At 70.1% G+C, this 57,671-nt stretch carries 30 protein-coding genes (1 of these 30 running past the window's edge); 21 read left to right on the forward strand and 9 right to left on the reverse strand.

What is annotated here, in order from left to right; all coding sequences use genetic code 11:
• Positions 1 to 137 precede the first annotated feature (137 nt).
• From tkt to DA085_RS19370, 3 genes are all read right to left on the reverse strand, one after another.
• Positions 138 to 2,201: a transketolase gene (tkt, locus tag DA085_RS19360; RefSeq protein ID WP_161958576.1), complete on the reverse strand. Its 2,064-nt coding sequence runs from the start codon at positions 2,199 to 2,201 to the stop codon at positions 138 to 140.
• 95 nt (positions 2,202 to 2,296) lie between these two features.
• On the reverse strand, positions 2,297 to 3,454 hold the full coding sequence (locus DA085_RS19365; RefSeq protein WP_161958577.1) for an ROK family transcriptional regulator: 1,158 nt from the start codon (positions 3,452 to 3,454) through the stop codon (positions 2,297 to 2,299).
• Positions 3,455 to 3,505: 51 nt separating this feature from the next.
• Positions 3,506 to 4,693, reverse strand: a complete 1,188-nt coding sequence (locus DA085_RS19370; protein ID WP_109474644.1) for an ROK family transcriptional regulator — start codon at positions 4,691 to 4,693, stop codon at positions 3,506 to 3,508.
• A gap of 126 nt (positions 4,694 to 4,819) precedes the next feature.
• Here DA085_RS19370 and DA085_RS19375 point away from each other — a divergent pair, with 126 nt between their 5' ends.
• From DA085_RS19375 to DA085_RS19400, 6 genes are all read left to right on the forward strand, one after another.
• On the forward strand, positions 4,820 to 5,860 hold the full coding sequence (locus DA085_RS19375) for a substrate-binding domain-containing protein (protein WP_161958578.1): 1,041 nt from the start codon (positions 4,820 to 4,822) through the stop codon (positions 5,858 to 5,860).
• 67 nt (positions 5,861 to 5,927) lie between these two features.
• The gene (locus DA085_RS19380) at positions 5,928 to 6,893 is read left to right on the forward strand and encodes an ABC transporter permease (protein WP_109474646.1); all 966 of its coding nucleotides are present in this window, start codon (positions 5,928 to 5,930) and stop codon (positions 6,891 to 6,893) included.
• The gene (locus tag DA085_RS19385) at positions 6,890 to 7,642 is read left to right on the forward strand and encodes an ATP-binding cassette domain-containing protein (protein ID WP_109474647.1); all 753 of its coding nucleotides are present in this window, start codon (positions 6,890 to 6,892) and stop codon (positions 7,640 to 7,642) included. The genes DA085_RS19380 and DA085_RS19385 overlap by 4 nt, the downstream gene beginning before the upstream one ends.
• Before the next feature lie 21 nt (positions 7,643 to 7,663).
• Positions 7,664 to 8,545, forward strand: coding sequence for a sugar phosphate isomerase/epimerase family protein (locus tag DA085_RS19390; RefSeq protein WP_202619332.1), 882 nt, complete (start codon positions 7,664 to 7,666; stop codon positions 8,543 to 8,545).
• Positions 8,542 to 9,954 (forward strand): xylulokinase, encoded by a 1,413-nt coding sequence (locus tag DA085_RS19395; protein ID WP_109474648.1) that lies wholly within the window; start codon positions 8,542 to 8,544, stop codon positions 9,952 to 9,954. Before DA085_RS19390 ends, DA085_RS19395 begins: the two co-directional genes overlap by 4 nt.
• A gap of 1 nt (position 9,955) precedes the next feature.
• Positions 9,956 to 10,999, forward strand: a complete 1,044-nt coding sequence (locus DA085_RS19400; RefSeq protein WP_109474649.1) for a Gfo/Idh/MocA family protein — start codon at positions 9,956 to 9,958, stop codon at positions 10,997 to 10,999.
• 36 nt (positions 11,000 to 11,035) lie between these two features.
• Here DA085_RS19400 and DA085_RS19405 read toward each other — a convergent pair whose 3' ends face one another.
• From DA085_RS19405 to DA085_RS19415, 3 genes are all read right to left on the reverse strand, one after another.
• Positions 11,036 to 15,127, reverse strand: a complete 4,092-nt coding sequence (locus tag DA085_RS19405; protein WP_109474650.1) for a PKD domain-containing protein — start codon at positions 15,125 to 15,127, stop codon at positions 11,036 to 11,038.
• A 242-nt stretch (positions 15,128 to 15,369) separates the two neighbouring features.
• Complete coding sequence (locus DA085_RS19410; protein ID WP_337189794.1) at positions 15,370 to 15,759, reverse strand: VOC family protein; 390 nt, start codon at positions 15,757 to 15,759, stop codon at positions 15,370 to 15,372.
• A 35-nt stretch (positions 15,760 to 15,794) separates the two neighbouring features.
• Positions 15,795 to 16,844, reverse strand: coding sequence for a zinc-dependent alcohol dehydrogenase (locus DA085_RS19415; RefSeq protein ID WP_109474651.1), 1,050 nt, complete (start codon positions 16,842 to 16,844; stop codon positions 15,795 to 15,797).
• A gap of 183 nt (positions 16,845 to 17,027) precedes the next feature.
• On the opposite strand from DA085_RS19415, the gene DA085_RS19420 reads away from it, so the two are divergent.
• Together DA085_RS19420 and DA085_RS19425 are read left to right on the forward strand one after the other, a co-directional pair.
• A complete protein-coding gene (locus DA085_RS19420; RefSeq protein WP_109474652.1) occupies positions 17,028 to 17,258 on the forward strand; it encodes a ribbon-helix-helix domain-containing protein in 231 nt (76 codons plus the stop codon).
• Positions 17,245 to 17,592: a type II toxin-antitoxin system PemK/MazF family toxin gene (locus DA085_RS19425; protein WP_109474653.1), complete on the forward strand. Its 348-nt coding sequence runs from the start codon at positions 17,245 to 17,247 to the stop codon at positions 17,590 to 17,592. Before DA085_RS19420 ends, DA085_RS19425 begins: the two co-directional genes overlap by 14 nt.
• Positions 17,593 to 17,626: 34 nt before the next feature.
• On the opposite strand, the gene DA085_RS19430 is transcribed toward DA085_RS19425, so the two are convergent.
• Positions 17,627 to 17,965 (reverse strand): type II toxin-antitoxin system PemK/MazF family toxin, encoded by a 339-nt coding sequence (locus tag DA085_RS19430; RefSeq protein ID WP_109474654.1) that lies wholly within the window; start codon positions 17,963 to 17,965, stop codon positions 17,627 to 17,629.
• A gap of 253 nt (positions 17,966 to 18,218) precedes the next feature.
• Between DA085_RS19430 and DA085_RS19435 the strand changes: the two genes are divergently transcribed.
• From DA085_RS19435 to DA085_RS19460, 6 genes are read left to right on the forward strand one after another with little or no spacing between them, the layout of a single operon-like run.
• On the forward strand, positions 18,219 to 19,202 hold the full coding sequence (locus tag DA085_RS19435) for an aminopeptidase (RefSeq protein WP_154402260.1): 984 nt from the start codon (positions 18,219 to 18,221) through the stop codon (positions 19,200 to 19,202).
• Positions 19,202 to 19,939, forward strand: coding sequence for an amino acid ABC transporter ATP-binding protein (locus tag DA085_RS19440; protein WP_109474656.1), 738 nt, complete (start codon positions 19,202 to 19,204; stop codon positions 19,937 to 19,939). The genes DA085_RS19435 and DA085_RS19440 overlap by 1 nt, the downstream gene beginning before the upstream one ends.
• 11 nt (positions 19,940 to 19,950) lie before the next feature.
• Positions 19,951 to 20,832, forward strand: a complete 882-nt coding sequence (locus DA085_RS19445; RefSeq protein ID WP_337189795.1) for a glutamate ABC transporter substrate-binding protein — start codon at positions 19,951 to 19,953, stop codon at positions 20,830 to 20,832.
• A 6-nt stretch (positions 20,833 to 20,838) separates the two neighbouring features.
• Entirely contained in the window at positions 20,839 to 21,486 is a 648-nt protein-coding gene (locus DA085_RS19450; protein ID WP_109474657.1) for an amino acid ABC transporter permease, read from the forward strand.
• A gap of 3 nt (positions 21,487 to 21,489) precedes the next feature.
• Entirely contained in the window at positions 21,490 to 22,326 is an 837-nt protein-coding gene (locus DA085_RS19455) for an amino acid ABC transporter permease (protein WP_109474658.1), read from the forward strand.
• A gap of 39 nt (positions 22,327 to 22,365) precedes the next feature.
• Positions 22,366 to 23,457: an ArsR/SmtB family transcription factor gene (locus DA085_RS19460; RefSeq protein ID WP_109474659.1), complete on the forward strand. Its 1,092-nt coding sequence runs from the start codon at positions 22,366 to 22,368 to the stop codon at positions 23,455 to 23,457.
• A gap of 292 nt (positions 23,458 to 23,749) precedes the next feature.
• On the opposite strand, the gene DA085_RS19470 is transcribed toward DA085_RS19460, so the two are convergent.
• Positions 23,750 to 30,016, reverse strand: a complete 6,267-nt coding sequence (locus DA085_RS19470) for a PKD domain-containing protein (protein ID WP_109474661.1) — start codon at positions 30,014 to 30,016, stop codon at positions 23,750 to 23,752.
• Positions 30,017 to 30,250: 234 nt separating this feature from the next.
• Here DA085_RS19470 and DA085_RS19475 point away from each other — a divergent pair, with 234 nt between their 5' ends.
• The 6 genes from DA085_RS19475 to DA085_RS19500 all read left to right on the forward strand — a co-directional run bounded on the left by DA085_RS19475 (position 30,251) and on the right by DA085_RS19500 (position 55,557).
• Complete coding sequence (locus DA085_RS19475) at positions 30,251 to 37,399, forward strand: hypothetical protein (protein WP_109474662.1); 7,149 nt, start codon at positions 30,251 to 30,253, stop codon at positions 37,397 to 37,399.
• Positions 37,396 to 40,605: a hypothetical protein gene (locus DA085_RS19480; RefSeq protein WP_154402262.1), complete on the forward strand. Its 3,210-nt coding sequence runs from the start codon at positions 37,396 to 37,398 to the stop codon at positions 40,603 to 40,605. The genes DA085_RS19475 and DA085_RS19480 overlap by 4 nt, the downstream gene beginning before the upstream one ends.
• Positions 40,602 to 43,853 carry a hypothetical protein gene (locus DA085_RS19485; RefSeq protein ID WP_109474664.1) on the forward strand — a complete coding sequence of 1,084 codons (3,252 nt, stop codon included), beginning with the start codon at positions 40,602 to 40,604 and terminating at the stop codon, positions 43,851 to 43,853. The genes DA085_RS19480 and DA085_RS19485 overlap by 4 nt, the downstream gene beginning before the upstream one ends.
• A 213-nt stretch (positions 43,854 to 44,066) precedes the next feature.
• Complete coding sequence (locus DA085_RS19490; protein ID WP_109474665.1) at positions 44,067 to 53,483, forward strand: PKD domain-containing protein; 9,417 nt, start codon at positions 44,067 to 44,069, stop codon at positions 53,481 to 53,483.
• Positions 53,483 to 54,280 (forward strand): DUF7668 domain-containing protein, encoded by a 798-nt coding sequence (locus tag DA085_RS19495; RefSeq protein ID WP_109474666.1) that lies wholly within the window; start codon positions 53,483 to 53,485, stop codon positions 54,278 to 54,280. Before DA085_RS19490 ends, DA085_RS19495 begins: the two co-directional genes overlap by 1 nt.
• Positions 54,277 to 55,557, forward strand: coding sequence for a M50 family metallopeptidase (locus DA085_RS19500; RefSeq protein ID WP_109474667.1), 1,281 nt, complete (start codon positions 54,277 to 54,279; stop codon positions 55,555 to 55,557). The genes DA085_RS19495 and DA085_RS19500 overlap by 4 nt, the downstream gene beginning before the upstream one ends.
• A gap of 154 nt (positions 55,558 to 55,711) precedes the next feature.
• Here the strand turns inward: DA085_RS19500 and DA085_RS19505 are convergent, their stop codons facing one another.
• Positions 55,712 to 56,416, reverse strand: a complete 705-nt coding sequence (locus DA085_RS19505) for a DUF305 domain-containing protein (protein ID WP_161958581.1) — start codon at positions 56,414 to 56,416, stop codon at positions 55,712 to 55,714.
• Between the two features lie 205 nt (positions 56,417 to 56,621).
• Between DA085_RS19505 and DA085_RS19510 the strand changes: the two genes are divergently transcribed.
• On the forward strand, positions 56,622 to 57,671 hold the 5' portion of the coding sequence (locus tag DA085_RS19510; RefSeq protein WP_202619334.1) for an LVIVD repeat-containing protein. It continues 831 nt past the right edge of the window; 1,050 of the gene's 1,881 nt are visible here — the first part of the coding sequence; its start codon is at positions 56,622 to 56,624; the stop codon falls past the right edge of the window.

Below are 57,671 nucleotides of genomic sequence, written 5' to 3' on the forward strand. Positions count from 1 at the left end.
GATCCACCCCCGGCAACCCGTGCAACCACCCCGCCAACGCCCGATTCGACAACCGCGACACCCCCAACACCTCACGGGCACGGGCAGGCGCATCGAACGCTGTCGCGTCGGACGTGCCGTCCAACACGTGGGGCACGTTAGCCATGTGAACGAGCCCCTTCCGTCGGGGACTGCCGAATCTGTCGACGAGAGACCCGTAGAGCGGCATCCACAACAGCCTGGACCGTGACCTGGTGAGCGGCCATGACGAGGTCACCGGCGCCACTGGACCCGAAGTCCTCCACACTCACTATCTCGCCCTCGAGGCCGACGTAGCGGTGCCAGCCGACCCCGTTGCCGGCTTCGACACTCACTCGGGCCCGGACACTCGGAGGCAGCACCGACTCCTGGTAGGCGGTGGATTCCTTCTCGAACCACTCCAGGCAAGGTGCTGAGACGACGCGGACGGAAAGGCCTTCCTCCTGCAGGAGGTCGCGCGCCTGCAGCGCGAGCGAGACCTCCGATCCGGTCGCAATCAGCAGGACGTCGGCTGCCTCCTGGTCCGCGATGACATACGCACCCCGCGCGGCGCCATCTCCGTAGGAGGTGCCGTCTGCGACAACTGGCAAATTCTGACGGCTCAGGACGATCGCTGCCGGGCCGTCGGAGTTCTGGAGGACACGTGTCCATACGTCAACCGTCTCCACCCAGTCTGCAGGGCGGATGACGTCAAGCCCCGGAATGCCCCGATGCGCCCACAGGTGTTCGACGGGCTGGTGCGTCGGGCCGTCTTCACCGACCGCGATCGAGTCGTGACTCCAGACATAGATCACGGGCAGGCGCATCAGCGCTGCCAGTCGGACGGAAGGACGCATGTAGTCCGAGAAGACAAAGAAGGTTGCTCCGAACGGGCGGGAAAGACCCCCGAGTGCCATGCCATTCAGGATGGCCCCCATGGCGTGCTCGCGGATGCCAAAGTGCACCAGCGTGCCGTCCGGGCCGCCCGGCCATTGCTCACTGTCGTAGCCCGCCCTGACGAAGCTGCGCGCCCCCGTGATGGACACACCGTTCGACTCTGCCAGATCGGCCGAGCCTCCCCAGAGCCACGGCGCATGCGGACTCACCGCATTGAGCACGGCGGAGCTTGCAATGCGCGTCGCAGCGGCCTTTGGGGTAGCCCGAAGCTTCTCCAGGCCGTCGCGAGCAACAGTGTCCAGCGATCCTTCGACGAGCCGCTCCAGCATGGCTGCAGCCGCAGGCTCACGCTCCTGCCAAGCCGCGCGGGCGGCCACCCAGGCACGATGAGCGGCTGCGCCCCTCTGCATTACCTCGCGTGCGTGGGCAAGAGCCTCATCCGGCATTGCGAACGCTGCCTCCGGGTCGAGGCCAAGGGCCAACTTGGTAGCCCGGATCTCCGCTTCGCCGGGCGCGCCGGAGTGGGCGGCCGCCGTGCCGCCGACGGACGGCATGGGGTGACCGATGCGGGTGCGCAGCCGCACGAGCACGGGGGAATGGCGCACGTCAGCGGCGCGGCGGTACGCCTCGCGGATGACAATCGGGTCCTCGGCATCGGTGATCTCGATAACCGACCAGCCGTACGCACGGTACCGCGCCAGGACGTCCTCGCTGAACGTGATGCGCGTGTCACCCTCGATCGAGATCTGATTGTCGTCCCAGATCACGATCAGGCCCTCGAGGCCCAGGGTCCCGGCGAGGGATGACGCCTCGTGGCTGATGCCCTCCTGGAGGTCCCCATCCGACGCCAGACACCACACACGCCGCGCGAAGAGGCTCTCCTCGCAGGATGTGCCCGGTTCGACGAGCGCGCGGATTCGCTGGGCCTCCATCGCGAGCCCGACGGCATTGCCGACGCCCTGGCCGAGCGGTCCCGTGCTCGTCTCGACGCCCGCGGTGTGCCCTCTCTCGGGGTGCCCGGGCGTCGCAGAGCCAAAGGTCCGAGCGGCCTGGAGATCGTCGATCTCAAGTCCGTACCCAGACAGATAGAGCTGCACATAGAGCGCCAGGCTGGCGTGCCCTGCGGACAGCACGAACCGGTCCCGACCCATCCAGTCGGGGTCGGCCGGATCGTGTCGGAGGAATTCCTGGAACAGGACGTACAGGGCGGGGGTCAGGCTGACTGCCGTGCCCGCGTGCCCATTCCCCTTGGCCTGGACAACGTCCAGGGGAAGGACACGAGCATGACGCACGACGGCATCATCCAAGGAGGTCCAACTCGCTGATACGTCAGCCGCGGGGGTGGCGTCTAGTCTCGTAGTCACGGACTTAGGCTAACTAGTTCCCGAAGTTTTGTCTAGTCCTATGCAAAACTAGTCAGAGCAGCGTCAATGCGACTGGGCTCAAGGGCAACGTCCGAGGCCAGATAGGCCGCGCCGCGGAGTCCCGCCTCGGCACCGAGGGGCGAGGTGATGATCTGCAGATCGCGGGTCGCGAGCGGGTGCGACCGCTGATAGACCCGCTCGCGCACACCTGCCATGAGCGGTTCCTCAGCGCGCGCCAGGTCACCGGCAACAACGACGAGGGCGGGGTTCACCACTCCGATCGCTTCAGCGATCACCTCACCCAGCCGCTGGCCGGCGGCACGCAACAGCGCGAGTGCCTGTGCGTCTCGCCTGGAAGCCAGGGCCACGATGTCGGCGCTGCTATGCACATCCGCGTGCCCCGAATCGCGGAGGCGCGCGGCAATGGCCCAGCCCCCCGCGGTCGCCTCAGCGCATCCGTGCTGACCGCATCGACACAGTTCGCCCCCGGGACGAGGAATGTGGCCTAAGTCTCCGGCTGCACCGTGTGCTCCACGCAATATGGCACCACGGCTGATGATGCCGCAGCCGATGCCCATGCCCACCTTGACGACGAGCACGTCCTCAACAGGTGGGTCCAACACGCGCTGGACTCCTAGCGCGATGATGTTGGCGTCCTTGTCCACCTGCACGGGAGCGCCAAAACTACGGGCGAAGTGGGCGCGGACGTCGACGCCGTCCCATCCGTTCATGGTTGGTGGACTCACGAGCCTCCCGGTCGAGTACTCGACGGGGCCTGGCATGCCGACTCCGACGCCCAACACTGTTGCCGGCTCGACGTTGCTCTGGGCAAGAAGTTGGGAGAAGGCCTCGTCGAGGGTGCTCAGGACAGGATCTGGCCCGTCGTCGACGTTCAGGTCCAGATCCAGGTGATCGACCACCTTCCCTGTGAGGTCGGCGAGGCCAAGTCGTGCATGGCTGCTCCCGACGTCAGCGGCAAGAAGTCGCCCTCGGTGGGGGTTGAGTGCGAGAACCTCAGCTGGTCGGCCGCCGGTCCGTGCTGTGGAGGGCTGGACGACGACGTACCCCGCCTCGACTAGGGCATTCAGCCGTTGGGTGACCGTCACTCGGGAGAGGCCGGAGCGCGCCACGATCTGAGCGCGTGTCAGCGAGGTGTCGTCGCGGAGAAGCTCGAGCAGGATCCCAGCGCCCACCACGCGGCCTCCTCTTGCCGTCCACTCTCCCTCGTGTGCTGCCGTCAAGGTACCTCAGCGGTCGGTCTTGGAGACCAGGCGACCGATCTGTTCGGGCGCAAGGATGGCGTCGGCGACCAAGTGTGACAGCCCGATCAACCCACCCCGGGGATAGAGGGAGCTGCGCGTGATCTGCAGCTCGGCCGTCGCGAGCGGGAGCGAACGTCGGTAGACCATTTCACGAATGCTGGCGAACAGGTGATCGCCGCCCGCTGCCACCATCCGACCCCCGAGGACCACAACGCGTGGGTTGACCATATTCACAGCAGAGGCGATGGCTGCGCCGACATAGCGACCCGCGCGGCGTACGAGCCTGATGGCCTCTGGGTGGCCGGAGGCCAGCAGTGCCACGAGGTCGTCCTGCGTGTCCACGGCTGCGCCGGTCTCCTGCAGATCGCGAAGGATGGCCCATCCGCCGGCGTAGGCCTCCAGGCAGCCGTGGTTTCCGCACTTGCACAACGGGCCCTCGTCTGCGTCGATGAGCGCAAGCTGAGTGTGACCCAGGTCGCCAGCTGCACCATCAGCGCCACGGAACAACTGCCCGTTGTGCACCATGCCACTGCCAATGCCGGTGCCCATCTTGACCATCAACAGGTTTTCGATTCCGGGAAAGGCGAGCCGGGCTTCTCCGAGCGCCATCGCGTTGGCGTCCTTCTCGAGATACACCGGGCAGGCAAAATGCGGGGCGAACCAGGCCGGCACGTCGAAGCGATTCCAGCGGGGGATGATCGGCGGGTTTACCGTCATCCCCGCGCCGCTCTTGACCGGGGCGGGCACGCTGACGCCCACGCCCAGGATCACCTCGCGATCCACGTTCGTGGCCTTGAGGAAGCGCTCGAAGCACTCCAGGACGATTCCGAGCACGGACTCGGGACCTCCGGCAACGTCAACCTCGATCGACTCTTCGACCTCGACGGAGCCAGAGAGATCACACAGGCCGGCTCGGAACTTCGTGGCGCCGATGTCGGCCACCAGCAGGCGGCCCCGTCGCTCATGGAAGGCGAAGAGATCCGCTGGGCGGCCTTTCGTCGAGGCTTCGCCCTGGCTCCCGCGGACCAGGTTGGCCCCGAGCAGCGCGTCAAGGCGAAGATTCACTGCGCTGCGTGAGAGTCCGGAGATCAGCGCGAGCTTGGACCGAGTTGCCGGACCGTGGTGGCGCAGCACCTGGAGCGTCTCGCTCACTCCCTCTTCGAATGTCGCCATCGTCTCCCGGATCCCTTGTCAGTGAGCGGTCTGTCAGTTACATTACACTCCATCAACTGCTAGATGATGGCGTCAAACCGTGTCTAACAGGCAAAGTTTCCACACATGTTGTCGAAAGGTGGCGCAATGACTGGCGCTGAACGTAGAAGGTCCCGATGGGTCGGCGGCATGGCCCTGGCGTGCGGACTCTCCCTGATGCTGAGTGCGTGTGGCGGTGACTCGGCGGCGCCGAGCGCCGGCGACGGTGAGGCAGGTGGGGACGCCAAGATCGGTGTTGTCATCAAGGGTCTGGACAACCCCTTCTTCCAGCACATGGAGGACGGCATCGAGGCGGCAGCGGAGGACTCCGGCGTGGAGTACACCATTCAGGCGGCTGCCTCGATCACTGACACGTCAGGCCAGGCGGACAAGCTGAGTAACCTCGCGAACCAGGACTACGACTGCTACGTGGTCAACCCCATCAGTGGCACGAACCTGGTGCAGGGCATTGCGCAGATCGCCGCCAAGGACAAGACCATCGTCAACATCGACAACCCGGTCGAGGCCGAGGCCGCCAAGGCGGCCGACGCCACGATTGCCACGTACATCGGCACCGACAACCTCGCGGCGGGCAAGATGGTCGCGGACCAGCTCGCTACCTTGGCGCCCGAGGGCGGAGACGTGGCGACGGTGGGTGGTGTGGCCGGTGACGTCACCAGTGCTCAGCGCATCGACGGTTTCAAGGAGGGCCTGAGCCAGGACTTCACCGTCGTTCAGGAGGTCGCCGCCGACTGGAACAGGCAGGAGGCGCAGACGCAGGCTGAGACGATCCTGCGGGCGAACCCCGAGCTTGCCGCATTCTTCGTCGCCAACGACGACATGGCCATGGGTGTGGCCCGGGCTGTTGCTGCTGCGGACCGCAAGGGCGAGACGCTGGTGGTGAGTGTCGACGGGATTGACGGCGTCGCCTCAGGCGACATCGATGCCGCCGTGGCACAGTATCCCTTCGTCGTCGGGAAGATGGGCATGCAGGCCTGTGAAGCTGCTGCCGCAGGCCATGAGCTGCCGGCGAAGGTCGACACGCCAATCGAACTGATCACGCCGGAGAACGCCAAGGAAGCGCAGGAGGCGTTCCCGGAGCCTCCCAGTGACTACGAGAACCCTTTCGCCGATCTGCTTGAGGGCTGACGCCTTGGCGGGCCCCGATGCCGGGGCCCGCCAACAAGCAAGACCTTGTGTGGAGGGAGAACTTTCTATGACTGCGACCGAATCTGTGGGTGAAAGGGTGCGCGTGACCCTCACCAGACCCACGTTCTGGGTCGAGTGGGCCTCCGTGGTGGGCCTCGTGCTCTTGGTGGTGCTGTTTACCGCCCTGGACTCTACGTTCCTAAGCGCCGGGAACATCCGGGGCATGCTGCTTGCGTCGGCAATCCTGACGATCCTGGTCGTTGGTCAGGCGTTTGTGATCCTCACAGCGGGTATCGACCTGTCGGTCGCGTCCGTCATGACGTTTGCAGCCGTGATGTTCGGCCTCGCCATGACCCATGGCTACGGGATACTGCTCTCGTGCCTCGTGGCGTTCTGCGCCGGTGCAGCTGTTGGTCTGCTCAACGGCGTCCTTGTGGCCAAGGGGCGCATCACCGACTTCATCGTGACGCTGGGAGCCCTCTCGGCTGCTTCTGGCACGGCTCTCATCCTCTCGGACGGAAAGCCGATCACTGTCATCAGTGCGCCGCTCTTCGAGCTGTCGGCGGGTAGTGTCGGGGTCGTCCCTTATACGTTCATGATCGCCCTGCTGATAGCTGTCCTTGCCCACGTGGTGCTGTTCAAGACCAAATTCGGCACCCACGTCCTGGCCACCGGAGGCTCCGTGGAGGCGGCCCAGGCGACGGGGATTCGCACAACCCGGATCAAGATCGCCGTCTACGCCATCTCGGGCTCGCTGGCCGGCATCGCTGCCATCCTTCTCGTCGCACGGGTGGGTTCGGCAGAGCCCGCTGCGAACATGACGTTCCTGCTCAACTCGGTGGCGGCCGTTGTGCTCGGCGGCGTGAGTCTCTTCGGGGGCAAGGGATCGATCAAGGGGCCGATCTTCGGCGCCCTGCTGCTCACGGCTCTCTCGAACGGGTTGACGTTGCTGGGCGTATCGCAGTTCTACCAGCCACTGGCCGTCGGCGTCGTGGTCGTTGGTGCCGCCTTCCTCACGAGGTTTGACAAATGAGCGAGAGCATGGATCTTCTCGAGATCCGGAACCTGTCCCTGTCCTTCGGTTCGGTACGAGCCCTCAGTGACGTGTCCCTGCATGTCAAGGCGGGAGAGATCACCGCAATCGTGGGGGACAACGGTGCCGGAAAATCGACCATCGTCCGTTGCGTGGCCGGTGTGCACCGTCCGGACGAAGGCGACATCGTCTTCGACGGACAGGTGGTGAATTTCGTCCGGCCGGATCAAGCTCGCGTGGCAGGGATCGAAACGGTTCACCAGAACCTCGCACTCGTCGAAGACCTCACGGTCTGGCAGAACCTCTTCCTGAACAGAGAAATCAGCCACGGAGTCGGGCCAGTCCGGTTCCTTCAAAAGAAGGAGATGCGGAAGCGGGCGCGTGACATGGTGGCAAAGCTTGCGGTCAACGTGCCATCAGTGACGTCGACGGTGCGCCGTTTGTCGGGTGGTCAGCGGCAGGCGGTTGCCATCTGCCGGGCCGCGGGATTCAGCTCCAAACTCGTCATCATGGACGAGCCCACTGCTGCCCTTGGCGTCCAGGAGACCCGTCGCGTCGAGGAACTCATCGAACGTCTCCGTTCGGAAGGCCACGCCGTGCTGCTGATCAGTCACAACTTTGATCAAGTGATGAGGCTCTCGGACCAGGTCTGGGTCATGCGAGCAGGTAAGTGTGTTGCCGGACGTAGGGCGCGAGACACCACCGCGCAAGAAATTGTTGGGTTGATTACTGGCGCCATCGCCGCCTGATCTATAGACGAAAGGGTACTCATGACGAAGACACTGAACCCCATCGGCGTTCATGCGCTGGTCTGGGTGGGAAACACCTCGCCGGACGACATCCGGTCGGCGGTGCGACAGACGAAGGAGAGTGGGTTCGACCTTCTTGAGCTGTCGCTGCACGACTCCGACAACCTCGATGTTGAAGCCGCCCGAGCGGCCCTAGTTGAGGCCGACCTCGCCGTTGCCTGTTCCCGCGGTCTGGCCTTCGATGCTGATATCTCAAGTGATGATTCGAGCGTCGTCGCCCGAGGTGAGCAGATTCTTCACGACTCGCTAGACATCGTAGACCGACTGGGGTCAAAGATCTTGACCGGAGCGTTGTATAGCGCGCTCGGCAAGTACAACCAGCGGCTCACACCGACAGGGCGTGGCAACGTGGTGACGGTCCTGCGCTCCCTTGCGAAAGAGGCCTCGGGCAGAGGAGTCTCGCTCGGGTTGGAGATCTGCAACAGATACGAGACCAATGTCGTCAACACCGCTCGGGACGCGCTGCGTCTTGCGGACGACATCGGCGAGGACAACGTCTTCATCCACCTGGACACCTATCACATGAACATCGAGGAAGCCGACCTCATTCAACCAGTCCTGGACGTAAGGGACAGGTTAGGTTACGTCCACATTGGCGAGAACCACAGAGGCTACCTGGGTGCGGGGTCGATCAACTTCCCTGGATTCTTCCAGGCCTTAGCACGTACGGGATACACGGGGCCCATCACTTTCGAGAGCTTCTCTTCGGCCGTCGTCAGCGAAACGCTGTCGAATGATCTGGCCGTATGGCGGAACATGTGGGACAACGGTGAAGACCTTGCGCAGGCTGCGCGTACCTTCATCGAGACACACTTGGCCGCCGCGGCACACAGTCAACGGTGACTACACGGGCTGCGCTCGGAATTGACCTAGGTACCAGCGGAGTCAAGGTGGCGCTGCTCAGTGAGGGGGGCACTGTCCTTGGCAGTGTTGCTCGCGCCTACGACGTGGTGTCACCACACGCTGGGTGGGCCGAGATTGATCCCCTCACGTGGCAGCAGGCTACCGGCGACGCGGTGCGCGCAGTGCTGGAGAGCACACCTCACACTGACGTTGTCGGGATCGGTCTGGACGGACAGATGCACGGCGTCGTCCTCGTCGATCAGGATGGACAGCCGACGCGGCCGGCTGTGCTCTGGCCCGATGGCAGAGCTGTCTCGCAGGCTGACCGCCTGAGTCAACTGGGCCCAGAGTCGCTGGCGTCACTCGCAAACCCTGTGACGCCCGGAATGGCGGGACCGATGCTCGCTTGGTTGGCTGAGAACGAGGCCGACGTCGTCCAAGGGTCGAGCTCCTTCGTCCTTCCCAAGGACTGGGTGCGTTCCCTTCTGACCGGATGGAGACCAGCGACGGATCCCTCCGATGCGTCGGCAACCCTCCTGTGGGATGTCGCCACAGACGACTGGGCGACTACTGTCGCTGGCGCCTCAGGAGTGCCCACCCGATTGTTCCCCACCGTCCACGCGTCCGCAGACGCCTCCGGAGACACCGGAGCAACGGCACGCACCTGGGGACTGCGGACGCATGTGCCGGTGAGCTTTGGCTGCTCGGACGTTGCTGCAACGCTGCTCGGGCTCGAAGCGGAGCCTGGCCGCACGATGATCACCATCGGGACCGGCGCCCAGGTCGTGCTCCCTGGAGTCGCGCCAGAGAAGTCCTTCCCACCCAGTCATCACCTTTATCGAGATGCAGGTGATGGGTGGTACGCGATGGTAGCTGTGACGAACGCTGGACTGGCGCTGCAACGAGTCCTCACGCTCCTCAACGCGGACTGGGACGAACTCTATGCACCCTACGAACGTGCCGGCGAGATCCCGGGGTTTCTGCCATTCTTCACTGGCGAGCGACTCCCAGTTCGCCTATCCGGAGGCCAGGCGGGCTGGTTCGACGTCGGGTTGTCGGCCGGTCGTGAGCACTTGTTGGCAGCCGCCCTCGAGGGGGTCGCCTTCGCCATCCGACATGCGGTCGACGTCATGCCCTCAGCGAGCACCGAGATCGACCTTGCCGGTGGTGGCACGCGCTCTCCGGTGTTTGCCCAGCTCCTGGCAGATGTGCTTGGCAGACCGCTGAGGCGTGTCCCCAACCGGGACGCCACGGTTGTGGGGGCGGCCCGTCTGGGGTGGAAAGCGGCGGGACTCGAGGCACCGTCGACGGGATCTGCGCCAGACGAGATCATCGAGCCGTGCACCAGCCCTCAGCTTGAGGCACGGTATGCCCGCTTCATCAACGCGCTAACGACACGGCTGGGTTGACATGGCAGACGTTCGCTGGGCCGTCGCTGGGTACGGGGTCGGTGGGCGCGTGTTTCACGCACCCATGATCGAGTCCGCCTCCGGGCTCGAGCTTGTGGCAGTCGTGTCGACCAATCGGGACCGCGCGCGAGACGCAGCGCGAGCAGGATTGGAGGTTGTCAGTGACATTGAGGCACTGGAGGCGCTCGGCGTCGAGGGCGTCACGATCACGACACCGGCGGGGACTCACGTTGACCTGGCTCATCGCGCGCTCGACAGCGGCTTACATGTTGTCGTTGACAAGCCCTTCGCGCTTGATGCCGCAAGCGCCCGCTCGGTAGTGGAGCATGCGCAGGACGTGGGTCGAGTGCTCACCGTCTACCAGAACCGCAGATGGGACGGCGACTACCTCACCATCTCTTCTTTGGTGCGCGCCAACGCGCTCGGAACTGTGCGGAGATTCACGTCGCGGATCGAACGGTTCCGTCCCGAGCTGCCTGCCTGGAACACTCGAGCGCCCGCGGGGGAAGGGGGCGGCACGCTCGTGGACCTCGGTCCCCACCTCATCGACCAGGCCACACATCTCTTCGGGCGAGCGCGTTCCGTTTATGCGGAACTCTCGCAGTTCGACACAGAGGCGCTCGCTGAGGACGACGTCGTCCTCTCGATCGAACATGACGGCGGTGTGCTGACCACAATCGTGGCGTCGATCGCCGCTGCCGCCGAGGGGCCGAGGTTCCAGGTGAACGGGGATCTCGGTGGGGCATCGATCGACGGCTTTGACGTGCAGGAGGAATTGCTGGTCAGCGGCATGACGCCTTCCAGCCTCGGCCGTGGCTGGGGCCTCGAACCTAGCGACCGCCATGTACGTCTCATGACCCGTGACGGTGAGCGCGCCATCCCTGTGCAGCAAGGTCGATGGCAGTTGTTCTACCCGGCACTCGTGAGCGCGGTTGAGCAAGGAGCGGCTGTCCCGGTTGAGCCCGCCGATGCGATTCACACGTGCGAGATCTTCGATGCAGCCCGGCAGTCAGCTCTTGAGGGTCGACGGATCGAGCTCGATTGACGCTGGGCCAGGGCGGTGGGGCTCGATCAGCGGGTCCTACACGTAGCTGTGGTTCCAGCGGGTGCCGTGAAGGTGGCGAAGAGGGGGAGCGCTGACGAGGTCGACCTGGTCGCCCCTCTTGGGCAGCAGGACGGCCTGCGGTCCGGCTGGCAGGACGGTGACCGTGGCCACGCCAGGGTAGACGAGGTTATGGGAGCCCGCTTGGAGGGCAGTGGTGCCCGGCGTGACGCCCTTGACATAGAAGGTGTGCTCGCTGGTGTCGGTGACTCCTTCGAAGGCGCCATGGAGACTCCACGGGCCGTCCGGGTTCGTGGAGACCAGTGCGATTTCCGGGTCAGGGAAGGGCGCCCCCGCCACGCTGAACCCGATCGTGGCAGGCTCCGGGGGAGCCTCAGCGAACGCGACCGTGGCAACGGAGACCTGATCCGTGACCACCGTGACATCGCCCAACACGATCTGCGGTTCGACCACGGTGGCGGTGACACTGGAGCGACCGTCGGTGGGTGTCGTGAACCCGTCGGGCTGGGTGATGCTGAGGGTGGACGTCCCCACGGCCTGCGGGTCGAAATAGGTGATGACCCGCCAGGTTCCGCCACCGAAGGTCAGCTCGTCCTCGGTGGGGATGCCAACAGAGTCATTGCTGTTGGACAACGGGATGGTGAAGGAGGTGCCGTGACGCACAGCCTGGTTAGACAGCCTGGTTCCCGATGACGTGAGCGCATAGGGCACGACATACATGGTGACGTCGGGGGAGTTGGCGGCAGTGGTGAAGCTGCCGAGTTGGATATCAAAACCGGCTCCGGTCACGGTCACGGTGGATGTGGCGTCGGGAAACCCAGGAGCTGACGCCGTCACTGTGGTAGTGCCCTTGGTGAGCCCCTGGACCGTGTAGCTCTGCTCCGAGCCCCTCGCATCATGGAGCGTGAGGGTCTTCGACCCCTCGCGGGCCCCGGACGCCAGGACCGCGATGGACTCGTCCTCGACAGTCAGCGTGATGTCGATCGGCTCCGGTGGCACCAAGGACAACCGGACTCCTGGGTAGGTCTGTAGGTCCTTGCCCACGGTGGCACCACCGAGGTGGATCTGCGGCGGCGGCGTGACGGTCGCGGTGATGCTGGATGCGCCGTCGGTCGGCTGCGTGAAACCGTCGGGCTGGGTGAGGCTGATCTCCGTCGTGCCCGCACTCGCCGGTGTGAAGGAGGTGTTCGCCCTGGCGGAACTGGCAAGGAACACGAGCTGCGAGTCGAGCAGCGTGCCCACGGCATCGTTGCTGTTGGCCAGGTGCACGGTGACCGGCGGAGCGCCGGCACGGCGGTCCTGCCGGTGCAGCTTGTTGCCGTCGGCGTTGAGGGGATGGAGGTAGACGGAGACGTCGTGGGGCTCTGCGGACTCCTCGATGCTGAAGTCCGGTGTCCAGAAGGCGAACCCGACGTCCGGGACGACAGTGATGGTGCTGGTCATTTCCGGGTAGCCCGTTGCGGTGACGGTCAGCGTGGTGGTGCCCGCGACCAGGCCCTGGACCTGCACATCCATGAGGACGAAGAAGAAATCACCGACGTCCTCGACCGTGAGGCTCTTCGAGCCGACGGTGTCGCCGTCCGGTGAGACCAGGGCGATGGACTCGTCACCGACCGTGATCGTGACGTCGACGGGCTCCAAGGGTTCGTCGTAGAAGACGACGCTGCCACCAGCCTGAAGATCCTTGCCGACAGTAATGTCATTGACCCACAGCTTCGGATGGACGGAGATCGTCACGCTGTCCGATGACGATGCGCCCCACTGATCAGTGACGGTCAGGTCGACCGTGTAGATCCCGCTCCAGAGTGAATGGAACAGGGGTTGCGCGGTGTTGGCGCCGCTTAACCAGGCATCGGATCCCTCTGGTTCGACGACTGTCCAGGCGTAGGTGAGCGAGTCGCCGTCGGGGTCACTCGACCCGGTGCCGTCCAGGATCGGGCTCTGGTCCGTGAAGGTCTCCAGATCCTCCCCGCCATCCGCGACCGGCGCGCTGTTGGGTGCCCCGACGGTCACGTTGGCAACCGCAGAATTGGTGTCATAGGCGCCTGCCCTCAGGGTGGTCTCACCCTGCGCCAGCCCCTGCACATAGAACGTCTGCTCGCTGGTGTCGGTGACGTCGGCGAAGGAGATAGAGGGGCTCCAGGGCCCATCCGGGCTGGTCGACAGGAGGGCAGTCGACTCATCCGCGACGGAGGCACTGAGGGTGGTGGGGTCTGGCGGGGCGGCGGCGAAGCTCACTGTGGCCGGGGCCACCTCACCCGTCGGCACGTTCACGTCATCCAGCACGATCTCCGGGTCGACGACGTATGCCGTGACCGGAGACTTCCCGTCGGTCGGCGTGGTGAAACCTTCCGGCTGGAGGAGCGTGATCGTGGACTGACCGACCGTGTGCGGGTCGAAGTAGGTGATGCGCCGCCACTCGGCGCCGTTGCCGCCGTGGAACGTGACCGCCGACTCGGTGAGCGTGCCGACCGCGTCGTTGCTGTTGGTCAGGTTGACCGTGATGTTCGTGCCGGCGCGTAGCCACTGCGGGTCCCCGATCGCGCCGGCGGCGTCGAGCATGCGCAGCTCAACGTAGACGGTCGCGTCCCCGCTGTTGCTGCTGGTGACGAAATCGCCGAGGGTCAGGTCGAAGCCCGACCCCGTGACCGTGATCGTGGCCGTGGTGTCCGCGTAGCCCGGCGCGGAGACGGTCATCGTGGTCGTGCCCTCCGCCAGGCCCTGGACCGTGAACCGCTGCACCTGCAGGTCGTCGACGCCCTCGAAGGTGACGGACTTCGCCCCGACAGCGTCGGGGTCGCTGCTGATGATGGCGACGGACTCATCGGCAACGGTCACCGTGACGTCGGTCGGCGCGGCGGGGGCCTCCGTGAGCTGGACGTGCGACGTGACCTGCAGGTCCTTGCCCACGATCTCGTCCGGGAGATCGATGCCGGGCGCCTCGGTCACGAGGATGACCACAGAGTCCACCGGGGAGTCGGTGGTGCCGTCGTTGACCACCAGGGTGGCGGCATACTCGCCGGGCAGATCCGGTATGAGGCTCGGTCGGCTGGCCGAGGTGTCGTCCAGGGCGGCAGTGGAACCGTCCGGTGCGGCGAGGGTCCACGCGTAGGTGAGGGTGTCACCGTCGGGGTCGGTGGAGTTGGTGCCGTCCAGGGTCACGGTGCCCCCAGTGATCGCGCTCTGGTCGGGCCCGGCGTCGGCGACGGGGACCTGGTTGGGCGGCTCGCTGACGGTGATGGTGACGGTGTCGGGTGCGGAAGGTTCGGTGCCGTCGTTGACGACGAGCTCCGCCGTGTAGGCGCCGGCGAGGTCGGGGGCAAAGGAGGGCTGGGCCGTCTCAGAGCCGTCCAGCACCGAGGTGGAGCCGGAGGGAGAGGTGAGCGTCCACGCATACGACAGGTCGTCACCGTCGGGGTCGGTGGAGCCGGTGCCGTCGAGGGTGACGGTGTCGCCGGTGATCGCGGTCTGGTCCGGACCGGCGTCGGCGACGGGTGCCTCGTTCGCCGGTGGGCACGGGTCCGGAACGGGCCGGTCGAACCGTGCGCCGTAGCCGGGGCCGTCCCCGCTGTTGTTGCCCCGAGCGCTGACCCAGATCGTGGTGATGCCTGGTGTGTCCCTGAGGGTCCAGGTGGTGCCGCCGCGGGGGATGTGTCTGGTGTGCTCCTCGCCCTGGGCGACGATGATCCGCGACATGCGAACGGGGGCTGTGACCGTGACGCCCTCGCACTGCCAGTCGACCGTGATGCCGTCGCCGACAGTGATCGCGACGGTGTCGGCCGCCGACTCCTGGGTGCCGTCGCTGACCACCAGGGTCGCGGTGTAGGTGCCGACCAGTGCCGGCGTGAACGAGGGAGTGGCGGAGGTCGGGTCGTCCATCGACTGCGTGTAGTTGCCGGGCTGCGGCCCGGCGAGGGTCCAGCTGTAGGTGAGGTCGTCGCCGTCGGTGTCGACGAGCCGGTCCCGTCGAGGGTCACGGTCTGTCCGAGCACCGTGGTGAGGTCCGCACCCGCGTCCGCCACGGGCGGTTGGGCGGTGGGCGCGCTCGCAGCCGCCGGTGCCGTGGTGAGCATCGCGGTGACCAGCGCCAGCGAGAGCAGCGTGGCCCACGTTCGTCGCAGCTGTTGCCGCAGTCTGACCCTCCCCGGCCGCTCGTTGTGTCCGGGCCGGGCTGCTGGGACAGACGCACGCATCAGCTGACTCCTCGGTCAGTGGTTCTTGGTCAGTCGGGATTCACGTCGAACTCACGCGACAGTCAAGATTTCCCCAAGTTCTTCGCAGCCTATGGGCAGGCGAAGTGCTGCGACAAGGGTGAGGAGGGTAAAGACTTGGTCAATTCGCGCAGCGTGGCTCTAGGAGTTCGCCCGTTGGCAGACCATCAGAGCGTTGCCGTCGGGGTCCTCGAACTGGATAAAGACGACGCTACCGATGTCCTCGACGGGCGACGTGATGCGGGCCTCGAGTCGTTGCAGGTGCTCTGCCGTCGCCGCTATGTCGTCCGTCCAGAAGAAGAACCGGGGAGGGCCGTCAGCCGTGAAGTCCGGGCGGTTGGCGTCCAGAACGAGGCCAGGTCCCTCCTCGGTGGGCACGTCGAGGATGGTGCCGCCGTGCGAGGGGACACCAGGGTCGAAGCCGAGCAACTTCCCGTACCACCGTGCCGAGCGCTCCATGTCTCGTACGGGTATGAAGACCTGACCAATGTGTCGCCGGATGGGGGAGTTGTGCACGTGCGAGGCCCTCACAGCGGATCTTGACGCTCTCCGGCGGCGAGGGCTCGTCAGTCCTGGCCGCGCGGGGCGACCAGGACCTTGGTGTGGGTGGAACGGCCCGAGTCGAGTTCCTCCAGCATGTCCTTTACCTCGGAGAGCGCGATGGTCCCGGTATGCAGCGGGGCCAGCGAGATGCTGCCCTGCTCGACCAGGCGCATGACGCCCACGAAGTCCTCACGGTTGTACGCGAGTGAGCCGATGACCGTCAGCTCGCGCTGCTGCCAGTCGGCGTAGCTGACCGTGGACTCGCTCAGCGGGAACCCCAGCAGCGCGAGCGTGCCGCCTCGTCGGACCAGCTCCGCAGAGGACTGCAGGAGGGTCGGGACTCCGGCGCACTCGAAGACGATGTCGGCGCCAACGCCCGCAGTCACCGAGTCCATCCGACTCTGCAGTTCGTCGGGCTCGACCACGTCATCGAAACCCAGTTCGCGGGCGGTGGCCCTGCGGGCGTCGGACGGCTCGGAGATGATGATCCGCCCTGCCCCGGCCGCGCGGGCGTTCTGGGCCGTCAACAGCCCGATCGGCCCGGCGCCGACCACGACGGCAATGCAGCCGGGCTCGACGTTAGCCCGGCGGACGGCATGGAAGGTGACCGCGGCCGGCTCCACGAGTGCTGCGTCGATGTCCGACAGGGCCTGCGGGACCGGGACGACTCGACGCTCCGAGACGTCAACCTGCGTGGCGAAGGCGCCATGGTCTGCCGCGTGCTCGTCGACACCATTGGCCTCGGCGAAGACAACGTCACAGTTCTTCGAGTGACCGGCCAGGCACTGACCGCAGCGTCCGCACGCGGGGCCGACCCCACCGACGACCCGATCACCGGGGCTGACCAGTGTCACTCCCTCGCCCACGGACCGGACTGTGCCCATCCACTCGTGCCCGAACACGGCCGGTGGGAGCATGCTCCCGTCGGTGTAGCCGTGCACGTCGGTGCCGCAGATGCCGGTATAGGTGACGTCGACGACCACACGTCCAGCGCCGGGCTCAGCTGTGGTGAAGACCGACTCCTCCAGGGTGCGCGGGCCACTCACCGTGAGATAACGCTGTTCGTCCGACATGCTTGCTGCTCCTCAATAGGGGACGTGACCGTCCCGTGACGGGGTGCTCAACACCGTAACGAGACGTGCGGTCCGGTCGGCGGCCGGGTTCGCTCCAGTAGCCCCGGAGAGCCGGATCGCTAGCCACCTCAGGACGATGCTACCGAGGTAGTAGTAATGGTCCCACCCGAGTAGCATGGCTGTATGAAGGTGAGTGTGAGTCTGAGCGAGGAGGACCTCGCGGTCCTCGACCGGTATGTCGAGCAGGCCGGTCTGGAGTCGAGGTCGGCTGGCGTCCAGCAGGCCATCCGTCGTTTGCAGGACCCACAACTGGAGGCGGCGTATGCCGCCGCCTGGGAGGAGTGGGCTGTCGCAGGGGATGAAGACGCGTGGTCCGCAGCCTCCTCGGACGGGCTCACCGATGCTGCGCGGTGAAATCCTGCTGGTCGATCTGGATCCCGTCCGCGGCAACGAGGCGAACAAGCGTCGCCCCGCGGTGCTGGTCAGCAATGGCCGGGCCAACACCATGGCACAGCGGCTCGGTCGGGGAGTGGTGACCGTTGTGCCCGTCACCAGCAACGTGGAGCGAGTCTTTCCGTTCCAGGTGTTGCTGCCAGCGGACGAGACGGGGCTGCGGGTGGACTCCAAGGCCCAGGCTGAGCAAGTGCGTTCGGTCGCCTTTGAGCGGGTTGGCCCTGCGGTAGGCCGAGTTCCGCCTTCCTTGATGGCTGCGGTCGACAAAGCGCTGCGTCTCCATCTGCAATTGTGACCGCGCGGCGCGGCAGATAAGTGCGTCTGGTGAGTTACAGATCCATGAGTAGCGCCAGCGTCTCGCGGACCTCGCCGAGGATGGCCGGACCTACGTTTCCTGTGCGCTCGTGGATGCGTGCCGTGGCGACGGAGCGCACATGTTGGCACAGTGCCGACGACGGTGCCGCCAGTTGATTTCCCTCGTCCGGGTGGATGATCATCTCGGTGCTGCTCTGACGGGTCGTCCGCGTGAGGGGCACGACCTGAATGACATTCGGTTCGCTCCTCAGGGCCCGATGCGCTATCACCACGATGGCAGGTCGCCGAAGTCCCGCCTCACTGCCGGCAGGTATCCCGAGATCAAGCTCGACGACATCACCCGGCGTCAGCATCCAGCCACGCAGTCTCTTTGTGGCATGTCCGTGATCCGCAGCGGCCCCATCGAGGCTGACATGTGTCCGGAAACTACTCACTCTTCGCCGCTCGTCGGGGTAGTCCTCGGGCACATGTCCGCCCGGCTGTGATCGAAGTGGCGGGTGTGGCCGGTCCCTGGCCGGCGCCTCGGGGACGGTGAATTGACCGAAGGAGTCAATCGGGTCGACTTTTCCTTGCCAGCCGGCCGCCGGTCGATTCCACTGGTCCGCCATGGACACCTACCGTGCAGCAGCAATCACTCCGGGCCTTCGTCGCCTGGTCGAACACAATGGCCGAGTTCAGCCGGGCGAGAGGGTGCTGGTGATCGCCGACTACCCGATGGCCGACTACGCACCCCTGCTCGCTGGACAGGTCCGGTCGGTGGGCGCCCACCCAGTCGTCGTGCTCATCCCACCGTCACAGGGCGATGGCAACGAGCCGCCCCCGGCCGTCGCCGCCGCGATGAAGGAGACCGATGTCATCTTCTCGCCCGTGTCCCGGTCGATCACGCACACCAGCGCCATGCGCGCGGCCCTGGATGCTGGCGCGCGGTCAATCCTCATGACGCACCACAATGACGATGTTCTGACCGCCCGCTCCCTCCTGGTCACCGACTTTGCCGAGCAGGAGGAGAAGTGCCGTCGCATCGGCCGGGCGCTGGAGGGAGACCACCAGATCCGGGTCACCTCGCCCGGCGGCACCGACCTCACCTTCACGGCCGTCGGCCGCCGCAAGCCCAACGTGCTCACGGGTCGGCCGAACCCCGGCGAGCTGGCTCCAGTCCCCACCATCGAGGTCAACGTCGTGCCGTTGGAGGGCACGGCCCAGGGCGTGATCGTGGCCGACTGCAGCATCCCCTACCTGGGCATCGGCCTCCTGGAGGAGCCGGTGGTCTGCCCGGTCGAGGACGGCTTCATCACGGAGGTCAAGGGCGGGCGTCAGGCCGACGTCCTGCGGGCGGACTGGGAGGCCCGCAACGACCGCAACTGCTACAACGTCGCCGAGCTCGGCATCGGTCTGAACCCCGAGGCGATCCCTACGGGAGTGATGCTCGAGGACGAGGGGATCCTGGGGACCGTGCACTTCGGGATCGGCACGAGCCTCACCCTGGGCGGCGACCTCCTGGCACCCACCCACTACGACCTGCTCGTCTGGGCCCCGACCGTCGAGATCGACGGGAAGCCGCTGCTCCGCGACAAGGAGCTGCTGCTCTGATGCCCACCCTCGTCGAGCTGCGCCAGGTCAACAAGTACTTCGGGGAGCACCACGTCCTCAAGGACGTCTCGCTGACGGTCGACACGGGCCAGGTCATCGTGGTCGTCGGTCCCTCCGGATCGGGCAAGTCGACCCTCTGCCGCACCATCAACAGGCTGGAGGCGATCGACTCCGGCGAGATCCTCGTCGAGGGGACTCCGCTGCCGACCGAGGGCGCCGCCCTGGCGAGACTGCGGTCCAACGTCGGCATGGTGTTCCAGTCCTTCAACCTCTTTCCCCAGTACACCGCCCGCGAGAACGTCGCGCTCGCGCCGGTGAAGGTGAAGGGAGTGAAACCGTCCGTCGCGCGGGAGCGTGCGACCGACCTGCTGAACCGCGTCGGCCTCGCCGAGCACGCCGACAAGCTGCCGGCGCGTCTGTCGGGCGGGCAGCAGCAGCGGGTGGCGATCGCCCGGGCACTGGCCATGGAACCCAAGGTCATGCTGTTCGACGAGCCCACCTCGGCGCTCGATCCGGAAATGATCAACGAGGTCCTGGACGTCATGAAGGACCTCGTCGCCCAGGGAATGACCATGGTGGTCGTCACCCACGAGATGGGGTTCGCGCGCTCGGCCGCCGACCGGGTTGTTTTCATGGATGACGGCCGCATCGCCGAAGCCTGCGACCCGGAGGACTTCTTCACGGCACCACGCACCGAACGAGCACGGGACTTCCTGTCCAGGATTCTCCCGCACTGAGAGGAATCGCAATGATGAGTAGAACCCAACATGTCCTGGTCGGAGCCTCGGCCGCGCTGCTGCTCGCGGCGTGTGGCGGCAGCGCCAACGGTGAGCAGACCGAGGTCGCCGAGGACGTGAGCTTCGAGGAGGGCACGACCATGGCTCGCCTCGCAGAACAGGGCTCGGTCACCGTCGGCGTCGCCTTCGACAAGCCGTACTTCGGGCTCCGTGGCCTGGACGGCGAGATGGAGGGCTTCGACGTCGAGATGGCCAAGGCCATCGCCGGCGAGCTCGGCATCGAGCCGGCCGACATCGAGTGGGTCGAGACCGTCTCGGCAAACCGGGAGCCGTTCATCGAGCAGGGCAAGGTCGACTACGTGATCGCGACGTACACGATCAACGAGGAGCGCAAGAAGGTCGTCAGCTTCGCCGGGCCGTACTTCGTGGCAGGCCAGGCGATCATCGTGCCGAAGGGCAACCCGCAGGGGATCGAGTCGATCGAGGACGTGAACGGCGAACGCCTCTGCGGGGTCACCGGCTCAACGGGCTATGAGCACATCCGCAGCGACTACCCGAACGCGGCCAAGGGTCTGACCGGGTTCGACACCTACTCCAAGTGCGGTGACGCCCTGGCCAACGGTCAGGTCGACGTCGTGACCGCGGACAACACCACCCTCGCCGGCATCATGTCCGACCACGAGGGTGAGTTCGAGCTGGTCGGCGAGCCCTTCAGCCAGGAGCCCTACGGTGTCGCGTTCGCCAAGGACGACGTCGAGTTCCAGTCCTTCGTCAACGAGGTCCTCCAGGAGATGATGGACGACGGTCGGTGGACCGAGATCTACGAGTCAACCGCGGGAGAGATCCTGGGCGAGGACATCGAGCCGCCCCAGATCACCGAGACGACCGAGTGACAGTCGATGGATGCAGTTATTGACAACATCGACGTCATCCTCCGTGGGTTTGGCGCCACCCTGCTCGTCACGCTCCTGGCACTGGTGCTGGCGGTCGTCCTCGGGACCGCGACGGCCTGCTTCCGGGTGTCACCGCTGAAGCCGCTGAGCGCGGTCGGCACCGCCTACGTCGGGATGGTGCGGAACACCCCCTTGACCGTGATCTTCTTCATGGTGGTCTTCGGCACGCCGGAGGTGGGCCTGAACGCGTCGTTCACGGCGTTTGCCGTCGTGGCCCTCGGCGTCTACACGGGGCCTTTCATCGGGGAGGTCCTGCGGTCCGGGATCCAGGGGCTCCACACGGGGCAGGGTGAGGCAGCCCGATCTCTTGGTATGTCGTTCGGCCAGTCCCTGAGGTACGTGATCCTGCCGCAGGCGGCCCGGGATGTCGTGGCTCCTCTGGGCAACGTCTGCATCGCGACCCTGAAGAACAGTTCGGTGGCGATGGCGTTCGGTGTCTTCGAGGCCACGGCCGCCGGTTACACCCTGGCCAACGCCAATGCCACGGCAGTCATCCAGATCCTGGCCGCGGTGGCGGTCGGCTACCTGTGCCTGACCTCGCTGGCCGCGGTCGCCATCGAGACCGTCGAGCACCGCGTGCGGATCGTGAGGTGAGTCGTGAGCACCCTGCTGTATGACGAGCCGGGACCGGTGACGCGTGCACGTCTCCGCAGCTGGAGCGTCGTCGCGTTGCTGGTCATCGGGCTCGCTGTCGGGCTCGTGTGCTGGCGGCTCTGGGGCCAGGGCCAGTTCGAGGAGGACCTGTGGGCCCCGTTCCTGGACGAGCCGGCCCTGCGGACCGGCCTTGTGGGTGGGCTCGTCGGGACGCTCCAGGCGGCAGCGATGGCGATGGCCCTTGCGCTGGTCGTCGGGTTCGCGGTCGCCGTTGCCCGGCTCTCACCCTCCAGGGTGGTGCAGGCGGCCGGGGCCACGTTCGTGTGGTTCTTCCGCGGGCCACCGTTGCTCATCCTCATCCTGTTCTTCTTCCTCGCCTTCCCGATGGCGTTCGACATCGACATCACACCGTTCTGGGCACTGGTGCTGGGGCTGATGCTCTACAACGGCGCGGTCCTGGCGGAGGTGATCCGGGCGGGCGTGCTCGCGCTCCCGCGGGGCCAGGAGGAGGCGGCCGTGGCCCTCGGGATGCGCCGCGGGACGACGCTGCGCTACGTGCTGCTGCCCCAGGCGGTCCGGAACATGCTGCCCGCCGTCATCAGCCAGATGGTCATCCTCGTCAAGGACACATCGCTGGGCTTCGTGGTGTCCTACGGCGAGCTGCTCCGCTACGGGAACACCGCGATCCAGGTCCTCGACAACCCCATTCAGATGTACCTTGTCGTCGCACTGATCTTCATCGCGATCAACATGTCCCTGTCCCGCGTGGCTCACGCCCTCGAGAAGAACCCGGTCGCGTCCGGGCTGCGCAGGAGGCGGACCGTTGCTGAGAGCCGCTGACCGTGTGCCGAGGCGGCGTGCGCAGCAAGGGGGAGCGGCATGGCGGTCGTGATCCAGGGGCTCAGCGACGACGTCCGGCTGACCTTCGTGGCCTCGCCCCTTGCGGAGCTCGGGTGCGCCCTGCAGATCCTCGCCCGGGCCGAACGCGACTCGGCCGACGCGGTGTGGGCCGTCGATGCGATCTCGTCGGCCGAGGAGGAGGACCTCGCGGCGCTGCGCCGCTACACGCCGCTCTTCGCCGGGATCCGCCTGGGCCTGTTCCTGACCCAGGCCGCGGGCCGGATGGCGACGCTGACGGAGGAGATCCGTGGCCTGGCCAGCGTGCCCGCGACCGACGTCCTGGCCTCCGTCGTGATCGCCCTGGCTGGTGGCAGCAGACCACGCAGCGTCGTCTGCGCCAGCGATGTGGTGCGCCCTGAGCACCTGCTCGAGGTGCGACAGACCGTCGCCGCACGTGACGACGGGGGACTGGCACTGCTCGACCAGTGCCGAGCCGACCCGGTGGAGTGGCTGAAGGACTTCAGCTCGTTCCTGTCCCGGTGCGAGCGGTGGTTCTTCCGCCCGCTCTGGGAGGACGTGATGCCGCTGCTGTCGGCCGAGGTCCAGGCCAGGCGCCGGGTCGCGCGCAACCACGGCGACACCGGGGCGCTCCTCAGCGCGATCGACGGCGCCCACGAGACCGGGGTCTCGGGCGTGGTCCGCATCGACAAGCTCTACGAGTCCACGATCAACATCAGCCGGACCGGCATGGTGATCTGTGTCCCGTCGGCTCTCGGTGGCCGGCACCTGGCCGTCAAGGACGAGCTCTCGCCACCGGTCCTGCACTACCCCCTGCCCGTTCCGCACAACCGACCGGTGCCCAGCGCACGCCTGGTCACCGACCGGCTGCTGGCGCTGGGGAACCTGACCCGTCTCGCACTGTGCCGCGACCTGCTCCGGCAGCCTCGGACGACGCGAGAGCTCTCGGAACGCTGGGACATGGACCCGGCCCAGGTCTCCCGGCACCTCAAGGTGCTCCGGGACGTCGGCCTGGTCAGCATCGAGCGGCGTGGTCGGCTCGTCTTCTACCGCCTCAGCGGCCACGAGGTGACGACTCTCGGGCAGGACGTCATGGACTCGCTCCTGCGGTAGGCCGGCGACGCTGAGGAGGTCTCCTACATCGTGCTCGAGCTTTCCTTGACCGACCCGACCACACCGGGTGCCGCGTCGGAGTTGGTCACCTCCGGCGACCTCCAGCGGATCGAGCCGGTCTCGGTCGTCATCTGTCCCGTCGGGGAGGTCGAGTGCACGGCCGAATCGGGCCTCCCAGCGTCACTTTCCCCTGAGAATCGGGGGGTCGTTGCGCGGGGAGGGAGGACCGGCGCGACGCGGGCTCAGCCGGTCACGGTGATGGTGGCGGTGCTGTCGGCATAGCCGGGCGCCCTCAGCCGGTCACGGTGATGATGGCGGTGCTGTCGGCATAGCCGGGCGCCGAGACCGTCAGTGTCGTGGTGCCAGGAGCCAGGCCCCGGACGGTGAAGGCCTGCCAGTTGGTGTTGCTGACGTCCTCCAGCGTGATCGTCCGGAGTCCGGGACCCTCGGCGCTGGTCGCGAGCAGTGCCGTGGACTCCGAGGCGACCGTGAGAGTGATGTCCGTCGGGGCCGGGGGAGCCACGGTGAACCGCACGTGGGCGGTGCCCTGCTGCCCCGTGCCGACGCTGACGTTGCCCGCACTCAGGGCGGGCGGCGTCACGGTGGCCGTGAGGCTGGTGCGGCCGTTGCCGGGTTGGGTGAACCCGTCCGGCTGGATGATCGCCACGGTGGTCGTGCCGGCTGTCGCGGGGTCGAAGGCGGTGCTGACCCGGTAGCCGCTGTTGCCCGCGAGCGTCAGCGTCGCCTCCGTCAGGGAGCCGACGGCGTCGTGACTGTTCGTCAGCTGCACGGTGGCGCTGGTGCCGGGGCGCAGCTCCTGTTGTGACCACAGGGTGCCGGTGGCGCTGAGGACGTAGGCGTCGATGTGGATCGCGGTGTCGCCCGAGAAGGTGCTGGTCGTGAAGTCGCCGGTGGACAGGTGGAACCCGGAGGCGCGGACGGTGAGGGTCGCCGTTGTGGTGGCGTAACCGTCCGCCGACACGGTGAGCGTGGTGGTGCCCTCGGTCAGGCCCTGGACGGTGAAGCCCTGCCAGTTGGCGCTGGTCACGCCGGCGAGGGTGATCGACCTCGACCCGACAGTTGCCGGACTGGTGGAGATGACGGCGGTGGACCCGTCGGCGACTGTGAGGGTGATGTCCGTCGGTGTCGGGGGCACCACCGTCAGGCGGGTGTTCGCGCCGACCTGCAGGTCCTTGCCGACCGTCACGTCGCTCATCGCGATCGCCGGCGCGGTGACCGTCGCCGTGAGAGCGGTGCGGCCGTTGCCGGGTTGGGTGAACCCGTCCGGCTGGATGATCGCCACGGTGGTCGTGCCGGCTGTCGCGGGGTCGAAGGCGGTGCTGACCCGGTAGCCGCTGTTGCCCGGGAGCGTCAGCGTCGCCTCCGTGAGAGAGCCGACCGCGTCATCGGTGTTCGTGAGCTGCACGGTGGCGCTGGTGCCGGGGCGCAGCTCCTGTTGTGACCACAGGGTGCCGGTGGCGCTGAGGACGTAGGCGTCGATGTGGATCGCGGTGTCGCCCGAGAAGGTGGTGGTGCTGAAGTCGCCGGTGGACAGGTGGAACCCGGAGGCGCGGACGGTGAGGGTCGCCGTTGTGGTGGCGTAACCGTCCGCCGACACGGTGAGCGTGGTGGTGCCCTCCGTCAGGCCCTGGACGGCGAAGCCCTGCCAGTTGGCACTGGTCACGCCGGCGAGGGTGATCGTCTTCGACCCGACCGTCGCGGCGTCGGTGGAGAGCAGCGCCGTCGACTCGTCGGTGACCGTCAGGGTGAGGTCGGTGGGTGTGGGTGGGACGACTGTCAGTCGGGTGTTGGCCGCGGCCTGCAGGTCCTTGCCGACCGTCACGTCGCTCATGGCGATCGCGGGTGCGGTGACCGTCGCCGTGAGAGCGGTGCGGCCGTTGCTGGGTTGGGTGAACCCGTCCGGCTGGGTGATCGCCACAGTGGTTGTGCCGGCCGTGGCGGGGTCGAAGGCGGTGCTGACCCGGTAGCCGCTGTCGCCCGCGAGCGTCAACGTCGTCTCGGTGAGCGTGCCGACGGCGTCGTTGCTGTTGGTCACGATAAGGGTCGCGCTGGCCCCGGGCCGCAGCTCCTGCTGTGACCAGAGGGCACCGCTGGTGCTGAGGGCGTAGGCGTCGACATGCACCGCGGTGTTGCCCGAGAAGGTGCTGGTCGTGAAGTCGCCGGTGGTCAGGTGGAACCCGGAGCCGGTCACGGTGATCGTGCTGGTCGCGTCCGCATAGCCGTCTGCACTCACGGTGAGCGTCGTGGTGCCCTCGGCCAGGCCCTGGACCGCGAAACCCTGCCAGTTGGCGCTGGTCACGCCGGCGAGGGTGATCGACTTCGACCCGACCGTCGCGGCGCTGGTCGAGAGCAGCGCCGTCGACTCGTCGGCGACGGTGAGGGTGATGTCTGTCGGTGCCGTGGGGGCCACCATCAGGCGGGTGTTCGCGACGACCTGCAGGTCCTCGCCCACCTGCGCCACGCTCGTGGCGATCTGCGGTGGCGCAGTGACCCGGACGGCCCGGGTGAGCTGGGCCGCGCCTGGAGCGCTGACTGTGAGCTGAGAGTCACCCTGACCAACTCCCTGTATGCCGAAGCTCGCCGTGGTCTGTCCGGCCGGGACGGTGACCGTGGCCGGGACCGTGAAGACGTCAGTGTCCAGGCTCGCCAGGGTGACCTCCAGGCCACCGGTCGGGGCCGGGCCGGAGAGGCCCACGGTCATCGTCTGGCTGCGACCCTCATTGAGCGTGATCGTGCCCGACGGGCTGAGCGTCAGGACCAGCTCGACGGTCGCGGTCCGCGAGTGCGGCGCGTAGCCCGCGGCGCGGGCCGTGATGACGGCGCTCCCCACGGCCTGCCCGGTGACCTGCGGGTTGGCGGTCGGTAGGACCGCACCCTCGGGGATGACCACGGAGGACTCCACGGTGACGATGCTGGTGTCGCTGCTCTCCAGCAGGATCGTCGTGCCGCCCACCGGCGCGGGCTCGCTCAGGCTGATCGGCAGGCCACTGGTCTGGCCGGGGGAGAGGACCGGCACGTTGCCCACGCTGACGGTGCTGTTGGTGCTGCCCGTCTCGGCGGTGGCGTCGGTGTAGCCGAGGGCCGACGCGGTGAGCACCACGCTGCCCTCGGCCTGGCCGGTAACCTCGACCTGGCCGGTCGTCTCGCCCTCGGCGAACTGGACGGTGGCAGGGTCGACGGTGACCAGAGTCGGGTCACTGCTGGAGACGTTGACGGTCAGTCCACCGGCCGGGGCCGGGGCAGCCAGGGCGATGGTCGCCGGGATGGTGCGGCCGACGCCGACCAGCGGCTCGACCTGCAGGCTCATTGACCGTGCTGCGACCGTGACGGTGGCGGACCCTGTCGTGTAGCCGTCGCCGCTGGCGGTCACGACCGCCGTGCCTGCGGCGCTGCCGCTGGCGACTGGGACGTCGACGACCGTCGCACCGGCGGCCACGGTGACCGAGGCCAGCGGTGTGAGCACCTGCGGGGCGTCACTGGTGAGACTCAGAAGCTGACCGCCCACCGGTGCCGGGCGCTCGAGCGTGACGCGCAGGTCGCCGGAGGAGTAGGTCTGCAGGTCAGGCCCCGTGACCGTGATCGCAGGCAGCGTGACGGAGATCGTCACGGAGTCCTCGGCCGAGGTGTCGGTGCCGTCGCTGACGGTGAGCGAGGCAGTGTAGCTGCCTGCCACGTCGGGGGTGAAGCTCGGTGCGACAGCCGTGGCGTCGTCGAGAGTCGCCATCGACCCGCTGGGGGTGGTGAGCACCCAGGCGAAGGTGAGGTCGTCACCGTCCGCGTCGCTGGACAACGAGCCGTCCAGGGTGACCGTGTCACCTGCCAGGGCGCTCTGGTCCTGACCGGCGTCAGCGACGGGGACCTGGTTGGCGGGGTGCTGAGCCGTGATGGTGACGGTGTCCCCGGTGGAGGTCCACCGGCCGTCGGTGACCTGAAGGGCCACGGTGTACTGCCCGGCCACGTCTGCGGTGAAGGTGGGCTGGCTGGCGAGGGGGTCGCTCAGGGCGGCGGACGAACCAGTGGGTGTGGTCAGGGTCCAGGCGTAGGTGAGTGAGTCGCCGTCTGCGTCCGTCGAGCCGGTGCCGTCGAGGGTGACGAGGTCGCCGGTGGTGACGGTCTGGTCCGCTCCGGCGTCGGCTGCGGGGCGGTGGGTCACGGTGATGGTCACGGTGTCGGCGGGAGAGTCCTGGGTGCCGTCGTTGACGACGAGCTCGGCCGTGTAGGTGCCGGCGACGTCGGCGGTGAAGGTGGGCTCGGCTGCGGTGAAGTCGTCCAGTTCGGCTGCCGAACCGGGCGGGCCCGTCAGGTTCCAGTCGTAGGTGAGGGGGTCACTGTCGGCGTCGGAGGAGTTCGTGCCGTCGAGTGTGACGGTGTCGTCCACGGCGGCGACTGTGTCGTCGCCGGCGTCGGCGACGGGCGTTTCGTTCGGGATCTCGTTGACCGTGATGGTGACGGTGTCCGGTGCGGAGGTCCACTGGCCGTCGGTGACCTGGAGAGTGACGGTGTACTGCCCGGCCACGTCTGCGGTGAAGGTGGGTTGCGCGGCGAGGGGGTCGCTGAGCTGCACGGTGGACCTGGCAGGCGCGGAGGTCAGGCTCCAGGAGTAGGTCAGGGGGTCGTTGTCGCCGTCGGAGGAGCCGGTGCCGTCGAGGGTGACCAGGTCGCCGGTGGTGACGGTCTGGTCCGCGCCGGCGTCCGCGACTGGGCGGTGAGTCACGGCGATGGTCACGGTGTCGGCGGGAGAGTCCTGGGTGCCGTCGTTGACGACGAGCTCGGCCGTGTAGGTGCCGGCCAGGTCGACGGTGATTGTCGGCGCCGCTGCTGCAGGGTTGTCCAGCGTGGCGGTGGAGCCCGACGGAGTGGTGAGAGTCCACGAATAGGTGACCGTCTGGCCCTCGGGGTCGATGGAGCGGGTGCCGTTGAGGGTGACCACGTCACCAACCACGGCTGTTTGGTCCTCACCCGCGTCGGCAGTCGGCGCCTCGTTGGCGGCGTGCTGAGCCGTGATGGTGACGGTGTCCTCGGTGGAGGTCCACCGGCCGTCGGTGACCTGAAGGGCCACGGTGTACTGCCCGGCCACGTCTGCGGTGAAGGTGGGTTGCGCGGCGAGGGGGTCGCTGAGCTGTGCGGTGGACCCGGCGGGCGTGGAGGTCAGGCTCCAGGAGTAGGTCAGGGGGTCGTTGTCGCCGTCGGAGGAGCCGGTGCCGTCGAGGGTGACGAGGTCGTCGGTGGTGACGGTCTGGTCCTCGCCTGCGTCCGCGGTGGGGCGGTGGCTGACGGTGATGCTCACCGTGTCGGCGGGGGAGTCCTGGGTGCCGTCGTTGACGGTGAGTTCGGCGGTGTAGTCGCCGGCCACGTCCGGCGTGAAGGTGGGTCCGGCGGTGTCGGAGGCCTCCAGAGCGGAGGTGGAGCCGGTGGGGGAAGTGAGGGTCCAGGCATACGAGAGTTGGTCGCCGTCGGCGTCGGATGAGCCGGTGCCGTCGAGGGTCACTGTTTCGCCGACGACTGCTTCCTGGTCGGAGCCCGCGTCGGCGACCGGCGTTTCGTTTGGGATCTCGTTGACGGTGATGGTCACCGTGTCTGACAGGGAGTTCTCAGTGCCGTCGTTGACGACGAGCTCGGCGGTGTAGCTGCCGGCCACGTCCGGCGTGAAGGTGGGCCCGGCGGTGTCGGAGCCCTCCAGGACGGAGGTGGAGCCGGTGGGGGAGGTGAGCGTCCACGCATACGACAGCTGGTCGCCATCCGCATCGGATGAGCCGGTGCCGTCCAGGGTGACCAGGTCACCAACCACGACTGTCTGGTCCGCGCCGGCGTCCGCGACCGGCACCTGGTTGGTCGTGCCGCAGGGGTCGGGGACCGGGCGGTCGAAGCGCTCGCCGTAGCCCGGGCCGTCGCCGCTGTTGTTGTTCCGCGCGCTGACCCAGATCGTCGTGATGCCCGGCGTGTCCGACAGGCTCCACGACGTCCCACCACGGGCAACGTGTCGGGTGTGCGCGTCGCCCTGGGCGACGACGATCCTCGACATCCGGACCGGGGAGGTGACGGCGACGCCGTCGCACGACCAGTCGACGCTGATGCCACTGGTCACGGTGAGGGCGACGGAGTCCGCCTCGGAGTCCTCGATGCCGTCGCTGACGACCAAGGTCGCGGTGTAGGTGCCGACCAGGGCGAGGGCGAACGACGGTGTCGCAGAGGAGTTTCCGTCGAGCGACTGGGTGAAGTCGCCAGGTGTGGGCCCCTCCAGCGTCCAGCGGTAGGTCAGGTCGTCACCGTCGCCGTCACTCGAGCCGGCGCCGCTGAGGGTGAGGGTGTCGCCGACCACGGCAGTCTGGTCTGCCCCCGCGTCCGCGACCGGTGCCACGTTGTCGGGCGTCGCGCTCGCCGGTGACGTGGTCAGCATCGCCGCGACGAGCGCCACGGCGAGCAGTGACGCCCACAGCCGGCTGGCGCGGTCGGCGAGAGCGCTCCTCCGGTGCTGTCGGGTGGCAGGCTTCGGTGCGATCTGGCGCAGGCGCATGGCGACGTTCTCCTCGGTCAGCAAGTTCTCAGGTGACGGTCAAGAGACAGTCAGTCATCCCCCATCGGTAAGGAACCTAGAGGGGACGGCGCGGGGCCGGCATCGTCTAGAAGGATGAGATCGCCGACCGAAAGGATGAGCGGACCTACATCCACAGACTGACGACGTATGCCGTGGGCGGTGGGAGCGTAGACAGTGGCACCGGTGCGGCAGTACCGTTGCTCGTCCTGCTTTTCCATGGCGTCGTGAGGGACCCCGATGGCTAAGCGTGGTGTCAGCCTGTTGGACCTGTTCGCTCCCGGCGGCGCACAGGGCCTCCTGCCTGCGGACGTGGCGAGCAGGCTCGAGAACCTCGCCGTCATCGACCTCCACAGCACCACCAGCGGGGGCACCTTCGTGCACGAGGGCGTGGTGCAACCGCTGTCCGACCTGGGGCTGCCGGCGCTGCGGAACTGGCCCGTGGAGGTGCCCGGCCTCAACACCGGTCTGCCCTTCCGCCTGGTCCGCATCCGCAGGGCGTCTGCGCCGACCGACACCCTCGAGCCGGCGGCGGACGCCGCGTTCCTCGACCTGATCGTCGACCGGATCGCGATCACGATCCCCGGTCTGCGGCCGGCGACGCTCGTCCCGGCCACCAGCAGCTCGCCCGCGCACCTGCTCCCGGACGGCAGCCGGGACGGAGTCAAGCTCGTCGGGTCGGGCGTCATGCGGATCGACCTGACCGGGGCGGCCGAGGTGGTCCGGTTCGTCGACTTCCCCGACCCGTTCGACCCCGAGGCGCCGAACGGGCCCGTCGGTCGCCTGACGTTCGACCCGATCAGCTTCACGTTCGGGGACTCCGACATCGGCATGGTCGTCGACCGGGTCGTCTACGACGCCTCCGAGCAGATCACGCCCCCGGAGATCATCGCGCGGGGACAGACCCCGGGCTGGCAGGGGATGGCGATCGCCGAGGCCACGGTGATGCTGCCGCTGAAGGGCACCGCGGTCGAACAGATCAACGCCTCCGTGAAGGACGTGATCCTCGGCAGCCCGGCTGGCATGCAGGGCACGGTCTCGGTCGAGCTCGGCCGCACGCCCATCGCGGGTGCAGCCGTGCTGTTCACGCAGGACGTCGAGGGCACCGAGCACCCGCGCAGCCCTGAGGGCAGCGGCCGGGAGCTCACCGTGCCGTTCGTCGCGGACACCGGCGCGACCGCCAGGATGCGGGCACGCCTGTCCGACGCCGTGCAGGGACAGCCGACCCAGCCCCGCATCTCGTGGACGCTGCCGGACAGCACCCGGGTCGAGGAGCCCGACACCGGCTGGTTCGCCACGAGCGTCGGCGAGACCATGAACGGCGTCTACTCCGAGCTGGTCGACGGGGAGCGACACCACGACCTGCCGATCTCCTACACGTTCACGCAGGACGACGACGGCGTCGACCACGCCGCGATGGTCGACGCGGTGCTGCCGGGGGCGCCGGGCATCGCGAACGTCGTCTCTCTGTCGGGCACCCGGGACGCGATCGCCCAGGTCGAGCTGCAGTCCCGGCTCGCGGTCCCGGACGCCGCGCACATCCGGTGGCAGCTCGGCACCGGCGCCGGCGCGCAGACCGGCACGGGTCACGACTTCACGGTCTTCCCGGAGGAGGTCGGCACCGCCTACCTCGTGGTCACCGACGGCGAGCTGACCCGCCGGGTGCGCATCGACACCCTCGCTGTCGGTGGGCTGCTCGTCGGCGCCGAGGACGGGGTCCACGACGCCACCGGGGCACTCGTCACGGTGCGGGGTGTCGACACCACCCACGCACTCGCCCCGTTCCACCGCTCCGGCGAGCTCCGCAGCCACCGGGAGGACGCCACCGCCTCGGGCACCACCGTGACCGTGCCGGACGGGGGTCTGGCGGCGGTCACGGTCGAGGTGGGCCACGGCGTCGACCCGACGGCGCCGCCGCCCTCGGTCGAGGAGGCCGCCGTGCGGCACCTGTCGGTGCGGTTCGGCTTCAACGCCGCGGACCCCGAGGGGTGGGGCCGGTTCGCCCCGAACAACGCCTCGGGGCACGTCAGCGTCGAGATCCGGGACTGGGCGAGCTACTTCCCCGGCGCGCGGTTCCTGGTGGTGGGGCACTGCTGCGACATCGGGACCAACGACCAGAACAACAGGCTGGCTGGGGAGCGCATCGCCTCGATCACCCAGCACCTGCCCGCCGGGCAGGTCGACGCGCGTGGCGAGCAGGAGGCCGCGACCGGATCAGTGGCGCTGACGCAGGGCAGCGTCCCGCTCTCGGAGATGAGCGCGACCGAGCGCGCCGCCGGCCGGACGATCCTGCTCGACCACAACACCACCGCCCGGCAGGCCTGGGGCAGTCTCACCACCCACCCCGTCCGGGAGTCCTACCGGCGGGTCGACATCTACGCCGTCGACGGGACCTACACCCCGCCCGCGGGTGCACCCGGGCAGGGACAACAGGCCTCGACCGAGCCGCAGACCACCGACCCCTCCCTGCGCCGGTCCTACGTGCCCGGTGCCGACGCGGCCGAGATCGAGGCCCCGGGCGACCCGAGCTCGCGGCTCGGCTACCTGGTGCGCCTCAGCGTCTCCTGGGACTCACCCACCGTGACCAGCTGGGCCGACGCGGTCCCCACGCTGGCCGAGTTCACCCTCGCCTGGTCCAGCGACCACGTGACGATGACCGACGAGAACGACAACGAGACCGACGTGCCGGTCTCCTCGCCCTCGACACCTGGGACACCGTCGACCGAGGTCTGGACGATCACCGGCCGCTGGGCCTACGACAACCGGTCGGGTCAGACGCTGTTCTCGCTGTCGGTCGCCTCCGAGGGCGACCCCGAGGGCATCGCCCGGTTCGACTCCTCCTTCCTGGCGGTCGCACTGGCCCTCGCGCCGGCCCTGCTCGGTGGCATCGGCGGCGGCGGGGCGGCGGACGGTGTCGTGCAGATGTCTGCGCTGGCCATCGCGAGCGCGGTGATGACCGCGATCACCACGGAGGGCTGGATCGTCCTGCACGCGATCTCCGCCGAGTACCGCGCCCCGTCGATCGACTCGGCGCGCGGCATGAGGCTGAGGGTCACGATCGACTACACCGCTGCCGTCGGCATCGACATCTCGGCCGACGGCATCGGCTCGATCACGACCGCGGACGGCCACCCGCTCAAGGTCCGCTACACGAAGGTGGGGCTGGAGTACGACGACGCCGCGACCGAGTGGTACGACAAGGTCGGGTTCGTCTTCGAGGACGTCTCGTTCGAGGTCTCCGACCCGGGACGCTGGCAGATCGAGGGCCCGCTGGGCGACCTGCTGGCCATCACCGGCACCCGCGCCGGCTCGGGCTCCTCGTGGTTCGAGTGCGACCTGGAGTTCGCGCTGGACCTCGGCGTCGTGAGTATCGAGGGCGCGACGATCCGGGTGATCTTCGACGGTGGCGGCGTCTCGGCCGAGCTGCGCGGCCTCGCCCTCGCCGTGGAGATCCCGGGCGTGCTCCGGGGCAGCGGCCAGGTCGTCATCGGCGACGGCGGGGCGTTCGGCGCGTCGCTGGAGCTCGAGCTCGTGTCGGTCGGCGCCAAGGGCATCGGCGCGCTGGAGTTCGACCCGGCCAACGACTACCTCTCGATCCAGCTGGGTCTCCTGCTGCCGGTCGGCATCCCGCTCGGCGCGACCGGGCTCGGCATCTTCGGTTTCCTCGGGATGTTCGTCTCCAACGGGGCCCGACAGCTGCCCGCCGGCTTCGAGAACGACCCCGTCGGGCGCGAGATCGCGTGGTACCGCAACGCCCCGCTGCTCGACAAGTTCGGCCCCGAGCGCGGCCAGTGGGCGATCGGGCTGGGCATGGTGATCGGCACGATGCCGGACCAGGCGTTCACGTTCAACGCGGTCGGGATGCTGGTGGTCGCCTTCCCCGACCCCGAGGTGATCCTGGCGATCGACGCCAAGCTCGCCACGCGCCCCGACCTGGAGCCGAAGGCGCAGGGCAGCGCGCCCGGCTCCGGGCTGGAGATCCTCGGGCTGGTCGTCATCGACGACACCGCCGTGCTGGTGGGCATCCGCGGACGCTACGAGATCCCCAAGGTCCTCACCCTCAACGTCCCCATCGACGGCTACTTCCCCTACCCGAGCACCCCGAAGGACGCCTTCGTCCGGGTGGGCTCGGACGGGGTGGTCGCCGAGGGACGCGGCGGCGACCCGGTGCAGATCATCCTGCTGCCGGAGACCCTGGACATCGAGGCCTACGCCTTCCTCATGATCGAGGAGAAGAAGCTGCACAGGCTCGGGGGCGACCCGCGCTTCAGCTTCGACGGCTTCTCGATCGGCTTCGGCGCCGGCATCGAGATCGGCTGGTCGGCCGGCCCGTTCACCCTCGCGGCGGGCGCCCGGATCCTCGTGGGGCTGGGGACCAACCCGTTCCTGCTCAAGGGCATGTTCCAGGTCTGGGGCACGCTGTCGCTGGTGATCGTCGAGGTCGACATCGACGGCGAGCTGATCTGCACGGTGTGGGACGAGGGTGGGCTGAAGGTCAACCTCCAGGGCAGGTTCTGCGGCAGGGTCTCGTTCTTCTTCTTCTCGGTGTCGGGGTGTGTCGGGATCGAGATCGGCGACTCGCTGACGCCGGCCGCGCCGCCCCCGCCGCCCCCGATCGGCAAGGTGTCGCTGACCGACCGGCGCGGCCAGACGACGGCCGAAGCCATCACCGGCGCGCCGGGCCCGGGCCAGACGGTGTGGCCGGACACGGTGCCGGTCATCGAGCTGATGCACCACATGTCCGTCGACCTCTCCGGCTCGGCGTTCGCCCCCGGCGCCCCGCCGCCCGGTCCTGTCTGGTCCGGCACCTCGGAGATGAAGTACGCCTACCGGCTCGTCGGGGTCGAGATCGTGCCCGACGGTGGCACGGCGTTGGGCGGTCCGCTCGCCTCGGGCTGGTGGCTGCCCACCCACCGCCCGGGGGTGCTCGCCGACGGTGACGTCTCGGTCTCGGCCGAGGAGGCGATGTTCCTGGCACTCATGTCGTGGGACCCGGCACCGTGGACCTACTGGCTGACCGACGGCGGTGAGGGCACCGACGGCAACCCCTCGCAGACGCCCGGCCGGTTGTGCGAGGAGCCGCCCCGGCCGACACGGATGTGCCTGCTGGGGCGCGACGCCCAGCGCACCGGCACCGACGCCGTGCTGTTGCCACCCGAGACGTTGGGGTCGCCACCGTTCCCGTCGCGGTTCACCGGCCACGCGCGCGAGCGGATCGCCGGCCGGGTGCTGGAGCTGGCGGCGCCGTGGCTCGTGCAGCAGGGGCTCTCGCTGACCCCCGGGCACTTCGCCGACGACGTCTGGTGGCTCGCCGCCGCCACCCGGTTCGGGTTCACCGAGCGCACCACCGAGCTGCGGGTCACGCTCGCCCCGGAGGTCGTCGAGCCCGAGCTGCGGCTGATCGTCTGCGACGACCGCCGGAAGCGCCCGCAGCAACCGGTCCCGGGCACGTGCGCCATCGTCGGCGACTACCACCGGGCCGACACCGTCCTGGGCACCTCGAGCTCCATCGACGGCGTGAAGATCCAGTCCCACGGGGAGCCGTTCACCACCCACGGGGAGCCGGTCACGGTGCTCCTGCCCGAGGCAGGCATGGTCGCCTACCTCCCCGCGATCACCGACCGGGTCGAGGTGCGGTTCCGGATGTGGGACAACGGCGAGGCGAAGCTCGTCGCCCTCGACAGCTCCGGCGGGTTCGTCGCCGACGGGTGGGTCGTCCCCGACGGCGGCTGGGAACAGACCGTGGTGCTCACCGGCTCCGGCATCGCCTCGGTGGAGATGCGCGGGGCGACGTGGCTGGGGGTCGAGCGGGTCTGCTGGGGCACCGAGGGACCGGAGCCCGTGGGCTCCTCGGGGCTGCCGCGGGTGACCGGCTCCCTGGTCGGTGGCGGCGAGTGGGAGTGGGAGCCCGAGGTCGAGCAGACCTACCGAACCGGCACGGGCACCTGCGCGGTGGTCGTGTACCGGCCACGGGAGACGGGCACCTGGCGCGGTGTGCGCGTGCACGAGTGGGCAGGCGGGCGGACCCGGCCCGCGCGGGTCGGCTGGCAGCGGCTGTGCGGGACCAGCGCGTCGGCGCAGGCGCTGGCCGACGCCAACGCCGCCTACGCCCTGGGCCTGGCCGAGCTCATCAACGGGCTCGGTGGCGGCGGAGGGAGCGGCCCCCAGCCGCCGCACCGCAGCCTGCTCGCCGCAGGCACGGGCTACTCCGTGCGGATCCGCTGGCAGTGGCAGGGCTGGGTGAAGTCCGAGAGCAAGCCGGCGCCGGACGCGGTCCCGGGCAGCGGCGACTGGCAGGACGGGCCGGACGTCGTGCGGAGGTTCCGGACCGCGTCGCAGGCCACCCTCACCGGCCAGCCGCCGACCGAGCTCACCGACGAGACGACCTTCGACCCGCGGTCGATCCTGCGCTACCTGCTGGCGTTCGAACCGGACACCGGGCAGGCGCCGCACCTGCTCGACGACACGCTCCTGGTCCACCTGGCGGTCGACCACCTCGACCAGCTGGCCGCGCTGTACGGGCGGGCCGTGTCGCTGCGCCTGCGCCGCACCGACCCACCCCCCGGCTCACTGGCCGGGCAGCCGCACGCACCCGACGAGGCGCTCATCGTGACCTGGACGGCGCTGCACGACCACTACCGTCCCCTGGGCCAGAAGCTGTTCCTCGAGGCGATCCGCGAGGCACCGTGTCTGACCGAGCCCCCGCTGGGCGGCACCACCGGCGAGGTCACCGCGGACCTGGTGCCCGGTGCGTGGTACGACCTGATGCTCATGGCGACCCCGGCCGCCCAGCCCGCCTCGGAGGAGCTGGTCGTGCGGCGCGCCCACTTCCAGGCGTCCGCCTACCGCGACGCGACCGAGCTGCTCGCGGCGCTCGGGCTGACGGCGACCGAGAGCCCGCTGGTGGCACCCGACGCCGTCGTGAGCGGCCCGGTGCCACCGGGGCCGCTGGTCGTCGGGGACCGGGAGCTCGACGAGGCGATGGTCGCGCTCGGGCTGGACCCGTGGCCGCTGCCGGTGGCCGGGCGCACCAGTGTGCTGTGGTGGCGGCAGGGCGCGTCCTGGCTGCTGGCCGGGGTGCTGCTCGAGCTCCCGGAGCCGATCGTGCGGACCGGGCGGCGCGCCCTGGACGTCACCGCCGCCAGCCACGGTGGGGTGCCGCTGCTGCAGCGGCGCCGCAACAGCAACGGCACCCGGGTGCTGCTGGCACCCACGGCACCCGTGGCCGTCAGCCCCTCCGGGACGGACGACTTCCAGGCCGGGCCCCTCGTGGTGCAGCTCACGCGCACCGTCACCGACCGGACCGGCTCCACGTCCTCGACCGTCGTCACCGGCAGCCGCTCCGCGCTGACCGCGCCCCGGGCCGTTTACCAGGAGGTGGGAGCATGAGCCTGAGCCCTTCGTGGGCGATGAGCGGCCAGGCGATCGACGGCCGCGACGACACCCACCTCGCCCCGGGCAACCACCTGCGGATCCTCACCAACCCGCTGCTGGGCCTGCCGGTGTGCCCGATCGTCGTGCAGCGGGTCGTGACCACACGCAAGCAGCTGTGGCGCCAGACCCGGACCGACGCGGTGTGGGTCGACTCCCACGGCTCCGTCCTCACCCCGCCGTTCACGCTGACCGCCGGCAACCCGGTGACCGCCTACCTGCCGCGCCCGGCGTGCTGGGTGCACGTCGAGGCGACCCCGACGCGCATCGAGTGGCGGCCGCCCGTGGTCGGCCCGGTCCGCCCCGTTCCCGGTCCGGTGGTCCGGAGGCCGCGCGGGCCGGAGCCGGTGCTGCCACCGACGCGGCCACCGGTCGTGCGGCCGGCCCTGCCCCCCGTCGAGCGGCCGGGCGTCTCGATCCCGGTCCTGCCCAGGCTGAGGCGGCTGACGCAGATCGTGGTGCAGGGCATGGTGACGACCCCGCTCGGTGACGCACCGGTGGCGGTGCGGTCGCGCGCGCCCTACCAGGTCTACGCCTCCCAGCTGGAGCGCGTGGTCATCAGCGGCGCGGGCACGGTCGAGGGGATCCGCTGGCTGGACCCGGCCCGGGCACCGGCCGGCGAGCCGTGGCGCACGCTGCCGCTGCCCTGTGGTCCGGGGGCGCGCTACGCCGGGCCGGGCGACGGCTGGGACCGTGGGCTCGCGCGGGCGCACGACGCCGCCCCGACCCGGTTCGGCATGCACGAGCAGCCGCTCGCGCCCGGGCCGGCCGCGTGCGACCCGGTCGGCGCAGGTGACGAGCTCGTCCGGGTCGAGCACCTCGGTCACGCCCTGAAGGACGAGCTGGACCGGCTGGTGAACGACACGTCGGCGAGCCAGCAGGAGCTCTCGGAGGTCGCCTCCGTCACCGGGCTCGGCGACGGGTCCGGCACCTCCGACCGGAGCCTGCTGACCACGCTGCTGCAGGCCACGCTCGACCCCGGGGCCGCCCGCTGGCTGCCGTTCGCCGACATCGACCCCGACCTCGAGGAGCGGGACCGGGAGATGGTGGTGCTGTACCTGGTCAGCGCCGCCTTCTCCCCGGACCTGGAGGCGATCGCCAAGCTCGGACTGACCTCCTCGCTGCCCTCCGCCGAGGACCCGGCGGAAGTCATCGCGCGGCTCGCCAAGATCGCCGACGAGAGCTGGGACGGCGGCGACCGGGTCGGGCGGGGCATGCAGCTGGACATGGTGCTCGTGGCGCCGGCCGGGGTGCCGCTCGACGTCCCCCGGGCGCCGTCGGTGGCGGTGTCGTGGGACGGCTCGTGGCAGTCGGTCCCGCCGCCTGCCGCGTCCCGCCGGCTCACCGCTGACCTGGACCGACTGGTCCCTGGTGCGGCGCTGGCCTCGGCGGTCGCACAGCCCGACGGCACCGACCCGGACAGCCGTCACCTCAAGGACTCGGTCGGCCGGCTGGTGCTGCTCGGCCCCTCCCAGCCGGCGACGGCGACCACGGCGACCCAGGGCAGGCTGACCGACCGCGGGGTCACCGAGGAGGACGGTGCCTGGCAGATCGCCCAGGCGGACTGGTTCGGCCGCTGGTCGGGGTGGACCCGCACGCCGTATGCCGCGGGGTCGCGGCCGCGGCCGCCGCGGCCGGTGGTGATGCTCGCCACCACCGGGCCCACGGTGCCCGTGCCGGTGCCGACCGGGCCGCTGGCGGGCACGGTGCGCATCGAGGTGCCGGTGCCGCCGGCGTCCGGGCTGCCACCGGGCGCGAGCCTGCTCGACCAGCTGGAGCTGACCGTGTCGGTCAGCAGTGGGGGCAGCACCGTGTCGCTCCACCCGGTCGCCGCGGACGCGGTGGTGGTGCCGGTCGCCGGACCGCTGCTCATGCCGACGACCTCCGGCACGGCGACCGTGACCGCACGGTGGCTCGACACCGCCGGAGTCGCCTCGGAGGTCAGCGAGCCGCGCACCGCCACCCTGCACGACCCGCGCGCACCGGCCCCGGTGGTGCTGCCGGCCACACTGACCTACACCGCACGTCCGGACGCGACGGGGTGGGCGCAGACCACGCTGTCGTGGCCCGCGCAGCCGGGACAGGCCTCGTTCCGGGTGTTCCTGGCCGACGAGTCGACGCTGCGGTCCAAGCTGGAGGAGGTCGCCGCGGGCACGCTCGCCCCCGGGGACGCGGGCCAGGCGCCCTCGGTGGCGCAGGCCCAGGCCCTGCTGGACGACCTGGACGCCGCGCCCGGCGCACCCGAGCGTGGTGCCGCGTGGGAGACCCACCGGACGATCCTGCCCCGGCGCTGGTTCCTGCAGCTCACGGCCGACCCGGTGCCCGCCAGCCCGACCACGACCTTCCGGCACCAGGTCTCCGGGTCACTGACGGTGCTGGTCCTCTACCGCGTCGTCGCAGTGAGCACGGCGAGCGTGGAGTCGGACTTCCGGACCGCGCCGATCCTGCCGCGGGCCGTGCCCAACGTGCTCGCGCCGCCGACCCCGGCGATCCGGGTGGCACCGACGACGACGGACACGGGCGACCTGCAGGCCAGTCTCACCGTGACCGTGCCGGCCGGCCCCACCCCGGCAGCCAGGTGGCGGCTGCGGCGCGCGACCGCGACGACCGAGGCGGCGCTCATGCAGGTGGTGGCGCAGGGGACCGTCCCGCCGGCACCGCCCGGGGCGACCGGCGACCAGGTGTTCGAGGTCATCGACACCGGGGCGGCGCCCGGCCTAGCCCGGACCTCCCTGTCCGGCTGGGTGCGCTACGCGTGGCGCGTGGAGGTCGCCGGACCCGACCTGCCCGGCGGCGGCCCGCCGGGGGAGTGGTCGGCACCGTCAGCCCCCGCCTCGGCGCTCGTCATGCCTCCCGACCCCCCGGCCGCCGTGACCGGGCTGACGGCGGCCCGCGACGCCGCCGGGGTCCACGTGCAGTTCCTGCACGCCGGCCCGCTGAGTCCCGGGGCCAGCACCGGCTACGTGCTCGACGTCTACCGACGGCGCCCGGGTGAGGCGATGCGGCTGGCGACGTCGGTGCCCGGTCTGGCGGCCGGACCGGGCGGCGTGTTCGACGTCGTCGACCCCGATCCGGCGGTCCCGGCCGGCACGGCCTACCGGGTCGTGATGACCGACCCGATCGGCCGGCGGACCGCCCCGAGTGAGGAGGTGGTGGCACCGTGACCGCCCTCGTCCCGGCACCCGAGGACCTCGGGCTCGAGAGCCCCGCGCTCGGCCCCTGGTTCTCCACCGACGTGACGCTGCCCGTGCCGTCGCCCGACGACCTGGGCGTGACCGTCGCGCTCCTGGCCGGCACCGACTGGTTGCCGCCCGCGACCGGTCTGCTCTCCTTCGCCGTCGCCGGGCAGCCGGGACTGGCCGGGCTCCGCGGGCCCGCGGGGACACCGCCCTTCCGGACCGGCCGGTTCGTGGCGACCCTCCGGCTGCTCCCGGAGGTGGAGGCCCGGTTGGGAGCCCTGCTCGCCGACGTGCCCGCCGCGGACGGCGGTGCCGCAGGGGTCACCCGCGCACGGGTGCGCACGTTCGCGCTGGAGCTGCCCGAGGACCCGGGCTCAGTCACCGCGCTCGAGACCAGGGTGGTGCCGCCGATCCCGGACGTGACGACGATGGACGAGGCGGCCAAGCGCGCCTACCTCGGCCTGACCGGGACCCCGATCGCCGACCTCAAACGGCCCGGCACGGTGCTGGCCGGCACCGATGCCCTCCTGACTTTCACCGCCCCCTCCACCACCGTCCGTCTGTTCGCGTTCGACACCCGCGGGCGCGCGATCGACCCGGGCGCCGTCGCGTCCTGGTGGGCGCGGCTGGCGACGTCGTTCACGAACCTGTGGGCGCCGGGGGCGGCGCAACGCACCGCCACCGTCGACGCCCAGCGCACGGTGGTCCTCTGCGGACCGGACGAGGCGCCCGCGGGCGAGGGGGTGCTGGCGCGGCTCGCGGTGAACGGCCTGACCGGAACCGGCGCGGTGCGGGTCGCCGGCGGCGCGACGGCCACGGTGGCGCTGACCGGCGGCAGCCCCCAGGACGCGGCCCAGCCCCGGGTGGCGGTCCTGCCGGCGGGGACCTACGGCGACACCGTGTCGCTGTGGAGCGGCGGCACCCCGGTCGGCGGCGTCACACGGGACTGCGTGCGGGTGGGGCTGGTGGACGTCGAGGCGCACGTGACCGGGCAGCGTCGCGTGGCCCCCTCGGGAGCCGCGGAGCCGGCGACCCGCCGCGCGGCGGACCAGGCACGGGCATCGACCGCCACGCTGGTCGCGCGCGCGACCGTGGCTGCCGCCGACACCGTGCTCCTGCCGAGCGCCGACGAGGCGATGACCGGTCTGGTGAGCGCGCTGTCGGCCGGGCCGGCCACGCTGCTGGCGCCGGTGCTCGACCGGGCCGCGGGCGCGGTGCCGGTCCCGACCCTGCCGGCGGTGGCTCCACCGTCGGGTCTCGGCGCCGTGACGACCAGCGCGCTGACCGGCGGCGGGGCCGCTGACAGCGGCGTGGTGCTCGCGCAGCGCATCCTGGTGACGGTGCCGGTCGGCCCCGAGCTGGCGGGGGCGTGGGTGCGGGTGTGGCCGCAGTACTTCGACCCCGACAGGGGCCGGCACCTCCGGGGAGCGGGCGGTGGCGGCCGGGTGGACGCCGCGGGCAGGGCACGGGTGGTGGTGCGGCTCGCGGACGGCGCGGTCACGCCGGCGAACCGGATGGGCCTGGACGTGATGGTGGTGACCGCGGTCGCGGCGACCCGGTACCCGGAGGTGCGGCTCGAACGGCCCGCACCGGTGGGCGGCGCGATGGTGGCCCTGGGCTCGGCGGCGGCGCCCGTGCTGGTGTGCGAGACCGGGACCGAGGTGGCGGGCGCGGTGACGCCGGGCTCGCTCCCGTCGGGTTCGACGCTGGTGGCGCTGACCACCACACCCACCCTCGTGGACCCGGCGACCGTCCCGGCGGCGGCGTGGGCGGCGCCGGCGGTGGGACCCGCGCTGGGGGCTGGGGACACGGTGCTGCTGACCGAGCCCGCGTGGCGCGGGTGGCGGGGCGGAGAGACGGCGGCCGTGCTGGCCGGCACGGGCGCGAGCGCATCGGCGCTGACACGGACGCTGCTGGTGCGCGCACCGACCGTCGCCGCGCCGCTGCCCACGCAGTCCCGCGACGAGGTGGCCGGGATCGCGCTGGACGCGGGGGTGGCGGAGGCGACCGTCGCCGCCGTCCGACCGCTCGGTGCCCACCACGAGGTCGGCACACACCAGGCCGGGCACCCGGGTGCCCCGGCGGACGACGAGCGGCACGGCGCAGGCGCACGTCTGCGCGGTCCGGCCGTCGTCGCGGTCGCGGAGATCGCCCGCGAGCGGACGCGGCCGGGGACGCCCGAGCTGGCCGTGGCCGCGGCGACGCCGCTGACACAGCCGGCGGCGCCGTCGGCAGCCGGCTCCTGGGCGGCGGTGCTGCGGACGGTCGCGGCCCGGGTCGAGGGCGAGTCGGGGCTCGTGGAGGCACTGGACGCCCTCGGGGCGGGCGACTTCCCGTGGGAGCAGCCACTGGCGGACCTGCGGTCCTGGCTGGCGGGGCTCGGGGTGCCCGTGCCTGCGGCGGTGGACGAGGCAGCGACGAGCATGCAGCGGGCCCTGAACCGCAGGCTGCTCGGCGCCCGCTGGGGCTACCGGGAGACGGCGACCGCGCTCGCAGCGCGGTTCGCGGCCGCGCAGGACCTTGTCTACCTCGAGACACCCGCGCTGGACGCGCTGCCGCTGGGGTCCGGCGACGACGCGCTCGACGTCCTCGGGGCGCTGGCCACGAGGCTGGGGGAGAACCCGGCGCTGCGCGTGCTGGTCTGTGTGCCGCTGACCCTGGTGCCGGGGACCCCGACCAAGCTGGGGCGCATCCGTGACGCCGGTGTCCTGGCCGGGCTGCGGAGGCTCGGGGCTGCCGGCGGCGAGCGGGTCGCCGCCTTCACGCCGGTGACCGGGCCGGGCCGCTCCCTGCACCTGGACGCGACGTCGGTGGTGGTCGACGACGCCTGGGCGCTCACCGGTGGCACGCACCTGTGGCGGCGCGGGTTGTCCTTCGACACCTCGCTCGCCGTCGCGACGTTCGACGAGCGGCTCGACGGTGGTCGGCCCGCGGAGGTGGTGGCGTTCCGCCGGACGTTGGTCGCCGGACGCCTGGGGCTCGCGCCCACCCTGCTGCCGGAGGACCCCGCGGAGCTGGTGCGCGCGGTGCGGACGCTGAGCAACCGGGGCGGTGGGTTGCGGCTGGCGCCGGAGGTGATCACGCCCCCGGACCAGGAGCCCTCCGAGCTCGACACCCGGGTGTGGAACCCCGACGGCAGCCACGTGAGCGGGTTCAACTTCATGGACTTCCTCGCCGGCCTGGCCGTCGGGGTGCAGGCGGAGATCCGCGAGGAGGTTCCGGGGGAGGCGTAGTCCGGCCGGCCCCGATCCTGCCCTTCTGAGCGCACTTCGCGGCGTTCATCTCACGAATGCCTAAAGTTTCTTTCCCTTACTGACCAGTAACAGGTCTAGCACTGCTATCTTCCTCGCAACGACGGGCTCTCGGTCGTGACCTGCGGACGCAGGTCAGACCGGGTGCCTTGTTGCTTTCTTGGGGTTCCTTGCGTGTCGAGATTGGGGTAGGCCATGTTCGGTTCGACGGCTGGTCGTGTGCTCGCTGGGGTGCTGGGGCTGAGCATGGTGGTCACCACGCTGACCGCCGCACCGCAGGAGGTCAGCGCGGTGACCCCGCCGGGCACCGTGGCGACGGCAGAGGCCGCACCCAGCCCGGTGACCGAGGGCCAGCTGCCCGGGGGCACCAGCCTCTCGGTCGGGTTCGACACCACCGCCGGAGAGGCCGGCGTGCGACTCGACGGGACCGTGGCCCTCGGCGAGGGGGACGCCGTCCCCGACACCACGCTGCTCTACGTCATGGACATCTCCGGAAGCACGATCCTGCTCGACGGTTGCGGTGGCGAGCAGAACGCCGACGGTCACACAGACACCGTCCTCGACTGCCAGGTCGCCGCGGCCATCGAGCTCAACAACGCGGCCGTGGACAGCGGCGTTGTCAAGGAGACCGGCGTGGTCGTCTTTGCAGCGAGTGCCGCCATTGCCGACGTGGGCCCGGCAGCGGGTCGACAGGTGCTCACCAGCCCGCCCGCGGACGCCGACGGCAGGGGCGGCCGTGACGTCGACGAGGTGCTCCGCTCTGTCTACACGGGGGGCTTCTTCCCGGGGGTCCGCAGGTTCACCAGCCAGACCGTGAGCGCTGGGACCAACTTCGACGCGGGGCTCGTCTCGACCTGCAACGCCCTGGCGGCATCCACCACGGGGAACCAGGTCGTGGCGTTCCTGTCGGACGGTGAGTCCAACCGCGGGCGACACGTCAGCGACGCGCTCACCTGTGGCAGCGACGTCACCATCCACACCTTCGCCGTCGGCGCGGCTGCCGGCTGTGACAGCGACTACTCCGGCCGGGGCAGCCTGCAGGACATCGCCGACCTGACCGGCGGCACCTGCACCGAGGTCGTGGAGGACGTGGCCGACCTGCCCAACGTCCTGCCCGGCGTCGCCCGGAGCCGGGTGACCCGGCTGGAGGCCACCGTCGACGGCGGCGACCCGGTCGACCTCTCCGCCACCACGGACCCGGCGCTGCCCGCCGAGGGCCCGGTCTCCATCTCCTTCGAGCACCTCCTCGACAGCCTCGGGTCCGGGGAGCACCAGGTGTGCGTGACGGCGCACGGTCGCGACGTGGCCGGTGAGGGCTCGGTCACGCACTGCGCCACGGTGCAGTCCAACCAGCCTCCGGTCGCGGACGCCGGCGACGACGTCACCGTCGACGAGGGCGGTGTGGTCAGCCTCGACGGCACGGCCTCCACCGACCCGGACGGCGACCCCCTGACCTACGCCTGGACCCTGCTGGAGCAGGACGGGGCACCGGTCAGCCTCACCTCGCCGACCTCGGCCGCGCCCTCCTTCCTCGCGCCCGACGACGGCACCTACGCCTTCGGGCTCACCGTCAGCGACGGTCAGGAGAGCGCCACCGACACGGTGACGGTCACGGTCGCCAACGGCGTCCCCGTCGTCACGGCGGACGTCGACGCCGGGTATGCCGGAGGGGTCACCCTGGCGACGGCCAGCTTCACCGACCCCGGGTGGCTGGACGTGCACTCGGCGACCGTCGACTTCGGCGACGGCAGCGACCCGCTGGCCGCACCGGTCACAGCCGGTGCCGGGTGGGGGACCGTCGTCGCCTCACACGTCTACGCCCGTCCCGGCTCCTACGCGGTCACGATCACGGTCGTCGACAAGGACGGCGGGACCGGCACGGCCGACGCCGCGACCGTCGACGTCGCCGAGCCCGTCGCCCTGTGGGCCGGCAGCACGACGGCCCCGCTGACCCTCGACTGGTCCGGGGGTGGTGGCGCGGTCACCGGACGGGTCCACAGCAACCACGAGCTGCGGGTGCGCGGTGCCACCAAGAGCGTCACCGGCGCCACGACCTACGCCCACTCGATCAGCGCCGACACCGACCGGCACGTCTTCTCGGTCGTGCCCGCCCGGGCAGCGGTGGAGGTGGAGCCACCTGTCGCCTTCGCCCTGGCCGACTACCGGCCCGGAGGCCGTGCGGCCCTCGATGCGGGTGAGGACTACCACGACGTCTCCGCCCAGTGCGGCAGCGCCGGCACGTGGCACGTGAACAACACCGTCCTCGAGCCGGGCCTCTACTACGCCGACTGCGACGTCCTGATCAACGGCAGCGACATCGGTGGGGGCGGGGTGAGCGTCGTCGCCGAGGGGTCGCTGGAGGTCGCCGGCACGCGACCGGCCTTCGAGCCGTATGCCGACGGGTTGCTCTTCCTGGCCGGCGGCACCCGGCTGAAGGTCTCGGCCAGCAGCTCGAAGTTCCTCGGCTTCGTGACCGCACCCGCCGGTGCGGTGGAGGTCTCCGGCAACGAGAACCGGTTCTCCTGCGGCATCGTTGCCGACACGATCACGATCTCCGGCAGCGGCTTCGTGACCGAGGCGGTCGACTGCAGCCGTCCCGAGCGCACGGTCGCCGCCTCCCTGCTGGTGCCCAGCCTGGAGGTCGGCCTCGCCGCGGACGCCGACACCGCGGTCCCGGGAGACACGGTCACCCACACGGTCGAGGTCACCAACACCGGCAGCCGCCTGGTCCTGCCCGGTGTCGTCGGTGCCGAGAACATGGACACCAGCACCGCCACCCTGGCGCACTGGTCCTACCAGGTGGAGTACCTCGACGTCGCCGAGCAGCGCTGGGTCTCCCTGGCCGGGGCCGCCGGCACGACCGACGGCTACGTGCCGCTCGACCCGCCGGCCCGGTCCGAGGGCGTCACCCTCACGGCCACGCCCAACGCGACCGGCGGAGTGACCTACCCGGCCGGCGACGACCTGCTGACCGGCACGACCCTCGAGCCCGGCTCCCTCGCGTCCTGGGGCTACCAGGCCGTGGTCGACCTGACCCCCGCCCAGGTCGCCGTCCTGCTGGACGAGCAGCAGTCCGCCGCCGTGCGGCACTCCGTGGTCCTGGAGTTCACGCCGGAGACGACGCAGGTGCGCCGGCTCTACCGCTTCGGGCACGACGTCGTGGGAGAGCTCCGCGCGCAGGGCGCCAGCGCCCAGGACGTGCAGGTCACGGTCCTGCGGCCCGAGGGGGACGCACTCTCGCTGACCTCCACGGAGGCCGAGGGGCTCGCCGCGGTGGGCCCGGGCGCGACCGCCACGACGACCGCACCGGTGACCGTCGCCGTCCCCGCTGCCCGCGGCGACCACGAGACCAGCGCCGCCTACCTGGCCCGGCTGGCCGCCACCGACGGTGCGGAGCTGCGGACGTTCGCGTTCGCCCGCGCGACCGCCGGGGTCGGTCTGGTCATCGCGCCGCAGGGGATGTCGTCCCTGACGTCGACGGTCCCGGTGGTGGGGCTCAGCTCCACGGCGGACGCGACCTCGACCGCCGGGGCCGTGCTGACCTACGACCTCGGGCTGAGCAACACCGGGGGCGCGGAGGCCCTGGCCCTGGGCGTCACCCACACCGTGGGCGGAGAGCCGGTCGACGTCCCGGACGTGCCCGCCACGCTGCAGCCGGGCGGGGTCTCCACGCTCGGGGCCACCTTCGCGGTGCCGCACGACCACGACGGCGGGGTCGTCCAGTCGGGCTCCACGGCGAGCTGGCAGGACGCCAACGGCAACGGCTACGGCCCGGTGGACGCGGCCAGCACGACCACCGTGCAGAGCGCCGGCCTGCTGGTGGCCACCCAGTCCGTCACCGTGCAGGACGACGCCGACGGCTCCGGTCTGCCCAGCCCCGGGGACACGCTGCGCTACCGCGCGACCCTCACCAACCGGGGCGGCTCGACCGTGACCGGCGTGCGCCTGGACGTCGCACCCGACCCCCACACCACGCTCGTTGCCGGGGCCGTCACGACCAGCCACGGCACGGTGTCCACGGGCAACGCGTCCGGCGACACCACGGTCTCGGTCCTGGTGGGCGACGTCACCGGTGGCACGGACGTCGGGATCACGTATGACGTGCGGGTCACCGACCCCTTCCCCGAGGACGCCCGGCACGTGGAGGCGCAGGGGACGGTCAGCGCGGACGGCCTGCCCGAGCTGCTCACCGACGACCCGACCCGTCCCGGCAGCACGGACCCGACCCGCACGCAGATCATCGTGCCGGTCGCCCGCCTCACGGCGACGATGACCAGCGACCTGGTGCTGGACGCCGACGGCGACGGGGTCCCCGGGGCGGGGGACACCCTCGAGTACGAGGTGTTCCTGCACGCCGAGGGCAACGCTCCCGTCGAGGGCGCGCGCCTCGAGGTCCGCCTCGACCCGCACACCGGCCTGGTGGCCGACTCGGTCCGCACGACCCAGGGCACCGTCCAGGAGCCTCCGGCACCGGAGGAGGGGACGGCCCCGCCGGACGTGCTCGTGGACCTCGGGACGCTCGAGGGGCTCACCACGGCCACCGTGACGTTCCGGGCTCAGATCGTCGACCCGCTCCCGGCCGGTGTGACCAGCGTGTCCGCCCAGGGCGTCGTGCACAGCGACACCCTCGAGCCGGTGTCCACCACCGACCCCCGGGCCGTCGACGGCGGCAGCACCACGACCCCCATCGCCGAGGAGCCGGCACCCGTCATCCCCGGGCCGCTGTTCGCCGGCACGTCCCTCACGGACGGCGCGGTCGTCACCGAGCCGCTCGAGGTGCGCGCGCTCGTCACCCCGCCGGACGGCGAGGACCTGGTCGACTGGGTGGTCAGCTACCGGCGTGCGAGCGGAGGGCCGGAGGTGGAGCTGGCCTCCGGGCCGTGGCCCGCAGAGGCCGCGGCCGCCGCGATGCGGCTCATGGCCGACGACACGGACGGCGCCGACGAGGGCCCGCTGCTCGCGGTGTTCGACCCGACCGTCCTGCCGAACGGCACCTACGTCGTGACCGTCGCGGTGACCGCCTCCGGTGGTGGCACGACCACGAGCGAGACGGGCCTGGTCGTCGACGGCCAGCTGAAGCCCGGGCGGTATGTCGCGACGTTCGAGGACCTCAACGTCGAGGTCGGTGGGCTCCCGCTGTCCGTGCGCCGGACCTACGACAGCTTCGACGCGGTCGGTGGCGACTTCGGCCCCGGCTGGTCGCTGGACGTCGCCAGCGTCACCGCGAGCACCGCCCGCCCGCTGGGCCAGAGCGGCTGGGGCACCGACGTCCACTCGTGCGCGCTCGCGTTCTGCATCGTCGACTACACCACCGACGTGCCCCACGTCGTCACCGTCACCTGGCCGGACGGCCGTCAGGAGCTGTTCGACCTGACCCCCGCCCCGGGCAGCAACATCCTGCCGTTCTTCACCTCGGCGAGGTACACCGCCCGTGAGGGGTCGACCTCGACGCTGCGCCCCGTGGCCGGCGACAGCTCGCTGTTCCACCCCGGTGACGGCAACCTCTACGCCGGCATGGGCTACTCAGGGGTCTACGACCCCCACCGGTTCGAGATCGAGGCCCGGGACGGCACGGCATACCTGGTCGACCGCGACCTCGGCCTGCTGTCCGTCACCGACCCCCAGGGCAGGACCCTGACCCTCGGCGAGGACGGACTCGTGTCGTCGGAGGGGCCGACCGTCGAGTTCGCCCGCGACGGTGCCGGACGGATCACCGGGATCACCGCCCCGGACGGCTCGGTCACCGGCTACGGCTACACCGACGGCCGGCTGACCAGCGTCACCGACCCGACCGGCAGCGAGACGACGTTCGGCTACGACGCGGCGGGCCTGCTGCAGGGCATCACCGACGGGCTCGGGAACGCCTTCCAGACGCTGGAGTACGACGCCGACGGTCGCCTGGTCGCGGTGACCGACGCGACCGGTGCCCGCACCGCCGTGAGTGTGGATATCGGTGCGCGCACCGAGACGGTCACCGACGCCGAGGGCCGTCTGACCACCGTCTCCACCCTCGACGAGCGCGGCAACCTGCTCCGGCAGGACCACCTCCACGACGGTCGGACCGACACCACCACCTGGGAGTACGACGACCTCGACAACGCGGTGCTCCGCGTCGACCCCGAGGGCGCGCAGTGGCGCGCCGCCTACGACGGCCGGGACGTCACGCAGATCACCGACCCCCGTGGCGCCGCCACGGTCGTCACCTACGACGACTCCGGGAGGCCGCTCACCTGGACGGACCCGGACGGGCGAGTCACGGCATACCAGTGGAACGACGACGGGACGCTCGCCTCGATCGTGGACCCGGACGGGAACCCGGAGACCTACGCGTACGCGAACGGCAACCAGACCGGCATGACCAAGCGGGAGGGAGGGACCTGGACCTACGGCTACGACAGTGCCGGCCGGCAGACCAGCGAGACCGACCCGCTGGGCAACACGCGCACCTGGGCGTATGACGCGGCGGGGCGGGTCACCGTCCAGACCGATGCGCTCGGGGGTCGCACGGTGTTCGCCTACGACGACGCCGGGCGCATGGTCAGCGAGACCGACCCGACCGGCGCCTCCACCGTGTGGACCTACGACGCCGCCGGGCAGGTCCTCGCCGAGACCGACCCCGAGGGGCACTCGGTCCGGTGGGAGTACGACGCCGCCGGTCGCGTCACGGCGCAGCTCGACCCGCTCGGTGCCACGACCGGGTTCACCTACGACCGCAACGGCCGGGTGGTGGCCGAGACGGCGCCCACCGGCGGGGTCACCTCCTACGGGTACGACGGCCTCGGGCAGCTCGTGTCGCTCACCGACCCGCTCGACCGGGAGACCGGCTATGCCTATGACGGCACGGGGCGCCTGGTCCGCGAGGAGAACCCCGCGGGTGGTGTGACCTCGTACGGGTACGACGCCGCCGGGCATCTCCTGGAGGAGACCGACCCGGCCGGTGGCGTGACCACCTCCACCTACAGTCCGGCCGGGCTGCTGCTGTCGACGACCGACCCGCTGGGTCGGGAGACGACGTACACCTATGACGCGGCGGGACGGCGCACCAGCACCACCTGGCCGGACGGGACGACGACGTCCCAGGCGTATGACCGCGACGGGCACCTGGTCAGCTCCACGGACGAGACGGGGGCCCTGACCACGACGGCGTACGACGCAGCCGGCCGGGCAGTGAGTTCCACCGACCCGCTCGGACGCGTCAGCACCTACGTCTTCGACGCGGCCGGTCGGACCGCGAAGGTGACCGACCCGCTGGGCAACGCCACGACCTACACCTACGACGCAGCCGGCCGGATGACCGGTGAGATCTCTGCGGAAGGGGTGCGCACGGCATACGAGCTGGACAGGCGTGGTCTGGTGACCGCCACGACGGACGGGGCCGGTCATGTGACCCGCACGGGGTATGACGCGGCGGGCCGGCCGGTGGTCGAGACCGACGCCCTGGGGCGCGCCACGACCACCACCTATGACACGGGCGGTCGCGTCGTGGCGATCACGGACGCCCTCGAGGGGAGTGTCACCTTCGGCTACGACGCCGCGGGGCAGCAGACCACGCTGACCGACGCCAACGGGAGGACCTGGACCACCGCGTACGGGTCCCTCGGCCAGCAGGTGAGGGAGACCGACCCGCTCGGCCGGGCCCGGACCTGGGCCTATGACACGGCCGGTCGTCTCACCAGCTCCACCGACGGGCGCGGGGTCACGGTGACCCGTGACTATGACGCCGCGGGTCGCCTTCTCTCGCAGGGACACCCGGCCGGTGCGATCAGCTACACCTACGACCTGCGGGGGCGTCGCCTGAGCGCCACCGAGGGTCCGGCCACCACCCGGTGGGCCTATGACCCCGCCGGTCGGATCACCGAGGTGGTCACGCCCCAGGGCGCCGTCGGCTACTCGTATGACGCGGCCGGGCAGCGCCTGACGATGACTCAGCCGCAGGGTGAGGTCCGGTACAGCTATGACGCGGCCGGACGGGTCGTGGCGCTGACCGGTCTGGACGGTGCGGTGACGACGCTGACCTATGACGGCGACTCGCGGCCGGTCGGGATCAGCCGGCCGAACGGTGTCACCACCACCCAGGCGTATGACGGGGCCGGGCGCCTCGTGTCGGTCGCCCACACCGGTGGTGGCGTGTCCGAGTCGTTCGACTACACCCTGGACGCGGTCGGCAACCGGGTCGCGGTCGAGTCCTCCGCCGGGACCGAGACCTACGTCCTGGACGCGCTGAACCGCCTGGTGAGGGCCGACCTCGCCGGTGGGGAGCAGGTGGCCTACACCTACGACCCGGCCGGCAACCGACTGAGCGAGACCCGCGACGGTGCCACCACGGCATACAGCTATGACGCTGCTGGTCAGCTCCTCGCGGCCGGTGGCGACACGTTCGGCTATGACGCGGCGGGTCACCGCACCTCCGCAGGGTCCGACACCTTCGACTGGGACTGGGCGGGCCGCCTCGTCGCGGCCGACGTCTCCGGGGTCGAGGCTGCCTACGGCTACGACGCGGACGGGGTGCGGGTCAGCTCGCAGGTCGACGGCGCCGCCGCCCAGGAGCTGGTCTATGACCGCGCGGGCGGGCTGCCGACCCTGATCTCCGACGGTGAGACCGGGTACGTCCACGCCGCGGGCGGGCCGCTGGCTGCCGTCGGGGACACGAGCTCCTACCTGCTCGGCGACGGCCTGGGCTCGGTCCGGGCCACCACCGACGCCGCCGGTGCCGTGACCTCGACGATGACCTATGACCCGTTCGGTGAGCGCACCGTCAGCGGGGCTGGCAGCGTGTTCGGGTTCACGGGGCAGATGCAGGACGGCACCGGCCTGGTGCACCTGCGGGCCCGCGACCTCGACCCGCTGACCGGCGCGATGCTGTCGATCGACCCGGTCCGTCCCGGTGCGCCGGGGGTGGTCGGCTACAACCAGTACGCGTACGTCGGGAGCAACCCGACGTCGTGGACCGACCCGACGGGGATGTTCGCGTCGGGAGAGTACGGCTTGAGCATGCGGATCGCCGTCGTGCCGGCGGCGGCTACGGCGACCAGCCAGGTCTCCCTGGGCAAGATCCTTGAGCTTGTCTTCGCGTCTCTCGTGGTGGCACTGGTCACTCAGCAGCAGCTGTCGGGGGGCAGCCGCGGAGACACACGTGACGACCCGACGAACCCGAGTCGCCCTCCACGCACCAACCCGAGCCCTCCACTGCCGGGACCTGGTGGACCGGGTGGTGGCGGCGCGCCCCCGCGCACCGACCGGGACGACAACTGCAATGCCCCTGTAGGCATGATCGGGACCTACCGGGACCTGAGCAGGGCCAACCGGGGAACCGGCCACCTGTGCCACGCGCACCACATCGTCCAGCATGCTGCTGTGAAGGGTTATGTCCCGGGGTACACGCGAGGGGACGCATCGGCGATCATCCTCACGGTGCAGCAGCACTTCGCTACCTACGCGGTGCAGCGGACACCTGGACGTGGCACGCTCGGGGCCGAGAAGCAGATCGCCAAGATGGCCCTGCGCGCCGCTGGTATGCGGAGCCATGAGTCTGCAGCGATGGCACACGTGGGTCAGTACTTCAACGTCACCCTCCGTGCTCCTGACTCGACCAGGACGAAGGTCTTCCCCTGATGGATCCGAGGCATGATGCGCCCGACCCAGGCGAGCGGAGCCGTCAGCTCCTCGTGCTGCGGATGGTCTCGAGCCTCCTCGCGAATCGAGAGGTCGGACTGCTCGCGATGAGCAGCGATCTCAGCGCCGACCAGTTGCGTGGTGAGCTCGAGGCGGTCGGGGCGCCGTTGCGGGAGATTCCCCACGGGGCGTGGGAGGAGTTCGCTGACCGCGTGGAACTGCGTCCGGTGCCCGGTGCTGCCCTTCCCACGCTCGAGACGGTCGTGCCTCTCTGGACCGAGAGCGGGGGGGCGTCCCGCGGCGCTCGTGTCCGGCTGATCACTCCCGAGGACAGTGATCTCGAGGACTACTGGGTCAGCGGGTTCGTGGACGTCACGCCCGGGTCGGAGTGGCTAGCGATCCCAGCGGACCCGATCGTGCCGCCCGAGCCGTTGGAGGTTCTGCCGTCTCGAGGTGAGCACCCGGTGCCCGAGCGGTGGCGCCCGGTGCTGTCGGAGATCGTGCACCGGCTCGTGGTTGAGGACTATGAGGGCCTGCAGCGGGACGGCATCGTCACGGACGTCGAGGAAGCGGCGACAAAGTGGATCGAGGCCTATCACGACCCGCTCGTGGACCTGCCCGACAGTGCGTGGGAGTGGTCTGACTGCTACCCGGGCTACGAGGGCCCGGGACATTACGACGTCCTGCTGAGTCTGTGGACCGCGCACCAGGGGCTGAGTCTGTTGACGATGGAGGCCAACGTCGTCGACAGTGGTGACGACATCCGCGTCGAGATCTTCAGCGTCCACGTGATGTGAGGCTGCTGACGATGGCCGAGTTCCTCGGGGTGCTGAGCGTGACCCTGCTGGTCTTCGGGGTGGGCGCGGTGCACGTGGTCGTGCACGAGGCGGCGCACGCGCTCACCGCCCGCGGCATGGGGGTCGGCGTGCCGGAGGTCTCGGTGGGAGGCAACAGGCCCTGGTTGCGGTTCCGTCTCTTTGGGACCGTGGTGAAGGTCGGTGGCTTTAACGGCGGAGCCACCCATCTCGAGCCGCGGTCGGAGGCGGGGCTGCGCGCCAAGCTCGCGGTGGTGACCGTGGCCGGCCCGCTGAGCAACCTCGCTCTGGCGCTGGTGGTGTGGTTGCTGCTGGCGGGCGCCCCAGCCGGCAGTCTGGCAGAGCTGGCCCGGTGGGCTCTCGTCGTGCTGGGCGTACTCATCGCGGTGGTCAACCTGCTGCCCCTGACGCTGCAGGACGGGGCGGTGCGCACGGACGGCGCCGCGCTGCTCTCGCTCGCCCGCGGCGGACAACGGTCCGCCCGGCAGGCGCTGGCCGCCGGCCGACTCTCCGCGGAGATGCGCCGGCATGCTGCAGGGGAGTCGCCGGGGCACAGCGATCCTGGACCGGTCGATGACGAGCCGGTCGACCACTCCGACCCGGTCCTCCTGGGAGTCGAGGGAACCCGCGGGATCTTCACCGGCGAGCTCGACAAGGCCGTCGCCCTCCTGCGCGAGGCGGCACAGCTGCCGCAGGACGACCACACCCGGGCCATGACGTTGAACAACCTGGCGTGGGCGCTGCTCCTGTCCCGCCCGGACGGCTGGTTGCCCGAGGCGGACGAGGCGAGCGCGGAGGCGCGGCGCCTGCACCCCGGGGAGGAGGCGTTCAGCTCGACGCGGGGCTGCGTCCTGGTCGAGCTCGGGGGGCTCGTCGAGGGGCGGGATCTGCTGCGTCGGTGCGATCTGGGCGAGGCGGCCCCCAGCGACCGGGCGTTCGTCCTGAACCACCTGCTGCGAGCGGAGGCGCTGACGGGCAACCTCTACGGTGCCCGCGCAGCCCTGTTCAGGCTGATCGCGGACGGCGCGTCCGAGGAGATCGTCACTGCGAGCCGGGCGCTGTTGCGGCCGATGGAGGTCGAGCACGCGCTGAGCAACATGCTCGACCCGGACGGACGCATCGTCTGGCCCGAGCACCGACCGGGAGACGAGCTCTCCGCACACGTGGGGGAGATGCGGTCGGCGCTCGCGGCGTTCGTCGACGAGGATGACAGCGATCCGCGTCGGGACGCGGTACGCGTCGCGCTGGGAGGGGCGTGATCGGATGAGGTGGCGCATCACAAGGATGCCGCCGGACAGCGCGGCTCTGCACCTGCTGTCGCCCGCGACCACTTCCGCAGAGCGGTCGGTGCCGCGACCCACTGCCCCGGCCATCCGGCATACGGCTGGTTGATGAGCAACCGCAGCCGACGCGTCAGCCCGACCCGATCTCTGCCAGCATCGACTCCATCCGGTCCATCTCGATGCGCTGGTCGGAGTCGATGTGGTTGACCAGCATGGCCAGCTCGGGCTCCTGCCCGCCACCTCTGTCCCGTAGGTCCTGGACCATCTGGAGCGCGCCGTCGTGGTGGTAGTGCATGAACTCGAGAAAGAGGCGGTCGAACGCCTCGCCCTCGGCCGCCGCCAGCTGCTCCAGCTGCTCGGGCGTGAGCAGACCGGGCATGTCGACGTGGGCACCGTGACCACCGGTGTGGGTGCTGTGGGCCTCGTGCCCGCCCTGAGCGCTCGCGTCGAACCCAGCCGGCACGGGCAGGTCGTGGGTCTGCAGCCACCTGACCATCAGCTCGATCTCGTCGGCCTGGCTGAGCTCGATGCGCTCGGCGAACAGGGGCACGTCCTCGCGTGACGTGCGGCTCGGGACGAGGGCGGTCATCTCCAGCGCCTGGGCGTGGTGCGGCAGCATCATGTGCACGAACTCGACGTCGGCCTCGGTCGGCTCGGGCACGTCGATCTCCGGCATCGCCGTGAGCGTCTGGTTGGCCTCGCCGGGAGCGGCGCCCTGCAGCAGCCGGGCGGTCGGAGAGGTGGGGGCCACCTCACCGGTCTCGTCACCCGAGCATCCGGTCAACAGGGCGACGGAGAGGACCAGTGTGCTGGGAAGGACATGGCGCACCTGCATGATCATGCTCCCTGGGGCGGGGCCAGAAGTGACCGCCCGGTAGGCATTGTGGGCCGTTGTGAGCAGCCTCTAGTATCGGCCCATACCCCAGGGTCTAGCAAGGCTTGGTCGCCACGCCTCTCGTCGCGTCGGCCAAGGCGACGCCCGTCGGCAAAGAGGCCGAAACTCGTGGGTGATGCAGACCCGAACGTCGGAAGGCTGCACCATGCCACGCCGCAAGGCTTCACCGATCGAGCTGCGCGGGGGACCGCGCCGTCTGCTGGGGGTGCTGGCCGCGGTCGGGATGCTCCTGGCACTCCTGCCCGCCCTCGCCAACGCCGCCGACTACCCCGACCCGGATGACCCCCGCGCCGAGCTGGCCGCAGGCTTCGAGGACGCCGCGACCGCCACCGCCGGGATGGACCTGCTGGCCCACTTCAAGAAGTCGGACACGCCCTTCTTCGACCCGGAGAACGTCGGATCGTTCGCGTTCGCGAACTCCGATGCCGGCTTCACCGGTGACCACTACGTCCAGGGCAACTTCAACGGCTTCCAGATCTTCGACATCTCCGACCCCGCGAACCCGACCCTCCGCACGTCGGTCGTCTGTCCCGGTGGGCAGGGCGATGTCAACGTCTACGGTGACCTGCTGTTCACCTCCGTGGAGCAGTCCAACGGTCGCGTCGACTGCGGCACCGAAGGGGCCGGGCCCAGCGACGTGCCCAACCCGGACCGGATGCGCGGAGTCCGGATCTGGGACATCTCCGACCTGGACAACCCGGTCCAGGTGGCCGCGATCCAGCTGTGCCGCGGCTCCCACACCCACCGCCTGGTCGAGGACCCCAACGACCCGTCGAACGTCTACATCTACAACAGCGGCACGGCCGGGCAGCGTCACCCCGGCGAGGCCGTGCACACGCCGGAGGGCTTCGTCGACGGGCGCTGCGGTCAGACCGACCCCGACAGCCCGAACCCGTCGATGTGGATGATCGAGGTCATCAAGGTGCCTGTGGACAACGCCGCGGCCGCCGAGGTGGTCAACGAGGTACGCCTCTTCCAGGGCGAGAACGGTGAGGTCGACGGCCTGCAGAATGGCCCGACCCGGCCCACCCACCCGTGCGCCGACACGGACGAGTGCGCCCCGGCCGGCACGACCTACTCGCCGACGCCGAACACCAACACCTGTCACGACATCACCGCCTTCCCGGAGATCGGGCTGGCGGCCGGCGCCTGCCAGGGCAACGGCCTGCTCATCGACATCTCCGACCCCGCCAAC

This window comes from Ornithinimicrobium cavernae (assembly GCF_003121625.1).
Taxonomy (GTDB): Bacteria; Actinomycetota; Actinomycetes; order Actinomycetales; family Dermatophilaceae; genus Ornithinicoccus; species Ornithinicoccus cavernae.

Bases quoted from the DNA above. Each gene is read 5' to 3' on its own strand.
- DA085_RS19475 (WP_109474662.1), top strand. From the start codon at position 30,251: ATGGCTAAGCGTGGTGTCAGCCTGTTGGACCTGTTCGCTCCCGGCGGC.
- DA085_RS19495 (WP_109474666.1), top strand. From the start codon at position 53,483: ATGGATCCGAGGCATGATGCGCCCGACCCAGGCGAGCGGAGCCGTCAG.
- DA085_RS19400 (WP_109474649.1), top strand. From the start codon at position 9,956: ATGGCAGACGTTCGCTGGGCCGTCGCTGGGTACGGGGTCGGTGGGCGC.
- DA085_RS19490 (WP_109474665.1), top strand. From the start codon at position 44,067: ATGTTCGGTTCGACGGCTGGTCGTGTGCTCGCTGGGGTGCTGGGGCTG.
- DA085_RS19390 (WP_202619332.1), top strand. From the start codon at position 7,664: ATGACGAAGACACTGAACCCCATCGGCGTTCATGCGCTGGTCTGGGTG.
- DA085_RS19425 (WP_109474653.1), top strand. From the start codon at position 17,245: ATGCTGCGCGGTGAAATCCTGCTGGTCGATCTGGATCCCGTCCGCGGC.
- DA085_RS19505 (WP_161958581.1), bottom strand. From the start codon at position 56,416: ATGCAGGTGCGCCATGTCCTTCCCAGCACACTGGTCCTCTCCGTCGCC.
- DA085_RS19385 (WP_109474647.1), top strand. From the start codon at position 6,890: ATGAGCGAGAGCATGGATCTTCTCGAGATCCGGAACCTGTCCCTGTCC.
- DA085_RS19420 (WP_109474652.1), top strand. From the start codon at position 17,028: ATGAAGGTGAGTGTGAGTCTGAGCGAGGAGGACCTCGCGGTCCTCGAC.
- DA085_RS19445 (WP_337189795.1), top strand. From the start codon at position 19,951: ATGATGAGTAGAACCCAACATGTCCTGGTCGGAGCCTCGGCCGCGCTG.
- DA085_RS19460 (WP_109474659.1), top strand. From the start codon at position 22,366: ATGGCGGTCGTGATCCAGGGGCTCAGCGACGACGTCCGGCTGACCTTC.
- DA085_RS19440 (WP_109474656.1), top strand. From the start codon at position 19,202: ATGCCCACCCTCGTCGAGCTGCGCCAGGTCAACAAGTACTTCGGGGAG.
- DA085_RS19370 (WP_109474644.1), bottom strand. From the start codon at position 4,693: ATGGCGACATTCGAAGAGGGAGTGAGCGAGACGCTCCAGGTGCTGCGC.
- DA085_RS19435 (WP_154402260.1), top strand. From the start codon at position 18,219: ATGGACACCTACCGTGCAGCAGCAATCACTCCGGGCCTTCGTCGCCTG.
- DA085_RS19375 (WP_161958578.1), top strand. From the start codon at position 4,820: ATGACTGGCGCTGAACGTAGAAGGTCCCGATGGGTCGGCGGCATGGCC.
- DA085_RS19430 (WP_109474654.1), bottom strand. From the start codon at position 17,965: ATGCTGACGCCGGGTGATGTCGTCGAGCTTGATCTCGGGATACCTGCC.
- DA085_RS19450 (WP_109474657.1), top strand. From the start codon at position 20,839: ATGGATGCAGTTATTGACAACATCGACGTCATCCTCCGTGGGTTTGGC.
- DA085_RS19480 (WP_154402262.1), top strand. From the start codon at position 37,396: ATGAGCCTGAGCCCTTCGTGGGCGATGAGCGGCCAGGCGATCGACGGC.
- DA085_RS19415 (WP_109474651.1), bottom strand. From the start codon at position 16,844: ATGTCGGACGAACAGCGTTATCTCACGGTGAGTGGCCCGCGCACCCTG.
- DA085_RS19380 (WP_109474646.1), top strand. From the start codon at position 5,928: ATGACTGCGACCGAATCTGTGGGTGAAAGGGTGCGCGTGACCCTCACC.